Annotated in this window: 52 protein-coding genes and 1 tRNA gene (1 of these 53 only partly in view); 16 read left to right on the forward strand and 37 right to left on the reverse strand. The window is 31.4% G+C overall.

Translation table 11 applies throughout. The features are described 5' to 3' along the window. A protein-coding gene (locus Q0050_RS14375; RefSeq protein ID WP_298397375.1) for a T9SS type A sorting domain-containing protein crosses the window boundary here: on the forward strand, positions 1-64 show its 3' end. The gene continues 1,451 nt to the left of window position 1, outside the view; only the last 64 of its 1,515 coding nucleotides appear in the window; its start codon lies beyond the left edge, outside the window; its stop codon occupies positions 62-64. A 93-nt stretch (positions 65-157) separates the two neighbouring features. On the opposite strand, the gene Q0050_RS14380 is transcribed toward Q0050_RS14375, so the two are convergent. The 6 genes from Q0050_RS14380 to Q0050_RS14405 form a co-directional block, all read right to left on the reverse strand. Beyond that, entirely contained in the window at positions 158-1,045 is an 888-nt protein-coding gene (locus tag Q0050_RS14380; RefSeq protein ID WP_298397376.1) for a DUF3078 domain-containing protein, read from the reverse strand. A 101-nt stretch (positions 1,046-1,146) separates the two neighbouring features. After that, complete coding sequence (locus tag Q0050_RS14385; protein ID WP_298397378.1) at positions 1,147-1,650, reverse strand: DUF2480 family protein; 504 nt, start codon at positions 1,648-1,650, stop codon at positions 1,147-1,149. 24 nt (positions 1,651-1,674) lie between these two features. Beyond that, positions 1,675-1,998 carry an SUF system Fe-S cluster assembly protein gene (locus Q0050_RS14390; protein WP_298397379.1) on the reverse strand — a complete coding sequence of 108 codons (324 nt, stop codon included), beginning with the start codon at positions 1,996-1,998 and terminating at the stop codon, positions 1,675-1,677. Between the two features lie 48 nt (positions 1,999-2,046). Then, positions 2,047-2,466, reverse strand: coding sequence for a SufE family protein (locus Q0050_RS14395; RefSeq protein WP_298397381.1), 420 nt, complete (start codon positions 2,464-2,466; stop codon positions 2,047-2,049). 47 nt (positions 2,467-2,513) lie between these two features. After that, positions 2,514-2,948: a hypothetical protein gene (locus Q0050_RS14400; RefSeq protein WP_298397383.1), complete on the reverse strand. Its 435-nt coding sequence runs from the start codon at positions 2,946-2,948 to the stop codon at positions 2,514-2,516. 10 nt (positions 2,949-2,958) lie between these two features. Continuing rightward, a complete protein-coding gene (locus tag Q0050_RS14405) occupies positions 2,959-4,173 on the reverse strand; it encodes an aminotransferase class V-fold PLP-dependent enzyme (RefSeq protein ID WP_298397386.1) in 1,215 nt (404 codons plus the stop codon). A gap of 188 nt (positions 4,174-4,361) precedes the next feature. Here Q0050_RS14405 and Q0050_RS14410 point away from each other — a divergent pair, with 188 nt between their 5' ends. Then, positions 4,362-5,708, forward strand: a complete 1,347-nt coding sequence (locus tag Q0050_RS14410; protein WP_298397389.1) for a serine hydrolase — start codon at positions 4,362-4,364, stop codon at positions 5,706-5,708. Here the strand turns inward: Q0050_RS14410 and Q0050_RS14415 are convergent, their stop codons facing one another. From Q0050_RS14415 to Q0050_RS14460, 10 genes are all read right to left on the reverse strand, one after another. Next, a complete protein-coding gene (locus Q0050_RS14415; RefSeq protein ID WP_298397390.1) occupies positions 5,709-6,938 on the reverse strand; it encodes a hypothetical protein in 1,230 nt (409 codons plus the stop codon). 119 nt (positions 6,939-7,057) lie between these two features. After that, on the reverse strand, positions 7,058-8,374 hold the full coding sequence (gene sufD / locus Q0050_RS14420; protein ID WP_298397393.1) for a Fe-S cluster assembly protein SufD: 1,317 nt from the start codon (positions 8,372-8,374) through the stop codon (positions 7,058-7,060). 72 nt (positions 8,375-8,446) lie between these two features. Further along, positions 8,447-9,199: a Fe-S cluster assembly ATPase SufC gene (gene sufC / locus Q0050_RS14425; RefSeq protein ID WP_298397397.1), complete on the reverse strand. Its 753-nt coding sequence runs from the start codon at positions 9,197-9,199 to the stop codon at positions 8,447-8,449. Between the two features lie 13 nt (positions 9,200-9,212). Further along, complete coding sequence (locus Q0050_RS14430) at positions 9,213-9,485, reverse strand: Txe/YoeB family addiction module toxin (RefSeq protein WP_298397400.1); 273 nt, start codon at positions 9,483-9,485, stop codon at positions 9,213-9,215. Beyond that, a complete protein-coding gene (locus Q0050_RS14435; protein ID WP_298397403.1) occupies positions 9,476-9,679 on the reverse strand; it encodes a DUF2683 family protein in 204 nt (67 codons plus the stop codon). The genes Q0050_RS14430 and Q0050_RS14435 overlap by 10 nt, the downstream gene beginning before the upstream one ends. A gap of 16 nt (positions 9,680-9,695) precedes the next feature. Next, on the reverse strand, positions 9,696-11,144 hold the full coding sequence (gene sufB, locus Q0050_RS14440) for a Fe-S cluster assembly protein SufB (protein ID WP_298397407.1): 1,449 nt from the start codon (positions 11,142-11,144) through the stop codon (positions 9,696-9,698). An 85-nt stretch (positions 11,145-11,229) separates the two neighbouring features. Next, positions 11,230-11,559 carry an iron-sulfur cluster assembly accessory protein gene (locus Q0050_RS14445; protein WP_298397410.1) on the reverse strand — a complete coding sequence of 110 codons (330 nt, stop codon included), beginning with the start codon at positions 11,557-11,559 and terminating at the stop codon, positions 11,230-11,232. A gap of 178 nt (positions 11,560-11,737) precedes the next feature. Then, positions 11,738-14,668 (reverse strand): tail fiber domain-containing protein, encoded by a 2,931-nt coding sequence (locus Q0050_RS14450; RefSeq protein WP_298397413.1) that lies wholly within the window; start codon positions 14,666-14,668, stop codon positions 11,738-11,740. Positions 14,669-14,884: 216 nt separating this feature from the next. Beyond that, positions 14,885-16,633 (reverse strand): ATP-binding protein, encoded by a 1,749-nt coding sequence (locus Q0050_RS14455; protein WP_298397416.1) that lies wholly within the window; start codon positions 16,631-16,633, stop codon positions 14,885-14,887. A 15-nt stretch (positions 16,634-16,648) separates the two neighbouring features. Next, positions 16,649-17,275 (reverse strand): response regulator transcription factor, encoded by a 627-nt coding sequence (locus Q0050_RS14460; protein ID WP_298397420.1) that lies wholly within the window; start codon positions 17,273-17,275, stop codon positions 16,649-16,651. Between the two features lie 117 nt (positions 17,276-17,392). Here Q0050_RS14460 and Q0050_RS14465 point away from each other — a divergent pair, with 117 nt between their 5' ends. The 8 genes from Q0050_RS14465 to Q0050_RS14500 all read left to right on the forward strand — a co-directional run bounded on the left by Q0050_RS14465 (position 17,393) and on the right by Q0050_RS14500 (position 26,217). Continuing rightward, positions 17,393-18,250 (forward strand): MBL fold metallo-hydrolase, encoded by an 858-nt coding sequence (locus Q0050_RS14465; RefSeq protein ID WP_298397423.1) that lies wholly within the window; start codon positions 17,393-17,395, stop codon positions 18,248-18,250. Positions 18,251-18,317: 67 nt separating this feature from the next. Next, positions 18,318-19,913: a S8 family peptidase gene (locus tag Q0050_RS14470; protein WP_298397426.1), complete on the forward strand. Its 1,596-nt coding sequence runs from the start codon at positions 18,318-18,320 to the stop codon at positions 19,911-19,913. A gap of 61 nt (positions 19,914-19,974) precedes the next feature. Then, complete coding sequence (locus Q0050_RS14475) at positions 19,975-21,858, forward strand: M1 family metallopeptidase (protein ID WP_298397428.1); 1,884 nt, start codon at positions 19,975-19,977, stop codon at positions 21,856-21,858. Positions 21,859-22,008: 150 nt separating this feature from the next. Then, positions 22,009-22,422 (forward strand): hypothetical protein, encoded by a 414-nt coding sequence (locus Q0050_RS14480; RefSeq protein WP_298397431.1) that lies wholly within the window; start codon positions 22,009-22,011, stop codon positions 22,420-22,422. 14 nt (positions 22,423-22,436) lie between these two features. After that, complete coding sequence (gene rnpA / locus Q0050_RS14485; RefSeq protein ID WP_298397434.1) at positions 22,437-22,820, forward strand: ribonuclease P protein component; 384 nt, start codon at positions 22,437-22,439, stop codon at positions 22,818-22,820. A 107-nt stretch (positions 22,821-22,927) separates the two neighbouring features. After that, complete coding sequence (locus tag Q0050_RS14490) at positions 22,928-24,562, forward strand: S41 family peptidase (RefSeq protein WP_298397437.1); 1,635 nt, start codon at positions 22,928-22,930, stop codon at positions 24,560-24,562. Then, the gene (locus Q0050_RS14495; protein WP_298397440.1) at positions 24,562-25,377 is read left to right on the forward strand and encodes an OmpA family protein; all 816 of its coding nucleotides are present in this window, start codon (positions 24,562-24,564) and stop codon (positions 25,375-25,377) included. The genes Q0050_RS14490 and Q0050_RS14495 overlap by 1 nt, the downstream gene beginning before the upstream one ends. A 3-nt stretch (positions 25,378-25,380) precedes the next feature. Then, a complete protein-coding gene (locus tag Q0050_RS14500) occupies positions 25,381-26,217 on the forward strand; it encodes an OmpA family protein (protein WP_298397443.1) in 837 nt (278 codons plus the stop codon). Here the strand turns inward: Q0050_RS14500 and Q0050_RS14505 are convergent. From Q0050_RS14505 to Q0050_RS14530, 6 genes are all read right to left on the reverse strand, one after another. Beyond that, positions 26,214-26,669 carry a GNAT family N-acetyltransferase gene (locus Q0050_RS14505; RefSeq protein WP_298397446.1) on the reverse strand — a complete coding sequence of 152 codons (456 nt, stop codon included), beginning with the start codon at positions 26,667-26,669 and terminating at the stop codon, positions 26,214-26,216. The two genes, Q0050_RS14500 and Q0050_RS14505, sit on opposite strands and share 4 nt — an antisense overlap. Position 26,670: 1 nt before the next feature. Further along, on the reverse strand, positions 26,671-27,654 hold the full coding sequence (locus tag Q0050_RS14510) for a DUF4837 family protein (protein WP_298397448.1): 984 nt from the start codon (positions 27,652-27,654) through the stop codon (positions 26,671-26,673). Positions 27,655-27,693: 39 nt separating this feature from the next. After that, entirely contained in the window at positions 27,694-30,030 is a 2,337-nt protein-coding gene (locus Q0050_RS14515) for a LysM peptidoglycan-binding domain-containing protein (RefSeq protein ID WP_298397451.1), read from the reverse strand. A 103-nt stretch (positions 30,031-30,133) separates the two neighbouring features. Next, positions 30,134-31,321, reverse strand: a complete 1,188-nt coding sequence (pgk, locus tag Q0050_RS14520; protein ID WP_298397454.1) for a phosphoglycerate kinase — start codon at positions 31,319-31,321, stop codon at positions 30,134-30,136. Positions 31,322-31,397: 76 nt separating this feature from the next. Beyond that, complete coding sequence (locus tag Q0050_RS14525) at positions 31,398-31,562, reverse strand: hypothetical protein (protein ID WP_298397456.1); 165 nt, start codon at positions 31,560-31,562, stop codon at positions 31,398-31,400. Next, positions 31,552-33,513 carry a hypothetical protein gene (locus Q0050_RS14530; protein ID WP_298397458.1) on the reverse strand — a complete coding sequence of 654 codons (1,962 nt, stop codon included), beginning with the start codon at positions 33,511-33,513 and terminating at the stop codon, positions 31,552-31,554. Before Q0050_RS14530 ends, Q0050_RS14525 begins: the two co-directional genes overlap by 11 nt. Positions 33,514-33,741: 228 nt before the next feature. Here Q0050_RS14530 and Q0050_RS14535 point away from each other — a divergent pair, with 228 nt between their 5' ends. Both Q0050_RS14535 and Q0050_RS14540 read left to right on the forward strand, forming a co-directional pair. Continuing rightward, positions 33,742-34,890, forward strand: a complete 1,149-nt coding sequence (locus Q0050_RS14535; RefSeq protein WP_298397460.1) for a DNA polymerase III subunit delta' — start codon at positions 33,742-33,744, stop codon at positions 34,888-34,890. A gap of 3 nt (positions 34,891-34,893) precedes the next feature. Then, the gene (locus Q0050_RS14540) at positions 34,894-35,277 is read left to right on the forward strand and encodes a DoxX family protein (protein ID WP_298397463.1); all 384 of its coding nucleotides are present in this window, start codon (positions 34,894-34,896) and stop codon (positions 35,275-35,277) included. A 7-nt stretch (positions 35,278-35,284) separates the two neighbouring features. Here Q0050_RS14540 and Q0050_RS14545 read toward each other — a convergent pair whose 3' ends face one another. The 6 genes from Q0050_RS14545 to Q0050_RS14570 all read right to left on the reverse strand — a co-directional run bounded on the left by Q0050_RS14545 (position 35,285) and on the right by Q0050_RS14570 (position 45,179). Beyond that, positions 35,285-37,555 carry a helix-turn-helix domain-containing protein gene (locus Q0050_RS14545; RefSeq protein WP_298397466.1) on the reverse strand — a complete coding sequence of 757 codons (2,271 nt, stop codon included), beginning with the start codon at positions 37,553-37,555 and terminating at the stop codon, positions 35,285-35,287. Positions 37,556-37,679: 124 nt separating this feature from the next. Next, positions 37,680-38,258, reverse strand: coding sequence for an OmpH family outer membrane protein (locus Q0050_RS14550; protein ID WP_298397469.1), 579 nt, complete (start codon positions 38,256-38,258; stop codon positions 37,680-37,682). Positions 38,259-38,491: 233 nt separating this feature from the next. Next, entirely contained in the window at positions 38,492-39,343 is an 852-nt protein-coding gene (locus Q0050_RS14555; protein WP_298397471.1) for a class I SAM-dependent methyltransferase, read from the reverse strand. A gap of 77 nt (positions 39,344-39,420) precedes the next feature. After that, on the reverse strand, positions 39,421-41,292 hold the full coding sequence (mnmG, locus tag Q0050_RS14560) for a tRNA uridine-5-carboxymethylaminomethyl(34) synthesis enzyme MnmG (protein ID WP_298397474.1): 1,872 nt from the start codon (positions 41,290-41,292) through the stop codon (positions 39,421-39,423). A gap of 88 nt (positions 41,293-41,380) precedes the next feature. After that, the gene (gene ybeY / locus Q0050_RS14565) at positions 41,381-41,800 is read right to left on the reverse strand and encodes an rRNA maturation RNase YbeY (protein ID WP_298397477.1); all 420 of its coding nucleotides are present in this window, start codon (positions 41,798-41,800) and stop codon (positions 41,381-41,383) included. Next, positions 41,787-45,179 carry a DUF4175 family protein gene (locus Q0050_RS14570; protein ID WP_298397481.1) on the reverse strand — a complete coding sequence of 1,131 codons (3,393 nt, stop codon included), beginning with the start codon at positions 45,177-45,179 and terminating at the stop codon, positions 41,787-41,789. The genes ybeY and Q0050_RS14570 overlap by 14 nt, the downstream gene beginning before the upstream one ends. Positions 45,180-45,358: 179 nt before the next feature. Between Q0050_RS14570 and gltX the strand changes: the two genes are divergently transcribed. Then, the gene (gene gltX, locus Q0050_RS14575) at positions 45,359-46,864 is read left to right on the forward strand and encodes a glutamate--tRNA ligase (protein ID WP_298397484.1); all 1,506 of its coding nucleotides are present in this window, start codon (positions 45,359-45,361) and stop codon (positions 46,862-46,864) included. A gap of 32 nt (positions 46,865-46,896) precedes the next feature. Here gltX and Q0050_RS14580 read toward each other — a convergent pair whose 3' ends face one another. Beyond that, a complete protein-coding gene (locus Q0050_RS14580; protein ID WP_298397488.1) occupies positions 46,897-47,556 on the reverse strand; it encodes a PorT family protein in 660 nt (219 codons plus the stop codon). A gap of 75 nt (positions 47,557-47,631) precedes the next feature. Between Q0050_RS14580 and Q0050_RS14585 the strand changes: the two genes are divergently transcribed. After that, complete coding sequence (locus Q0050_RS14585) at positions 47,632-48,618, forward strand: SPFH domain-containing protein (protein ID WP_298397491.1); 987 nt, start codon at positions 47,632-47,634, stop codon at positions 48,616-48,618. A gap of 89 nt (positions 48,619-48,707) precedes the next feature. Here Q0050_RS14585 and Q0050_RS14590 read toward each other — a convergent pair whose 3' ends face one another. The 4 genes from Q0050_RS14590 to Q0050_RS14605 form a co-directional block, all read right to left on the reverse strand. After that, on the reverse strand, positions 48,708-48,962 hold the full coding sequence (locus tag Q0050_RS14590; RefSeq protein WP_298397494.1) for a DUF6327 family protein: 255 nt from the start codon (positions 48,960-48,962) through the stop codon (positions 48,708-48,710). 3 nt (positions 48,963-48,965) lie between these two features. Next, a complete protein-coding gene (locus Q0050_RS14595) occupies positions 48,966-49,316 on the reverse strand; it encodes a competence protein (protein ID WP_298397496.1) in 351 nt (116 codons plus the stop codon). Continuing rightward, on the reverse strand, positions 49,316-49,645 hold the full coding sequence (locus Q0050_RS14600) for a YtxH domain-containing protein (protein ID WP_298397498.1): 330 nt from the start codon (positions 49,643-49,645) through the stop codon (positions 49,316-49,318). The genes Q0050_RS14595 and Q0050_RS14600 overlap by 1 nt, the downstream gene beginning before the upstream one ends. Before the next feature lie 281 nt (positions 49,646-49,926). Then, positions 49,927-52,044: a glutamine--tRNA ligase/YqeY domain fusion protein gene (locus tag Q0050_RS14605; RefSeq protein WP_298397500.1), complete on the reverse strand. Its 2,118-nt coding sequence runs from the start codon at positions 52,042-52,044 to the stop codon at positions 49,927-49,929. Positions 52,045-52,150: 106 nt separating this feature from the next. Here Q0050_RS14605 and folB point away from each other — a divergent pair, with 106 nt between their 5' ends. After that, entirely contained in the window at positions 52,151-52,510 is a 360-nt protein-coding gene (gene folB / locus Q0050_RS14610) for a dihydroneopterin aldolase (protein ID WP_298397503.1), read from the forward strand. A gap of 94 nt (positions 52,511-52,604) precedes the next feature. Then, a tRNA-Cys gene (locus Q0050_RS14615) sits at positions 52,605-52,675 on the forward strand. Between the two features lie 576 nt (positions 52,676-53,251). Here Q0050_RS14615 and Q0050_RS14620 read toward each other — a convergent pair. The 4 genes from Q0050_RS14620 to rnr form a co-directional block, all read right to left on the reverse strand. Further along, entirely contained in the window at positions 53,252-53,905 is a 654-nt protein-coding gene (locus tag Q0050_RS14620) for a GldM family protein (protein ID WP_298397506.1), read from the reverse strand. Continuing rightward, positions 53,889-54,593 carry a LysE family transporter gene (locus Q0050_RS14625; RefSeq protein WP_298397629.1) on the reverse strand — a complete coding sequence of 235 codons (705 nt, stop codon included), beginning with the start codon at positions 54,591-54,593 and terminating at the stop codon, positions 53,889-53,891. The genes Q0050_RS14620 and Q0050_RS14625 overlap by 17 nt, the downstream gene beginning before the upstream one ends. 100 nt (positions 54,594-54,693) lie before the next feature. Continuing rightward, positions 54,694-55,362, reverse strand: a complete 669-nt coding sequence (locus tag Q0050_RS14630) for a head GIN domain-containing protein (protein WP_298397509.1) — start codon at positions 55,360-55,362, stop codon at positions 54,694-54,696. A gap of 98 nt (positions 55,363-55,460) precedes the next feature. Then, a complete protein-coding gene (gene rnr, locus Q0050_RS14635) occupies positions 55,461-57,641 on the reverse strand; it encodes a ribonuclease R (protein WP_298397512.1) in 2,181 nt (726 codons plus the stop codon). Positions 57,642-57,671 lie beyond the last annotated feature (30 nt).

Consider the following 57,671-nt stretch of genomic DNA (forward strand, 5'->3'; position numbering starts at 1 on the left):
TGTATATATGCTAAAGTTTTTTGGCGAAAAAGGAATTTTATTTCAAAAAGTAATCAAAAATTAATTTCATTTTAATTATAAAGACGCTATAGAAAAAGAAGAATAAAAAAATGCCTTTAGAAATTCTAAAGGCATTTTTTATATAACTAATTATGTACTAAAAGCCATAATTCACTCCTAAACCAATAATTTGTCTAGTTTGAAATCCTCTAAATGCATTGTCATCATAAATGGTTTGAAATGCAAAATTAGTAGACAACGATTTGTTAATTTTCATTACAATATTCAAAGTATAATCGATATCAACATTCTGCGGATCTTCTAAATAATTTGAATATAAATTTAGAATATTTTCAACTGCTACATTTTCCATCAAGTTAAATTTATAATATCCGTTTAAAGCTGCTCCAAATTCATATCTTGAAGAATCTCCTTGCTCAACTCCAAAAGAAGCGCCAACTTGAGTAAAATGAGGATGTACAATAATTAACTTGGATGTTGCTGGTGCGATATTCACTTTTAAATTATCGCTTTTTTTCCACATCATACCCGGACCAAATTGAAAATAAGCCGGTGAGAAAAAATGAGAAGTTTTAACTCCTGATGCTAAATCTATTCCAGAATCAAATTGCGTTTTAAAATTAAAAAAAGTAGAATAAAACCAATAACCAGTTGCTTTTTTACCTAAAAGAGAATTAAGTTCTAATCTATCATCTGATTTTTGCATTTCTTGGTCTTTTATTTTGGTTAAACCATAAGCTGCAATAATTTTATTATCCCAATTCCAATCTCCATTTTTATAATTGAAATCATAATTTAAACCCACATTTCCTGAAATATTACTTTGTCCTCCAGCTAACCAATTGTTGAAAGTAGCTTGATTGGCTAAAAACGTGAAAGTTCCTTTTTTTACCCAACCATTTGGTTTGTCTGCTGACACCTTCAAAGCTTCTTCGGTTTTCTTTAAGTTTTCTTTCTCATTTGTTTGCGCTAATGATAAACTAACTGTCATTAGTAAAACAACTTGATGTAAAATTCTTTTCATTTTGTTCTTGTTTTAAAATTTTCGAGTGCAAAGGTAAAAATACCAATGACTTTAACAAACTTTAAACAAAAATGTAACCTCTTGACTTTGTAGAATTTAAACTACTTTTTCTTGTATAACGGAACCGCAGAACAAGCTTCGCCATACATGATACTTTTTGCAATTGGTTGAAGATATTGAAGAGCAAAAATATAGGCACTTTCTGGAACCGGCTTTTTAGAACAACCTTTTAAAATTAGTGGCTTATCTAAATATGCCGAATAATCAAGTTTTGATAATACTTCTTGATATAATGAGGTTTCTAAACTTTCTAAGTTGCCTGTTACAACTTTTTTTGCAAAAGGCGAAAGATAAACCGTTACTAATATTTTGGCCCAAGCCGGAATAATAGCATCTGTCGAACAATAAACGGCAACATAATGATCTTGATATTGCGACCAATTATGATTTTTTAAAGCCTCGCGAAAATCTTTTTCTCTTAATAAAAACCCATCAAATAGCCATTGAGAAATATCAATTTTAGTACGAATTCCTTTTTGATAATAATCTTCTAAATCGAAAACTTCTAAAGCAGAATTAGCAACTTTATTTACAATTTCATCCATAATATCGAAGTTAATAGCACTGTTTTATAACATTCCGAGCTCTAATTTTGCCTCTTCACTCATTAGGTCTTTACTCCAAGGCGGATCAAAAGTAATTTCTACTTCACAAGATTTTATAGTATCTATTTTTTGAACTTTATCTTCAACTTCACGTGGCAATGTTTCGGCAACAGGACAATTAGGCGAAGTAAGCGTCATTAACACTTTTACCTCATTATCTTCATTAATCATTACATCATAGATTAATCCTAATTCATAGATATCAACCGGAATTTCTGGATCGTATATTCCTTTTAAAACCTTTACTACGCTTTCTCCTAGATTGATTTCGTCTTTAAATTCTTCCATTTAAATTGAATTTATTATAGCATTACTGCTGCAAGTTAGTATCTTTTTTTAATTTTTGGCGTTGAACGCTAAAGCATACATTTTAATCTGCTTTATCATTGAGACTAATCCGTTTGCTCTTGTTGGTGATAAATGTTCTTTTAACCCAATTTCATCAATAAAATCGGTATTTGCTTGTAAAATATCGGCTGCTTTTTGATTGGAAAATGTTCTAATCAAAATAGCGATAATGCCTTTGGTTAAAATAGCATCACTATCGGCAGTGAAAACAATTTTTTCATCGCTTTCTTCACCGTGAACCCAAACTTTAGACTGGCATCCTTTAATGATATTATCTTCTGTTTTGAATTGCTCCTCAATTAAAGGCAAGGATTTTCCTAGTTCAATAATATATTCGTAGCGTTGCATCCAATCATCAAACATTGAAAATTCATCTACAATTTCGTCTTGTATTTCTTTTATTGTCATAGTAGTAAGGAAACACTAATTATTCTCTGTTTAAAACTCCATTTAACTTATTCTTCTTTGACTAAGGAAACTAATTTATTTACAAATTTCTCAATTTCTACAGGCGGATGACCGTGATCAAAATTTTGTGTTTGGTATTGCTTTTCCTTGTAATCAATAATTAGCTCTGCGATTGCTGCGCCATCATAAACTCTTTTTTGCGTTGGATCTTTAAACGTTGCTAAGCTATCTAACTGTATCTTATCAAAATAACCCACTAATTCCTTCCAATCAGCGTTGGAGATTTTAGTTGTAACGCCTTTGTCTTTAGAATCTCGTTCCTTTGAAATTGAAACTTCTTGATTTTCTACCGTTATCTTTTGATAAAATCCACGTGTATTGGCTGTGTATGTAATCTTAGCTGTTGCAATATCATTTTTAGATTCTTGAGAACATCCTTTAGCCATAAAAATGGTTAGTAAAATCATTGTGATTGCTTTCATTTTTTTATTTTTAAGACAACATCATTTGCGCTTTTTTTACCGCTTCAACAAAGATATCAATTTCTTCTTTAGAATTATAAAAAGCAAAACTCGCTCTAATTGTTCCAGGAATTTTATAGAAATCCATAATAGGTTGTGCACAATGATGTCCGGTTCGTACTGCTATTCCTAACTTATCTATAATTGTGCCAATGTCGTAAGGATGAATTCCTTCAATATTAAACGAAATCACCGAAGTTTTTTCTTTAGCCGTTCCATAGATTTTTAAACCATCGATTTCTAACAATCTTTTGGTTCCATACTCTAACAATTCGTGTTCGTAGGCTGCGATGTTTTCAAAACCTATTTCATTTAAATAATCAATCGCTGTTCCTAGCACAATTCCTCCGGCAATATTTGGTGTTCCTGCTTCGAATTTGTGTGGCAAATCAGCATAAGTAGTTTTCTCAAATGAAACGGTTGCAATCATTTCTCCTCCACCTTGATAAGGCGGCAATTTGCGAAGCCATTCCTCTTTTCCATATAAGATTCCGGTTCCAGTTGGACCACAAATTTTATGTCCTGAAAAAACATAAAAATCACAATCTAAATCTTGAACATCAGGTTTTAAGTGCGGAACAGCCTGAGCGCCATCAATTAATATAGCTGCACCAACTTGATGCGCTTTATCAATGATATACTTAACCGGATTTAAAGTTCCTAAAGCATTAGATATATGATTTACGGTAACAATTTTAGTTTTTTCTGAAAGTAATTTATCAAATTCTGATACTATCAATTCGCCTTCAGTATTCATCGGAATCACTTTCAAGATTGCGCCTGTTTTCTCGCACAACATTTGCCAAGGAACAATATTGCTGTGGTGTTCTAACGCCGAAACTAAAACCTCATCGCCTTCTTTTAAAATAGAAGTAAATCCGTTAGCTACAGCATTAATTCCGTGGGTTGTTCCTGATGTAAAAATAACTTCATAAGGAAATTTAGCGTTGATATGACTTTGGATTTTACCACGAGAAACTTCATAAGCATCTGTAGCCAGTTGACTTAAAGTATGTACTCCACGATGAATATTAGCATTGATTTCTTCATAATACTTTGTAATGGCATCAATGACAACTTTGGGTTTTTGTGAAGTGGCTCCATTATCAAAATACACCAAAGGTTTACCATTAACTTTTTGGGTTAGTATTGGAAAATCAGCTCGTATTTTATTTATATCTAGCATTGTTTATTTAGAATTTTTCTAAATACAAAAGTAATAAAATAGAAACTGATTTATACCAAACAGATGTTAATAAAATTAAAGTTTAAACTATAAAATTTAACAAATGATTACCGATTTGAATTTTAATTTGTTTCAAACCATAAAATCTGTATTGAATATTTAGTAAATTGCATCAAAATATATTTATAATGAAAAAATTTCTCAAGTATTTTGCCTTCGGCTTTCTAGGTTTTCTTCTTTATTTTGGTATCACAACTTATCCCGAACTAGATTTAATCTCAGGCTTTTCTGCTAAAAGTGTTGCTTCAGGACATTTTATAGATAATCGCTCGCTAGAAACCATTCAACAAGGTGATAACGATATTGATAAAATAGATTGGGCAACCATTGAAATTAATGATCTAGAGCAATCTGTTACTTCAAAAGTTTATGGATTAAAAGAACGAAAAGCTATTTATCGTGAAGGTTTGGGTGTTACATTAATTAACGATGACTATGATGTTTCTAAACCATTTAATGTACCTAAACGAAATAAAACCAACATTAACTTACCTTATCCTTCTGGGAATTTAGAACCAAAGGATACTGTTTTTTCTAACATTGATTATGCTAAATTGAATGCTGTTATTGCAAACGCTTTTGATAAAAAAGGCGAAAAAAATAAGCGAACGCGCTCATTAATTGTGCTTTATAAAGGTAAAATCATTGCTGAAAAATACGCCGATGGCTTTGATGAAAATTCTAAAATTTTAGGTTGGTCAATGACTAAAAGTTTAACGGCAACCTATTTTGGAATTTTGCAAAAACAAGGTAAATTCGACATTATGAAACCTGCACCAATTGCCGAATGGAAAAACGATGAACGTGCTAAAATAACAACCAACGATTTACTTCACATGAACTCAGGATTGGAGTGGGAAGAAAATTATTCTAAGATTTGTGATGCTACAAGAATGCTATTTGTGGAGGAAGATATGACTAAATCACAAATCAACAAACCCTTAGTTGGAAAACCAAATAACAGTTGGAATTACTCATCGGGAACAACCAATTTATTAAGTGGAATTTTACGAAATCAGTTTAAAACGCATCAAGAATATTTAGATTTTTGGTACAGCAGTTTGTTAGATAAAATCGGGATGCATTCGGCTATTGTTGAAGTTGATATGAAAGGGAATTTTGTTGGTTCGTCTTATGGTTGGGCAACTACAAGAGATTGGGCAAAATTTGGTTTATTATACCTAAATAAAGGCAATTGGAATGGCGAACAAATTTTTGATGAAAGTTGGGCAAAATATGTAGCAACACCAACCAATTCGTCTAACGGAAATTATGGTGGACAATTTTGGCTAAACGCTGGCGGTAAATTTCCTAATGCTCCAAAAGATATGTATTATGCAAGTGGTTTTCAAGGACAAATGATAGCAATTTTCCCAAGCAATGATTTGGTTATTGTTAGAATGGGATTAAAAGAATATCCTGAATTTGATTTTAATGGATTGTTGAGTGGCGTTGTTGGGAGTTTGAAGAAGTAACTATTTAAAATATTTAACTGTTTTCCCATCAAAGTAACCAATTCCATTACTTGATGTTAAAAAAATAATTTCTTTTTCACTAATAAATTCAAATTTAGTCACATTCATTTGATAACCAACTGCATCCGGCAAACCACCTTTCCACATTATCCATGGTTTAAAAATAAATTCTTTTGAATTTTTACATTGATTTCCACTTAACTTATAAAAACCATTACTACTATAATAATATATTGACTTATTGAATTTATTATATGCTAATGGTCCTAAATATTCCGTAATATTTCTGTCTAAAAAATCCATTTTTATCAATGAATCTTTTGGTCTTTCCCGATCTAAAATATCTTCGTCAAAACAAGATTTGTAAAAACCTTTTATTCCTGATTTATATATCTTTGAAATGCTTCCGTCAATAAAAAAGTGCATTCCACTTGAAGATATAAAAATATTGCTTTCATCATCATAAATGACTCCTTTCATACCTGATGAAATACCCAATTCATAAGGAAACTTATAAACTGTATCGTTCTGATGTATTTTTATTTTATCTGAAAATTTGTTTTGTAAGTCTTTGAAATATTCATTTTTGTCATTGTATTTTTTGTCATCATCTAATCTTAACCAATCATCATAAATAAACTCTTTTGTGTTTAAATTAAAAAAACAAACGTCTCCACCCCATTCACCCGCGTCGTATGCAAACCAAATATTTTGTTCTTTATCTAAAAAAATATAATTAGCAGGAATAAGCTTCTCACTTGCACGAATACGTCCCGATTTTCTGTACATCGGAGTTCCTTTTTCTGGTATAAAATTTTCTTTTTTATACCTTATGTATTCGTCCGTAATCACAATATAATCGTCATATTTGTCAACTAATATTTTATATATTTTTCCTTCTACTTTATCCTTTTTTATAAAATTATTTTTAGTGTTTTGTTCCATCACAATTCCATTATTTGTCACTCCAATAATTTTACTTTTAGAATTCTTAGTAATTGATGTAAAAAGATAATTAGTAAATTTTAATTTATCATTTTTAACATTTAAAATAACTAAACTATCACCTTTAGTAATAGCATAAATCAATTTGTCAACCACTACAAAATCTTTATAATCAGTATTTAATAATTTTACATGTAATGCAGGAATACTATCCTTTTTTAAATTTGATTGCGAAAATAATTGCGTTGAAATAAGTAAAATTGAAATAAATATTGCTTTCTTCATAATAATAGTATTTACTAAATTATATAGATGACAATATAAACAAAAAGGTTGGTATGAAAATAAAAAAATCCGCAAAGTATCTAATCTTTGCGGAAGCTTATATTTAATAGTTCTAATTTTTATAAATCGAACCCTAAATTAACACCTAATTTATTGGCGATAATCTTAGTAATTCTTTGTTTTAATTCAGGTATTTTAATACTATCGATTACTGTATTGGAGAAGGCATACATCAATAATGCTTTGGCTTCTTTTTTAGGAATTCCGCGTTGTTGCATGTAGAACATTGCGCTTTCGTCTAATTGACCAATCGTGCAGCCGTGTGAACATTTTACATCATCTGCAAAAATTTCTAATTGTGGTTTGGCATTAATTGTAGCTTTATCTCCTATTAAAATATTGTTGTTTTGTTGAAAAGCATCTGTTTTTTGCGCTTCTTTTTCTACATAAATTTTCCCGTTGAAAACTCCAGTTGAACTGTCAGATAGAATTGTTTTGTAGTTTTGATGACTTTCGCAATTTGGCGTTGCGTGGTTTACAAGTGTATAATGATCAACGTGTTGCTTGTCTCCAATAATTGTAATTCCTTTTAAAGTGGAATCTATTCTTTCACCAAAATGATAGAAATTCAAGTTGTTTCTTGTGATGTTTCCGCCGAATGAAAAAGTGTGCACTGACACAAAACTTTCTTGTTTTTGCGAGATATAGGTATTATCAATTAAATTAGCTGATTGCAAATCATTTTGAATTTTGTAATAATCAACAATAGCACGTTTTTCTGCAAAAATCTCTGTAACTGAATTGGTTAAAACTGGATTCTCATTCAAAGATTGATGTCTCTCGATAATTTGAACGTGAGCATTTTCGCCTACAACAACTAGATTTCGTGGTTGTGTCATCAATGCATTTTCTATTCCTGTAAAAAAATAAATAATTTCGATTGGTTTTTCAACTACTTTACTTTTCGGAATATTGATGTAAGCGCCTTCGTTTGCAAAAGCAGTATTTAATGAGGTTAATGATTCATCTTTACTGGCAATTTTATTGAAATACTCATCAATAACTGTTTTGTATTTTGGTTTTGTAAATGCCGACGACATTAAGCAAACGTCTAATCCGTCATGGGTTGTTGATGATAAAAATGAAGAGAATTTTCCGTCTACAAAAATCACTTTGTAAGTATCAATTTCGTGAAGAAAATATTTTTTTACCTCAGCAAATTCGATAGCATTTTCGTTCTTCGGAAAAACTGTAAAATCATTTTTTAAAACAGTATTCAACGATGTATATTTCCAAGCTTCCTCTTTTTTAGTTGGGAAACCTTTATTTTCAAAGTTTTTAATGGCTGAAGTTCTAACGTTGTGCAATTCATTGTGCACATCGATACTTTCTTCAAAGGCCATAAAAGACGAGATTAATTTTTCTTTTAATTCCATATATTTTGTTGTCGGTCATCAGTTGTTTTTGTTTTCAGTTTAAAACCGATAACACAAAACTGACAACTTTTTTTAAACTTCTAATTCAGCTTTAATCCAGTCGTATCCTTTTTCCTCAAGCTCATAAGCTAATTCTTTTCCGCCTGATTTTACGATTTTTCCATCCATCAAGACGTGCACAAAATCTGGAATGATATAATCTAACAATCTTTGGTAATGCGTGATTACCAAAACTGCATTGTCTTTGTTTTTAAGTTTGTTTACGCCATTTGCAACGATTCTAAGCGCGTCGATATCCAAACCTGAATCTGTTTCGTCTAGAATAGCAATTTTAGGCTCTAACATCGCCATTTGAAAGATTTCGTTACGTTTCTTTTCTCCACCAGAAAAACCTTCGTTTAACGAACGAGAAAGAAATTTTCTATCAATCTCTAATAATTCGGATTTTTCACGAATTAATTTTAGCATTTCATTGGCTGGCATTTCTTCTTTTCCGTTAGCTTTTCTGCTTTCGTTGATTGCCGTTTTCATAAAATTGGTTACCGATACACCAGGAATTTCTACTGGATACTGAAACGATAAAAACACACCTTTGTGAGCACGTTCTTCTGGAGCCAACTCTGAAATTTCTTCGCCATCAAGAAAGATTTCTCCTGCAGTGACTTCGTAGTTTTCATTTCCGGCAATGATTGAAGAAAGTGTTGACTTTCCGGCACCATTTGGACCCATAATGGCGTGCACTTCTCCTGCTTTTATCTCAAGATTTATTCCTTTTAATATTTCTTTGTCTTCTACTGAAGCGTGTAAATTGCTAATTTTTAACATTTTGTTGTTTTATTTATTCGTAATGTCCTTTTAGTGAAATGATATTTAATATTTCAATTGTATTTTCATCGACAATTTCATAAACCAAACGATGTTCTTGATTTATTCTTCTTGACCAAACTCCAGAAAGATTATGTTTTAATTGCTCTGGTTTTCCAATTCCTTCAAAGGGATTTTCTTGAATTGCTCTTAATAATTCTGAAATCTTTTTAAGAATTGGTTTGTTCCCAGATTTTGACCAAAACTCTAAATCTTTTTTGGCTTTGTTAGAAAATATTATTTCCATAATTTATCTATTTCTTCCAAAGTCATTTTTATACCTTTTCCTTGTTTTAATTCTTCTCTTGCCTCCAAAATTTCTTTAACAAATTCAGGATTGTATGGCTTTTCTTCTTCAACAATTTCAAAACCAAGAGATTTAGCCAATGACTTCAACAATGGAAAATCTTTTTTCTTTACATTTTTTAAAATTATATCCATAGCTTTTAATTTATTATTATCCTACCGAACCTTCTAAAGAAATCTCCAATAATTTCTGAGCTTCGACTGCAAACTCCATTGGTAATTTATTTAAAACATCTTTGCTAAAACCATTTACAATTAAGGCAATAGCCTTCTCTGTTGGAATTCCTCTTTGATTGCAATAGAATACTTGGTCTTCACCAATCTTTGAAGTCGTTGCTTCGTGCTCAATTTTAGCAGAAGAATTTTTACTTTCTATATAAGGAAAAGTATGTGCACCACAATTATTTCCCATCAAGAGCGAATCACATTGAGAAAAATTTCGAGCATTTTCTGCATTGGCACTAATTCGAACCAAACCTCTGTAACTATTTTGAGATTTTCCAGCAGAAATTCCTTTAGAAATAATAGTTGATTTAGAGTTTTTACCTAAATGAACCATTTTTGTACCTGTATCGGCTTGCTGAAAGTTATTAGTAACCGCAATCGAATAAAACTCACCAATTGAATTATCACCTTTCAAAATCACCGATGGATATTTCCAAGTTACAGCCGATCCTGTTTCTACTTGCGTCCAAGATATTTTGGCATTTTTCTCGCAAATTCCTCTTTTAGTAACAAAGTTAAAAACACCACCTTTTCCTTCTTTATTTCCAGGATACCAGTTTTGTACGGTAGAATATTTTATTTCGGCGTTTTCCATTGCAATTAATTCTACTACAGCGGCGTGCAATTGGTTTTCGTCACGACTTGGTGCGGTACAACCTTCTAGATAAGAAACATAACTTCCTTCGTCAGCAATTAAAAGTGTTCTTTCAAATTGACCTGTACCTGCTTGATTAATTCTAAAATAAGTAGATAATTCCATCGGACATTTAACACCTTTTGGAATGTAACAGAAACTTCCGTCAGAGAAAACAGCCGAATTTAAAGCTGCATAAAAATTATCTCTTTGTGGCACTACAGTTCCTAAATATTTTTGAACTAACTCTGGATATTCGCGAATAGCCTCAGAAATACTCATAAAAATGATTCCTTTTTCTGCCAATGTTTTTTTGAAAGTCGTTGCTACTGAAACTGAGTCAACAACAATATCCATGGCAACATTATTCATCATTTTTTGCTCATCGACTGAAATTCCGAGTTTTTTGTACATCGCCAAAAGTTCAGGATCAACGTCGTCAAGTGTTTTGTTTGGATCTGCTTTTTTGGGTGCAGAATAATACGATATTGCTTGAAAATCGGGTTTGTCATAATGAACATTTGCCCATTCTGGTTCGATCATTTCTTGCCAGGCACGAAAAGCTTCGATTCGCCAATCAGTCATCCATTGCGGCTCGTCTTTCTTTTTAGAAATCGCGCGAACAATGTCTTCATTTAATCCAATAGGAAACGTTTCCGAATCTAATTCGGTATAGAATCCGTATTCGTATTCTTTGTTTTCTAATTCGACTTTTAAATCTTCTTCTGTGTATTTTGACATCTTATTTTTTTTAAAAACCTTTAAGAAAGTAAGTTTGTTAAGTCCTCAATTTTCTCACTATATTTTAGGTTTAAATAATTAAATTTTAAAGTGAAAAACTTTCTCCACAACCGCAAGTTCTACTCGCATTTGGATTATTAAATACAAATCCTTTTCCATTCAATCCGCCTGAAAATTCTAAAATAGTTCCTGCTAAATACAAAAACGATTTTTTTTCAACGGCTATCTTCACATTATTATCTTCAAAAACTTTGTCATTTTCTCCAAGATCTTTGTCAAATTTTAATTCATATGACAAACCTGAGCAACCTCCGCTTTTTACGCCAACGCGAACGTAATCTTTAGCTGCATCAAAACCGTCTTCTTGCATCATTGCCACGATTTTTTTACTTGCGTCATCAGATACTTTTATCATTTTTATTTTGATTTTGTCTAAATTAACCGCAAAGATACGTCATATTTCGATTTTTACATAATTCCTAACATTTTTATAACTAATAGTAAAATAGATTTAGATGATTGCAACAAAAAAATCCTCAATCATTGAATTTGAAAGAGGATTATTGGAAAAAAACTTAACTAAAATTTTAAAATTATTTTGATGTTTCTAACAATTCAAGTCGTTTTAATATTTCTGTAATGGTTTTTGATTGGGCTTCAAGTTGTGTTTTTTGATTTTCTATAATTACTTGTTGTTCTTGAATTGCTTTGACCATTGGTGCTATCAAATCATTGTATCGAACGCCGTACATTCCTGCGTCGTCTTTACTGATGATGCCATTGTATTTAGTGTCAAATTTATTTAAGGTGCTTTCCAATTCTTGCGCTATAAATCCATATTCTGTTGTTGGATTCGTTGTAGATTCTAAAATTGTTGTTTTTCCATCAGTGACTTGAACATCTTTACGAGTATAAAATACAGGGTTGAGTTGTTTTATAAAATCAAGCCCAAGATTAGAAGGTTGAATATTTGATTTCCAGCGTTTATCTGATGTAATTGTCCAAGGTACTTGAATACTTGCAGATGTTACAGCAGTATTTCCAATTCGAACTTGATTGCTTGCAGTTGCAGAAGCCACTTGTGCAGCGTTTCCTAATCCAGTATTATTTGAACCTGTTGTAACTTGATTAAGTGATCCAAAACCAACAGATGTATTGTTACTTCCAGATGTGTTACTGGTCAATGATTGAGCACCAGTTGCAGTATTATTATTTCCTATTCCATTAACAATAAGCGATTGATGTCCAATTGCTACATTACTATTTCCTGTTGTATTGCTAGTAAGTGATGCAGTGCCATTGGCGGTATTATTACTTCCTGTTGTATTTGATGATAAAACCGAAGCACCTAAAGCAGTGTTTTGAGTTCCCGATGTGATTGAACCAAGTGAAAATCTTCCAAAAGAAGTGTTATTAACTCCTAATAATCCCGCTAAACTATTATTTCTTTTAAAAACCACATCTACATCATCTGTTGTTCCAATAAAATTAGTTGTTTCATTTGTTCCTGCATTTCCAGATAAACCCCAAGCATTATTTCCAGGATTTACTTGCCAAGTTGCTGTTCCATTTGTATCGCTAGTTAAAACTTTTCCAGCTGCTTCATTGCCATCAACCATTCGAATATTTCCTACAACATGAAGTTTATCAAATGGGTTTGTTGTTCCTAAACCAACATTACTATTTGTTGCTATTCGCAATCCTTCAAGATTATTGCTTTTTAAAACCAATGGTTGATTGTCAGCAGTTCCAACAAAGTTTACTAATGAATTGGTTGCAGTATTACCATTTAATGCCCATAAATTAGTTGTGACTGGAGGTGAACCAACAATTCCGCCACCACCATTAGGATCTATAACTGTTAATGATCTATAGGATTTGTATACTTGACCAAATGCTACGTGGTTAACACTTGGTGAATTGTTCATAAGAGCGTTGGGACATGACCATTGGATTGCAACCGTTTGAGGAATACCAATTGGAACTGTTATTGGATAAGAAAAATTAGATTCCCAAATAGTTATGTCTAGTGTGGAAAAAGGCACATCCACTATTGATTGTTTTGAAGCAGTTTGCCAACCAGTAACTGGAATTCCGTTTAATGTAATTTGGAAAAAGATTACATTATCTTGAAAACCATCATCAAATCTAAATCCAGCTGCCGAAAAATTTACCAAAACTGTATCGTCTTTTGGTGTAAAGTTTATAGTCATTTGATCTAATGCACTAAAAGTTGTGTTTGTAAAATCTTGAGTAGTTCCAACAACGGTATAATATTTTGAATTATTTTCTCCATCAACGTCAAAACGTGTCCATTTTGCTCCATTCCAATAATAAAATCCTGGATAAACATTATTAGGCGCAACACCATTTGTCGCCGTGTTGTATATTAAAGTACTTATTGCAATGTTGCCTGTTTGCGGATTCAAAACTGGAGCTTGAACTAGAACTGATGTTAATGCAACTCTAGGAATTAAAACACCATTATTTGTAGATTTAACATCTAATAGTCCTTCTGGCAATGAGCTTCCAACTCCTGTTGCACCATTTTTTAAAATTACTAAAGCGTCTTTACGTTCTGTACTATCAACAAAATTATTATTATTTAAATCTAATGCATTTCCTACAACAAACAATCTATCTGTTAAATTAGCAATTTGAAACTGATTTACTCCATTTGTTGATATTGTGTAATCTGTAGCTCCAATTCCAAACACCGATTCACAGAAGCTTCCTGCTGTATTTTGGAAACCTGTAGCGATCGCATTTCTACCGCTTGCTATATTTGTTTGTCCAAAAGCTGTTGAATTAATTCCAGTTGCATTGTTTAAGTTTCCAAATGCTGTTGAATTAGATGAGCTTGCAATGTTATTAGCACCAAGTACTGTTGAAGAAGATCCGCTTGCTGTATTATTACTGCCAAAAGCCATTGAAGCACTTCCACTTGCTACAACATTATTACCAAAAGCAGCTGAACCAAATCCAATATTAGCATCATCCCATGCTCCTGTTGCTGGTACTGAACCCGCTCTAAAAGCTGCTTTTCTTGGATTCCAAACCATTCGAGTTCCTGGACCACTTGGAACCACTACGCCACTATTAACAGTTCCAGTAGAAACCAATCCATCTGTTCCATTTATTAAAACCGCGCCAGCATCGGCAGTAATTGTTTTTCCATTTCCAGCACCACCAAAATCATAAGCTTGGTCAAGCGTTCCACCAGAAGAACCAGAATTAATTGGTATCCAATCTAAAGTCCCAAAATTCCAATAATAAAATCCAGGTTGATCTGTACCAGAGACATTTTTTAGATATACTAACATTCCTTGTTGGTCAATTGTTGGGTTTGTAGCTGGAAACACATTTACTTTTGGTATTAATAATCCGTCAGTTATCAATGGTGTTGTTTCACTACTCGATTTTATTTCCAGTTGGGCTTTTGGATCTGTAGTATTTATTCCTACTTGACCGAAGACAGAAACGGTTGCAAAACATATTAGTAAGAGAAAGTAAAGTTTTTTCATAATTTTAATTCTTAAACAGTTACTAATTAACTTTTTAGAATTGTAAAATTCAATTAAAACCAAAAACTATACAATACGCAATTGTGAGTAGTCAAGAAATTAAAATTAAAATTTAATTTATTGATAATCAATTGTTTAATTGTTATAAAAATTTGATATAAATAAAAATATACGCGCTTTAGCGTACTTAATTCTTATAAATATTTTGAGAATAATTTAAAATGGAATCTTAATACTGATTATCAATCCGTTATTAGAATCAATTTTTACATTGCCTTTTAAGTTGGCAATTCGTTTTTTGATGTTTATTAGTCCGTTACCAAATTTATTGGTTTCCAATAATCCTTTTCCGTTGTCGTGAATTGTAATCAAAAACGCTCTCTTTTCAAATGATGAAATTGTGACTATAACTTCTGTTGCACCGGAATGTTTTACAATATTATTCAGCGCTTCTTTAATACAAAAAAATAAGTTTTTTCGAGAACTTCCATCAAGAATTTTGTTTGAAATAGTATCAGTGTCATTTATAAAATTCAATTTAATTTCTGTTCCTTCTAGAAATTTGTGGGCATATAATTTTACATAGTCGCAAAAAACAGAAACATTGTTATTATCTGTGTTTAAGGTCCAAATAAAGGTATTCAGTCGTTGCGAGATTTCGGAACTTGTGTTGGTGATTTTGTCAATTAATGCTTTTTGATTATCATTAGTTTCGTAATTTTTTAATAAATTAGTGTTGATTAAAATACTACTCAATTCACTTCCAATGTCATCGTGAAGATCTTTACTAATTTCGTTTTTTTGATTTAATAACAATTTCTGCAGTTTGTTTTTTCTTCTGATTATGATAATTACAAGCAATAAAATTAAAGCTAAAAAAAGTGCTGCTAGGAGCTGTAAAATCTTGATATTCTTTTGTTTATCAAGTTCGTTAATTTTTGATAATAGTAATTTGTTTTCACTATTTATGTATTGATTTGTAATGTTTTGGATGTAGATATTTCCGTTTTGATTAATGTTGTTATCAATTGATAATAATTTTTCTTGAGTGGCCAACAATAAATCTTTGTCTTCAAGAGATTGAAAGACCTTAAGCGATTGTGCATAGAAAAGTTTTTGAAAAGCAGCATTAATCGTATGTTTTTTTATCAAATCTTGTCCTTCTTCAAAGTAAAAATTTACTTTTTGAGGTTGTTCTGAAAAGCATTCTACTAAATTTCCGTAACCCAATAATGCGGTATCATAAATTGATGCTTTTAGTGATGTTTCAATACTTTTATCAAAATAATATTGCGCAGAATCTTTTTTATTTTGTTTCAAAAACAGTTCTCCAAAAGTGCGTTCAACATTGGCAATACATCTATTATCTTTAAAAATTTTAGCAAATTTATAAGCCTTTTTGTTATAAAAATAAGACGAATCTAGTTGGTTTGTTTTAATTTTTAATTGTGCTAAATCATTATAAATGTATTCCTTATTGATTTTATACCTTTTATAACTTGTCTTTGTTTTGGCTGGAAAGTAGTTTTTCGCTTTGTGAAAAGAAACTTCAGATTTGGATAATTTACACATTTCGTACCAATTAATTCCTTCGAGTAAAAAGGCATTTGAAAGGTATAAACTGTCGTTGATGACTTTTCCTAATTCAATTGCTTTTTGAGCTTCGTGCAATCCAAATTGATACAAACCCATGTAATAAAAAAGTTCCGATTGTAAACTGTTTGAATAATATTGAAGCGTATCGTTTGGATTTTTTAGAAGGCTTTTTTTTGAATAATCCAACCATTTTTGTGCTTCTTCAATTTTATCAATTTCTAAATAAAGTTCTGCTATCTTTATAGCATTTGTTATTTTACAACTATTTGATTTGCAATCATAAAACGCCTTTTTTTTATCTGAAATTGTTTCTTGAGAGAAAACAAAAACAGGAGAAAAGAGTAAAAATAGTACGTAAAAAAATTTCATTATTTACTTTTTAAATTATCGCTTTAAGTACATATTTACTGCTTCAACTCTAGTATTTACATGCAGTTTTTCATAAATGTGCTGAATGTGTTTTCTAACTGTTCCGCTACTTATTTGAAGATTATCTGCTACTTCTTTGTTCATTTTTCCTGTAGCCAATAATTCTAAAATTTCATTTTCTCTTGGCGTTAACAACATTACATTCTTATCAATTGATTCAAATTTTGAGAAACTTGCAACTACTTTTCGGGCAATACTACTGCTCATAGGACTTCCTCCATCGAATAAATCGTTTAAAGCATCAATAATTTTTGTTGGACCTTCGGTTTTTAAAATATACCCACTTGCACCTGCTTTTAAACTTTTAAAAATGACATCATCATCTTCATATGATGTACACATTAAAAAAAGAAGTGTTGGTTTTTTAGATTTTAAAATTGAAACACATTCGTACCCATTATAGCCTGGCAAATTTACATCCATTAGCAACGCATCAATAGCTATTGTTGGTACAATTTCTATTGCGGCTTCGGCGTTTTCAAAAGTTCCAACAAGTTCAAATTGATCCGTAAATTGAATCATCATGGCCATTGCTTCTCTTAAATCGCGGTTGTCTTCTACAATGCCAATTCGTTTTTTCATTTTGTAAATTCTTGTTTGACAATATTAAAAATAATAAAACAAATTGAAAATACGCAAATAAGCGTACTAAATAAAATTAAACTATTAAATTGCATCAAATTTCGAATTACTTAAAAAATGAAACTCTACCCAATAGAAGCAGGAAACTTCAAACTTGATGGTGGCGCAATGTTTGGCGTTGTACCAAAAACCATCTGGAATAAAACCAATCCGGCAGACGAAAATAATCTTATTGATATTGCTGCAAGATGTTTGTTAATTGAAGATGGTAATAAATTAATCCTCATTGACACAGGAATGGGCGACAAACAATCGGAGAAGTTTTTTAGTTATTATTCACTTTGGGGAAATCACTCCTTGGATAAATCTTTAGCAAAATATGGCTTTCATCGTGATGATGTGACTGATGTTTTTATGTCACATTTGCATTTTGATCATTGTGGCGGAAGTGTCAATTGGAACAAAGATAAAACTGGATACGAAGTTGCTTTTAAAAACGCTAAATTTTGGACTAATGAAAACCACTGGGAATGGGCAACTAAACCAAATCTACGTGAAAAAGCATCATTTCTGTCAGAAAATATTTTACCAATGCAAGAAAGCGGACAGTTAAATTTCATAAAAAGACCTGATTCTGATTTTGGAATTTGTGACTTGGGTTTTGACATTTTTTATGTTGATGGCCATACCGAAAAAATGATGATTCCACACATTCAGTACCAAGACAAAACAATCGTTTTTTGTGCCGATTTAATTCCGACTGCAGGTCATTTACCTTTACCCTATGTTATGGGATATGACACTCGACCATTGTTAACAATGCCTGAAAAATCAAAATTTTTAGAAAATTGTGCCGAAAATAATTTCTATTTATTTTTAGAACACGATGCGCATAACGAAATTATAACCGTAGAAAAAACCGAAAAAGGTATTAGATTGAAAGAAGTTTTCAAATGTGAGGATATCTTAATCTAATGTTAATCGTTGCCAAAAAATTAACAAAACAAATTACTTTTAACCAAATTTTTTAAAATAACAAAAAATGAAATTAATTAAACCATTTTACATCTCTGCAGCAGTTGCCTTTATGCTAAGTAGTTGTAGTCCGTCATTAGCACCAATAGTAAGCACTAATCCGGCAAATATTGACAAAACACCTTTAAAAACTTCTCCTGTTAAAGAAGAAGATTTAAAACGTTGGAGTCATTTAGATTTGACTAAAGATACTATTCCGGGTATGAGTACTGATAAGGCTTATTCTGAAATTTTAAAAAATAAAAAAGGAACAAAAATCATTGTTGGTGTTATCGATTCTGGAATTGATATTGATCACGAGGATTTAAAAGGTAAAATTTGGGTAAATTCTAAAGAAATCGCCGGAAACAATAAAGACGATGATAACAACGGATATACTGATGATGTAAATGGTTGGAATTTCTTGGGTGATTCAAATGATGAAAATCTAGAATTAACACGTATTGTAAAAAAAGGTCCGTCAGAGCCAAATTATGCTGAAGCAAAAAAAGCTTTAGACAAGCAATATGGCGAAATGATGCAGTATAAACCTCAAATGGACATGATTGACAAAGCAGATAAAGCCATTAAAGCACATTTGAAAAAAGATATTTACACTGTTGATGATTTAAAAAAGATAACTACAACCGATGCTTCATTAAATCAAAGCAAAATGATCATGATTAGTGTTGCATCTCAAGTAGGTCCAAATTTTCAAGAAGATTTAAAAGACCAAATGGATCAGGTTTATGATATGCTAAACTACAATTTAAATGTAAAATTTGACGGTAGAAAACTTGTTGGCGACAATCCAGAAGACATTACTGATAAAAAATATGGTAACGGAAATGTAAAAGGTCCAGATGTAAAAGATGGTCTTCACGGTACGCACGTTGCTGGAATTATTGCTCAAATTCGCGGAAACGATAAAGGTGGTGATGGCGTAATTGCTAACAATGTTCAAATTATGGCATTAAGAGCGGTTCCAAATGGTGATGAGTATGATAAAGATATTGCGCTTGCCATTCGCTATGCTGCTGATAATGGCGCAAAAGTAATTAACGGAAGTTTTGGTAAAGACTATTCTCCACACAAAGAATGGGTTTGGGAAGCTATTAAATATGCCGCAAGCAAAGATGTATTAATCATTCACGCTGCAGGAAATGATGGAAAAGATTTAGATTTAGAGCCAAACTTCCCAAATGACGAAGTGAATGGCAAAGAAATTTCAGATAATTTTATGTCAATTGGTGCATTAAATAAAGAATACGGAACCAAAATGGTGGCAGATTTCTCAAATTATGGTACAAAAAATGTAGACATTTATTCTCCAGGAAATGAAATTTATGCAACCATTCCGAACAATAAATATAAATATTTGCAAGGAACATCAATGGCATCACCTAATGTTGCAGGAGTGGCGGCTTTAGTTCGTTCTTACTATCCAAATTTAACTGCTGCTCAAGTAAAACAAATCTTAATGGATTCTGGAACTCCTATCAGTATTGAAGTTGTTCTTGGAGAAAATAAAGAAAAACGTTCTTTTACAACTGCCTCAAAATCGGGTAAAATTGTTAATGCTTACAATGCATTATTGATGGCTGAACAAATGTCAAAAAAATAAAATTCCAAATTTTAAACTAATGGAAGGGCTGCATGTTCTTCCATTTTTTATTTTAATCAAGATGAAAAAATTTATTACCCTTTCGTTATTTATTGTTGGTTTTTCAACTTCATTTTCGCAAACCTCAACTTATTGGCAACAAAAAGCCGATTACAAAATGGAGGTAAGTATGGATGTTAAAACCTATCAGTACAAAGGAAAACAAGAATTAGTTTACACCAATAATTCTTCTGATACTTTACGCCGAGTTTTCTATCATTTATATAATAATGCGTTTCAACCAGGAAGTGAAATGGACATGCGTCTACAATCGGTTAAAGATCCAGATGCAAGAATGGTTAACAAAATAAAAGTTAACGAAAAAGAAATTAAAGAAAGTAGAATTTCAAAACTTCTTCCTACTGAAATTGGTTATTTACACATTTCTAATTTCAAACAAGATGGAATTGCAGCGCCAGCAAAAGAAGTGGAAACTATTCTTGAAGTTACACTAAATCAACCACTTCTGCCAGGTAAATCAACCACGTTTACATTAGATTTCGACGGTCAAGTTCCACTTCAAATTCGTCGTTCTGGTCGAAACAACAAAGAAGGCGTTGAATTATCAATGGCGCAATGGTATCCTAAAATTGCCGAGTTTGATTTTGAAGGATGGCACGCTGACCCGTATATTGCTCGTGAGTTTCACGGTGTTTGGGGAAATTTTGATGTGAAAATAACTATCGATAAAAACTACATTCTTGGCGGAACAGGTTATTTACAAAACGGAAACGAAATAGGACATAATTATCAAGATAACGGAACGGTTGTAAAAATTCCGAAAAAACAAAAAACGATTACTTGGCATTTTGTTGCTCCAATGGTGCACGATTTTACTTGGGCAGCCGATAAAAATTACATCCACGATGTAGTAAAAACCGATTTTGGAACCACACTGCATTTTTTATACAAAAACAATCCTAAAATTATTGAAAACTGGAAAATCGCACAACCAAAAACGGTTCAATTATTAAACTTTTTTAATACTACCGTTGGTAAATATCCTTATGAGCAATATTCGGTAATTCAAGGTGGCGATGGCGGAATGGAATATGCAATGTGTACTCTAATTTTGGGCGAAGGAACACTTCAAGGGTTGATTGGTGTAATTGCTCACGAAATGGGTCATTCTTGGTTTCAACATGTTTTAGCTACAAACGAAAGTAAACATTCTTGGATGGATGAAGGATTTACCTCATTTATTGAAGATTTAGGAGTTAATGAGTTGGAGGAGAAAAAAGTAGCTAATCCGTTTGCTGGTGCTTACAAAGCTTACATAAATTTAGCAAATTCTGGAAAAGAGCAACCGCTGTCAACCCATGCTGATCGATATGATGAAAACAGAAGTTATAGCATTGCATCTTACAGCAAAGGAGAACTGTTCTTAACGCAATTAGAATATCTTATTGGTAAAGAAAATTTGATGAAAACTGTTAAACGATTTTATTCCGAATTTAAGTTCAAACATCCTACACCTAATGATATTAAACGAACCGCAGAAAGAGTTTCGGGAGCAAACCTGGATTGGTATTTAACCGATTGGACTAAAACACTTAACACTATTGATTATGGAATTAAAAACGTTGAAAGCGCCACCGATGGTGTTAAAAAAACAGGTGTTTCCCTTGAAAGAATTGGAAGAATGCCAATGCCAATTGATATCTTAGTTGAATACGCTGACGGAACAAAAGAAACTTTTTATATTCCGTTGCGAATGATGAGTTTTGAAAAAGAAAACCCAACACCCGAAATTAAAAGAACTATTCTAAAAGATTGGGCTTGGGGAAATCCTAACTACTTTTTTGAAATTAATAAAGAGAAAACAGCAATTAAAAAAATAACAATTGATCCAAGCGGATTAATGGCTGATGTCAAACCCGACAACAATTCTTATGAAATAAAATAAAGCAAAAAGCGTTCTAAAATTTAGGACGCTTTTTTTTGGAATAGAATTTGTAGTTTTACAACCAATTAATTTTTTAATTTGAAATTGTATTAATAGCTCTTATTAGAAAGGGCAATTTGCTACTTATCAATAAAAAATATTTTTTCAATTATGAAACTTTTACATTTTATACTTTTTTTTCTGACTTTAAACTTTGGGTTACAAAAAACCTCAGCACAAGTATACACCTTCAAAACAAGTAGTTTGAGTGTTATGGATAAAAACTCAAAAGGTGGTTGGAACGAGTGGACCGAATTTAAAAAAGCCGAAATTATTATCACTTTTGATTCTAATAAAGATAGGTTTATAGTGAATTCAAAAGAACTTCAACTGTATAAAATTGAATCTTATCTTGAAAAAGTTTCAAATGAAAATGATGATACTTTAGGATTTATCTGTACAGACAATAGTGGTGTAAAATGCGCCATTCTTATTGTAACTCGAAAAAAAGAAAATAATCGTATGCAATTTTACATCAATTATCCTGATTTAAAAATGGTCTACAATATTTACAACACCAAATAATCTTGTTGCTCGAAATGGATTTTAAATATCCTAAAAACGAAAAACTAAAGAGCAGAAAAACCATTGATTTGCTTTTTACTGAAGGAAAATCAGTCTCAAAATATCCTTTGAGATTGGTGTTCACTCCTATTGCCGATGAGAAAGAAAAAATAAAATTTGGTGTTTCAGTGTCAAAAAAACATTTTAAAAAAGCAGTTGATAGAAATTACTTTAAACGGGTTTTAAGAGAATGTTACAGGCTTAACAAACATTTAATTCAAACGGATTTAGAACAAAGTTATGCCATTATGTTTTTTTATCAAACCAAAGAACGTTTGAGTTATGCCGAAATAAACGAAAAAACCATACTATTATTTGAAAAATGGAATTTGGCTGTAAAAGCTCAAAATAACAAATGAATTCTTAATGAATATTTAAAAAATTAGTTTTTTAAGGTTATTACAATATATTTGATGTAGTTTATTACATTCGTAAAATAAAATTCAAGAAAAAAAGAAATACAATTATGTTTCAATACTTTAAAAAAAGATATATAATTCCAGTTGTTGCGTCAGGTTTTCTTTTTGTTGGCGCTAGTTTCAAAGACGATTTTTTTGAAATTGCAAAGCAAATCGAAATTTTCACCACGCTTTTCAAAACCGTTAATCAAAATTATGTTGACGAAGTAAACCCTTCAGAGTTAATGGATAAAGCCATAAAAAGTATGTTGGCTGATCTTGATCCATACACCAACTATTTTAACGAGCAAGATGTTGTAAAATTTAAAATCAACAACACTGGCGAATACACTGGTATTGGTGCAATGATTACCAGAAAAGAAGACAAACTAATCATCAAAGAACCATACAAAGGGTTTCCTGCTGATAAAGCCGGATTAAAAGCTGGCGATGCCATTATTCAAATTGGTGATGTACTTTTATCTGATTTTAAAGAAGATGCTTCGCAGTTGCTCAAAGGTGCTAAAAACACTAAAGTTGAAGTAAAATACCTTCGCCAAGGAAAGACACTAACGGCTCAAATCGTTCTAGACGAAATCGAAATTAAAGCGGTTCCATTTTTCTCTAAAATTGATGAAAAAACAGGTTATATTGTGCTTTCTGCATTCAATAGAAAAACAACACAAGAAACCAAAGAAGCCCTTGAAAAATTAAAATCTGATGGTGCAGAACGAATTATTCTAGACTTAAGAGGAAATCCAGGCGGATTATTAAATGAAGCTGTTAATGTGTGCAATCTTTTTGTTCCAAAAGGTGAGATTATAGTAACTACTAAATCTAAAAATCCTAAGTATAATGTAACTTACAAAACTACTAGAGAACCAATTGACTTACAAATTCCGTTAGCGATTATCGTTGATGGCAAAAGTGCTTCGGCATCTGAAATTGTTTCTGGTGCTTTGCAAGATTTAGATCGTGCAGTGGTAATTGGAAGTAGAAGTTTCGGTAAAGGTTTGGTTCAAAGACCAATTGATATGACTTATGGAACGCAAGTAAAAGTTACTATTTCACGTTATTACACGCCTTCAGGAAGATGCATTCAAGCATTAGATTATTCCAATAAAGACAAAGACGGAAAAGCAATTCGAACGGATGCTTCTAAGTATACTGCCTTTAAAACTAAAAAAGGAAGAACTGTTTATGATGGTGGCGGCATTCAACCTGATATTGAATTAGAAGAATCTAAACTTAGCACTATTGCCGAGGTACTTCAAAAAAACGATGGTATTTTTAATTATGTAACGAATTACTATTATAAAAATCCAACGCTTGGCGATAAAATTCCAACCATTACCGACGCCGATTTTGCTGACTTTAAAGCCTTCTTGAAAAAAGAAAAAATTAGTTTTGATACTGAAACCGAATTGGCTTTGAAAAATACTTTAGAAAAAGCTAAAAAAGAAAAAATTGACGAAACCATCAAAGCACAATACGATCAATTATTTGCTGCGTTGCAAAAAAGTGAAGAAGCGCTTCTTGATAAAAATCAAAAAGAAATTAAAAAACTAATTCTTGATGAAATTATCAAACGATACCAATACAAAGAAGGATTATATCAGTATTACGTAAAAAATAATGCAGAAATTGCTAAGGCAAGTTCAATATTAGCCAATACCTCTGAGTACAACAAAATACTACAATAATGTTACGATTTTTAAAATTTTTACCTCTATTATTTTTTGGATTTGTTTCAGCTCAAGAAGAGGCAGTTTTTTCGGTTTACTTTGAATTTGATAAATTTTCACTTGATGAAAAACAAGCCAAAGATGTGGTTAATTTTATAAAAAACACTGATTCAACTAGAATTGAGTCAATTCAAATTTTTGGTTACACTGATGATATCGGAAAAGAAGCCTATAATTTTAAACTTTCTACCAATAGAGCCACTACTATTCAATCAAAACTTACTGAAAACGGCGTTAAAAACAAAATAATCGTCACCATTGAAGGAAAAGGAAGAATACTTATTGATGATGATATTGTAGATAATCTTCCCGAAAAACGCTCTAAAAATCGTCGTGTGGATGTTGTTTTAAATCTAAAAGAACTTCCGAAACTAGTTTTGCCTGGTTTTTATAATATGATTCAAAAAAATCATGTAATTGGCGATCATATTTATCTTGAAAACATCCTTTTTGATAAAGGCAGCAGTCACCTTACAACTAAAGCCAAAAGTGAATTAGATAAAGTAGCGCTACTGTGTTTAAGATATAAAAATATTGAGTTTGAAATTCAAGGACACGTATGTTGCACACCACCTAATCAAAAAGAGGCTATTGATAAAGATACTAAAAAGCGTCAATTATCAACCAACAGAGCACAATCGGTTTTTAAATATTTGGCGTTTAGAAGAGTTCCAAAAAATAGAATGACCTTCAAAGGATACGGAAACACAGTTCCGCTTGGTAAAGAACCAGAATATGACCGACGAGTTGAGTTGGTAATTACCAAGATCTAATTTATGAATAGAATCTATTTTCTGTTCTTGTTTTTTTGTTCCTTTCTTTATTCACAAGAAGAACAAAAATCAGTTGTAGTTTTCTTTAATTCGAACGAATTTGATTTATCTTCTGAAGCTGAAGGTACTTTGAATGCTTTTATTTCTGATGAAACTTTAATCATTTCATCTATCACTATTGAAGGTTTTTGTGATGATATTGGTTCGAATGAAAACAACTTGATTTTATCTACCAATAGAGCGCAATCAGTTGCAAATTATTTGAAAAAGGAATTTAATTTAGATTGTAAATCCGTTGTTGGCAAGGGCGAACTTTCACTAACAAGAAAAATATCAATTGAACAAAGCAGAAAAAACAATCGAAAAGTCGTTGTGAAAATTGCATTTTCTAGAACTTCAGAAGAAACTGTTATATCAAACAAAGATTCTGAAAATCTTTATAAAAACTACAAAACCTTTTCAGACAAATTAGTTGTTGGTGACAAAATTATTATCAAAAATCTACTTTTTAAAGGTGGTTTAACGATATTTGAAAATCCAGAAGAAGCAATTGTTGAACTCGACAAAATTGTTACCTATCTAAACGAAAATCCGAATACTACCATCGAAATTCAAGGTCATGTTTGTTGTATTGGAGTTGTACACAGCGATGCTCACGATCGTTTTTCTGGAAAAAACAATTTATCACACACACGAGCTCAAAAAATATATGACTACTTAATTGAAAAAGGAATCACACCAAACCGAATGACGCATATGGGTTATGGAAGAAAATTTCCTATTCCTGGTGGAATTGAATCTGAGAATAAACGCGTGGAGATATTAATTACGAAAGTTTAACACTCTCTTTTCATTTCAATATGCGGAATATCATCTTCTAGATACATTTCGCTAGTTTGAACAAAATTATGACTTTCGTAGAATTTCTTTAAATACAATTGCGCTGAGATTGTAATGTTGCTTTCATTAAAATGAATTTTAATTCCTTCAATGGCTTGTTGCATCATGTCGTGACCAAACTTTTTATCGCGCGCATCCGGATGAACAATTACTCTACCAATGGAAGCATAATCGAAATAGTCACCGGCTTTAAACAATCTTGCGTAGGCTACAATTTTGCCATCTAACTCGCCAAGTAAGTGTAATGCTTCTTCATCTTTGCCATCCATATCTTGATAAACGCAATTTTGTTCCACTACAAAGACGAGAGAGCGAAGTTGTAATACTGAATATAGTTCTTGAAGAGAAAGCTCGTTAAATCGCTTTATTTTCCATTGAATGCTTTCTGCCATTTTATTTCTTTTTTAAAAACTGTACTGATTTAATTATGGATTCTAATTCAAACATTAAATCTCTTTTTTGTTTGGATGGTGCGTAACAAAATCCTTCTATGATTAAAATTCTGTTGTTGGGTTGGTCAACGATGGCATAATTTATAAACGGTCCGTTCATTGATTCATGCAACAACTCCCAATTTCCTTTGGTTTCAAATGTGGCTCTATTAAAGATTTTTGTTTTTGAAAAATATGGAGCAAATGCTTGTTCAGTAATCATTCTAGTTTTTGGTACTGCGCCGTGAATATAAATTCTACCAATTGAATCTCGTATTTGCGTAATTCTATTCACTGCTTTGGCATTGTCTTTAATACTGTTAAGTGGCACTTGATAAACTACTAAACTCATATTGCCGCTAGTAATATTTTTTTTAAACCAAATAAACTTTTTTCCATGCATTACCATTCTGTACTTAGAAGGAATACTGATTTTTATATTAAACTTTTCGATAGTTTTCTTTGAATCCAAAAGTGAATCCTGTTCTATTCTGTCTTGAAAAACTTTAATTTCTGAAGTTCTTATTCGGTTGATGATCAATGAATCATTTGCTTGAATGGTATCTAAAATTTCTTGTACTGTTCTACCTGAAACATGCACTACTACTTGAGGATTGGCATATTCATTATCAACAATTCTAAATTGACTTTTAGTTTCTTTTTTTACCACAATAATATTTCTACTATTACTCATAAATCCTTCTAGAAGTTTTACAGGATATTGATTTAAAGTAAAAATGGGTTCTTCTTGTGGTAAACCAACCACTGGTGAAGCAAATTTGTTTCTAACACTATCGCCAATTTCACCATTCCAGAGTTGGTCGTCAATAATAACGGCTACTTCATTGGTTTTTCGAGTTGTTTCGCTATTATTTTTGGCTTCTTTAGAATCACAAGAAGTTAAAAAAACAGCAATTATTGATGCAAAAAAAAGGGCTTTATTCATGATTAGAAATAAAGCCCAAATTTATATAAGATTTTTGTATTATCCGTTAATTTTTAATTTCATTCCGGGTTGAATGCTTTCGCCTTTGATGTTATTCCATTTTTTAATGTCTGAAATGGTTACCCCAGGGAATTTTTGAGAAATACTAAACAAAGAATCGCCTTTTCTAACTTGGTACATTTTCTCTCTAGCTTTTTTCTGGTTGGCAGCATAATCATCTTTCTTGGCTTTTTTATCAACAATTGCAACAGGCTGCTCTTTTCCAACGATAAGTTTATCTCCTTCTTTGATATTGGTATCAGAAAGTGAATTTAATTCTAACAAATCATTAACTGTTACATTGTACTTTCTTGCAATTGTTCCAAGATATTCTCCTTTTCCAACTACGTGTTCGATATTTTTTAGATCTGCTTTTGAAACAGTTTCCTCTTTAGCTTCTGTTAAGCTTTCGCCAGAAATTATTAATTGCGTTCCTACTTTAACATTGGTATCAATTAAATTATTCCACTCTTTTATATTTTGAACAGAAACATTATTTTTTCTTGCAATTGCGCTTAAATTATCACCTTTTGCAACAACATAATAATTCTCAGATTTAGAAGATGAATCAACTTTTTCTTCTTTTTTAGCTTTAGAAACCTTTGGTTCCACAGCGGCAATTACTTCTTTTTTAGAAGTAAAAGGTTGTTTAACTTCTTTCTTTACTGTGGTAACTACCTTTTCGTTTTTAATAATTTTTAAATTATCGCCAAGTCCAATATTGCTTCCTTTAATTTTATTCCACTTCTTTATATCTGCTACTGAAACTTCATATTTATCTGCAATTTCACCTAATACATCACCTTTTTTTACTTTGTGGTATTTGGTAACATCTTTGAAAACAACAACTTTCTCTGTTTTAAAAACCTTCTCTGTTTTTGCCTCATTTACTGCAACTGCATTAGTCTCACTTGCAACAAGGTTTGTGTTTTTTACGGCAGTTGAATCGGCTTTACTATCTTTCTTGTCTTTATAAGCTATTCTTTCTGATACAATTATTTTTAGATTTCTTCCAATCGGAGCATTATCGCTTTTTAATCTATTCCACTTTTTTATATCGCTTATAGAGACCAAATGTTTATCAGCGATTTCACTCAAATTATCACCTTTTCTAACTTTATGATATTTAGTTCGATTAACAAACTCTCTGTCGCTGTAGGCAATATTGGTCGAATCATTTTGCTTAACGGAAGCCAAACGTTCATAAGGACGTTCTCTTTTATCTGCTTCATACTTTACATAAGCATAGACCTTATCTTCGTTAGAAGTAAAAATTGAGATTTTATCTTTGGGTAATCTCAAGAAGTGCTTTTCTCCTGATATTGCTGGAATTTCATTTCTTTTAAAAGAAGGATTAAAAAATTGAATTTCTGCAACTGGAATATCTAACAAATCTGAAATTTGTTTGAAAGTAATATGATTTTTTATTTGAATCGTGTCAGTAGCAAAGTGATTGGCTACCGCTTTATTGGGCACAATTCCGTGTTCTTTATGGTATTCAAAAATATACATTGTAGCTAAAAAAGCTGGAAGATATCCTTGAGTTTCTTTTGGAAGATTTTTTCTAATATTCCAATAATTTTGTTGACCGCCAGAACGACGAATAGCTTTAGCCACATTACCTGGACCAGAATTGTAAGAAGCCAAAACCAAATCCCAATCGCCAAAGATTTTGTACATATTGGTCATGTACTGCGTTGCTGCTTGACTAGCTCGTAACGGATCACTTCTTTCGTCAACATAAGTTGTAATATTCAATCCGTATTGTTTTCCTGTTTGGTACATAAATTGCCACAAACCAGTTGCTCCAACTCTAGAAACCGCTCTCGGATTTAATGCAGACTCAACAACGGCAAGATATTTAATCTCTAATGGAATATTTTGCACAGCCAACGCCTCTTCAAATATCGGAAAATAGAATTGAGAAATCCCCATTAATCGTTCAAATCCTTTCTTTCTATTCTTTAAAAAAGATTTGATAACATTTTCTAAACCAATGTTATACTCAATATTAAAAGGTGATTTTTCATCTAATTTTTTCAATCGCTCTTTTAATAAATCTGTTGGTAGTTCATAGTCAACCGTTTTATCGATATCTATTTTTTTGATATCTTCTAATAGCGTACTGTAAATATCTAAAGATGTTAATTCTTTCATCCAAAGACTATCGATGCAAGTTGCCATATCATCATTAACAAAGGTTGCTTTGATAGAATCTAGGTAAGAAATTTTAGTTTCTTTTTTAACAATCGAGTCCTGTGGTATTGTTGCTTCTTGTCCGAAAACAAAAGAGGTGGCAACCAAGAGTATCGTTGATAATTTATTTTTTATAATCATATTTTATTAAATCTCAAAAAGTTATTAATCAGCATTTTATGCTTAAATGCAAATCTAGTAACAATAACGCAATAATTTGTTTAATTATTGTTAAAGTGCTGTTTTAGTCTAAAATAGCCTGAATTCCCGGCAAAACTCGTCCTTCTAACATTTCTAACATTGCGCCACCGCCAGTTGAAACATAACTCATTCTTTCTTCTAAACCAAACTGTTTTACGGCAGCAACTGAATCGCCACCACCAACTAATGAAAAGGCACCATTTTCAGTAGATTCTGCTATAAATTCGCCAAGTTTTATGGTTCCGTTTGCAAAGTTTTCCATTTCAAAAACCCCTAATGGGCCATTCCAAAGAATGGTTTTTGAATCCATAATAATTTTTTTGAAATTTTCTAATGACTTTGGTCCAGCATCAAGGCCTTGCCATCCGTTAGGAATTTCACGAACATCAACTATTTGTGTTTCGGCATCATTAGAAAATGCATTGGCAGCTACAACATCAACCGGAATATGAATTTGTACGTTCTTTTGCTTTGCTTTTTCAAGAATTTCTAGAGCTAAATCTAGCTTATCATCTTCGCAAATAGAATCGCCAATTGTTCCGCCCAAAGCTTTGACGAATGTAAAAGTCATTCCGCCACCAATTATCATGTGGTCAACTTTGTCAAGAATATTTTCAATAACCGTAATTTTAGAAGAAACTTTAGAACCTCCAAGAACCGCTGTTACGGGTTTTACAGAATTATTTAAAACGCGATTAAGACTTTCTATTTCTTTTGCTAAAAGCAATCCAAAACATTTATTGTTTGGAAAGAATTGCGCAATAATTGTAGTTGAGGCGTGTGCTCTGTGCGCCGTTCCAAAAGCATCATTTACATAAATATCTCCAAGCTGAGCAAGTTCTTTAGCAAATGCCACATCGCCAGCTTCTTCTTCAGGATAATAACGCAGATTTTCAAGTAGCAAAACTTGACCTGGCTGTAAATTATCAGCAGCATTTTGAGCTAGTTCTCCACGACAATCTGTAGCGAATAAAACTTCTTTGTCTAAGACTTTAGCAACTGTAGAAACAATATGTTTTAAAGAATATTTATCTTCTTTTCCTTTTGGTCGGCCTAGGTGTGACATCAAAATGACACTTCCGCCATCGGCAAGAATTTTATCTATTGTAGGTTTTGCAGCTTCAATTCTATTATCGTCTGTTACATTAAAATGCTCATCTAACGGAACATTGAAATCGACTCTGATTAAAGCTTTTTTATTGTTGAAATTGAAATCTTTTAAGGTTTTCATTTAAATTGCAGATTAATGGATAGTAATCCGCAAATATAATGATTTTGTTTTTTATTAAAAATGAGAAAATTAAGTTCTAATCAATCTCTGAATCATCGTCATCACGTTTTGTACCTATTTTTACACCTTCTCTACCAAAAACACTGCACTTGAAATCAATCTCGCTGATAATTTCAGGAAACATATTCTTCTTTTCTACAATAGATTTATAGATACCGTATATCAAAACGTTAATCGTCATTATTTGTAATTAATGTGTTGTTGTTGTTAACCGATAATATCCACAATTTATCTTGATAAGTGTTATTTAACTTAGATAAATACAACGATTGGGCTTCTTGCTCGTCTTCTGTTTTTTTCAAATAAACGTACTTAAAATTGTTAAGTGGATTAATTAAAACTTTAGGATTCAACCCTTTAGATTTTAATAAATTTAAAAAGTTAGTTGAATTTGAAGTAATTGAAAAAACATTGGCAACTAGATAATAACCTTTGGGTTCGTTTGGTATTGAAACTATTTGAACGTCAAATAATTGGTTGTTTAACGGTTCTTTAATAGAAGCAATTTGTTTAGTGTTATCTTCTTTTTTACTTAAATCAGCAATTAGTTGATTATTATTTTTATTAACGGCTAAAATCTGCATTCTATCCTCATAGGTATCATCTATTTTTGAAACATATTGGTCAACAAGCTGATTTAAATCATTGCCTTTTTTTAAATAAACATATCGAAAATTATTTAAGGAGTTTGTAAAAAAGTCGGCTTCAAACCCTTTAGTTTTTAGGAACGTTACAAATTCAATAGCGCTTTGCTCGGTTTTAAAAATATTAGCAATAATGTAATATCCAGATTCTGCACTAGATATAGACGCAGTTTGAACTTCTATTAGTTTATTGTTAGCATCAATGTATGAATTTTTTTTGTTTCTATTTATAGACGAACTTGTTTTATAATCTTCGATAAGAAAATCCTTGTTTGCTGGAATAAACTTTAAAAGATTTTTATTAGAAGCAATTTTTAACGGTTTATCATCGCTTGAAGCGTAAATAATTTCCTCATCAGATGGTGTAACCTCTACACTTAGTGCTGTAAAAAACATAAAACATCTATCACCATTTGATTTAAGTCGCAACGTCATTTCTTTGCTATTATTTTCAACAACACTATTGTTTGGATTTGGAATAGTAAACAAACAAGTGTCATAACCTAAAGTATTTTTACTATCTGGAAATCGATTTGAAAAATTTTGATTCTCGATAGTAATAGAACTGTTGAAAAAATTGGTTTCTTTTCTAATGTTCGTACTTAATGGCGTGAAAATCTTACTAGGATTTGATGTAAAAAGCAATTCATCACCAATTAAATTATTGTCACCTTCTAAAGCTGCACAAGCTATTTTAGCCTTCACATTTCCGTTAGGTAAAGTTTGAAAACCCGTAAAATTAATATCTGTTGACTTGTCTGTAACTCCAGCAAAGCCATCAAAACTAGTTACAAATTTTCCGCTCATATTTTGATCTTCATAAACCACAAAAATGGTCCATCCAGCAGCAACACCACCTTCGATTACACCTTGGGTAGCTTTAACATTGGCTACGGTAAATACACCTGATGGATTTGATAATTCTTTTACATAATTTGTAATATCGGCATAAACAGCATAAGGAGCAAACGCATCAAATTCATTTTTATTAGCGCCATCAAACAATACTTGTCCTGAAATGTCAACGTATTTATCTCGATTTGGTAATTTTAATTTTACATTAGAAAAACTTCCTCTTGATGGATCAGATGCAACAAACTTTTTTTCAGATTTTTGATATCCTGCAGCATACTTGTATGTTCCAGACCAATAAAGTCCGGCATAAACAATTTTTTTAGCGCTTGATTGTTCTAAATATAACTCGGCACTGCTAGATGAAAAAGTAGATTCATCTTCGTCAATATCAATATAAGCCATTTCAAATTCATCATTCAATTTAGCATAAGAAGTCAAATTGTAATAAGGCTCGTTTACTGAATTTGTAAAATCAACACGATTTACACTATTGTTTGCAATTACAGTTATGTCTCCTTTGACAAATCCTTGATAGCGCATCTTAAAAGGCACCGAAAGTTGTGCATAACTATAAACAGAACCTAATAAAATGGTTAACAAAACTATTTTCTTGCTGAAGTTTGTAGCATTCATAATCCTAAGTTTTTTAGATTTGGGTCTTTAAAACATTCGATACAATGGTTATTAACAATTCAAAAGTAGAATAAATTATCGACAAACCGCACTTTATTCCGATAAAACGCTATAATTTAGTGGTTTTTGGGTTTTTTTCTTATAATTAAATTTTAAATGAAAGATAAATCTTACGTGTTTTTTTGAAGTTATTAACAATTTAAAAGCGAATTTCTATTATCTTTGCTTATGCAGTTTTCAGAAATACTAGGTCAAGAACACATTAAAAATCACTTAATTAGAAGTGCTAGCTTGGGAAGAATTCCTCACGCGCAATTATTTATTGGTCCAGAAGGATCAGGAACACTAGCTATGGCTTTAGCTTATGCTCAATATATAGTTTGTCAAAATACTGATCACGAAAATTCAGGCGGAAATGAGTCTTGTAACCTTAAATTCAATCATTTACAACATCCGGACTTACATTTTATTTATCCAACAGTTACTACTGAAGATGTAAAAACTAAACCCAAAAGCATTGATTTCATTAATGATTGGCGCGAATTTATTTCTAATAACATTTACGGCAGCTTGTTTGACTGGTACAAAATGTTGGGCGTTCAAAACAAGCAAGGCGAAATTCGTGTAGATGACGCTCAGGAAATTTTAAAATCTTTGGCGTTAAAATCTCTTGAAGGAAGTTACAAAATAATGATTATTTGGATGGCTGATAAAATGAATATTGCGGCGTCTAATAAGCTTTTAAAACTTCTAGAAGAACCAACCGATAAAACGGTTTTTATTTTGATTTCTGAAAATGAAGAAGATATTATTCAAACCATAAGATCACGTTGTCAGGTTTTGCATTTTAACGGTTTACCCGAAAACACGATTACAGAAGCATTGGTTTCACGTGAAAAAATAGACGAAAAATTAGCTTTTAAAATTGCTCATCAAGCTCAAGGAAATTATAACAAAGCTTTACATATTTTAAAAGAAGACAATGAAGAACTTCCGTTCGAAAAATGGTTTGTTGATTGGATCAGAGCCGCTTTTAGAGCCAAAGGAAATGCTGCTGCAGTTCTAGAATTAATTACATGGAGTGAGCAAATTGCTAGTTTAGGCCGAGAAGCTCAAAAGAAATTTCTAAATTATTGCATTGATATGTTTAGGCAAGCGATGCTGCTAAATTATCAAGCAGAACAACTTGTTTACATGGAACCAACTGTTGACAAATTTAAATTGGAAAATTTTGCGCCTTTTGTCACCGGCAATAATATTACTGAGATATTCCAAGAGCTTTCTGATGCTAGCTATCACATTGAACGCAACGGAAATGCAAAAATAATTTTAACCGATTTATCAATAAAACTTACCCGTTTAATTCATAAAAAATAATCTATGAACAATACAGCTTCGGTTTTGGTATTAACCTTCTTAACCATTACTTTTATAATGTCTGCCCACGAAAAATTATTTCATTGGAATGATACTATGGCTTGGATGAAGCCACATTTTGAAAAAACAATACTTAAAAATTATGTTCCGCAAGCAGTTGGTGTCTTGGTTTTTTTTGAATTAATCGCCGGAATTTCTAGTGTTGTTGGTATTATTCAACTGTATGTTAATGGCGAAAGAGTTTTTGGATTTTACGGTGCTGTTTTTTCGTCAATTACTTTACTAATGATGCTTTTTGGGCAACGATTGGCCAAGGATTATGATGGAGCAAGAACCATTGCTATCTATTTTGTTGTTGCAATATTGGGTGTTTTTTGGTTAAGTTAATATGGTTTTAAACATTTAAACTTGCTTTAAACATTCTTAACTCTTCCCACGTGAATGCATCACCAAGTTGTTCTTTCATTGGTGTTAACGATTCTTCTTTGTATCCATAAAAAGCTTTGGTTAACTGTTCGATTTTATCTTCGGGCATTATATCGTTTATGCTAACCGCTTTGTCTTGAATAAGTTTAGTGAAATGTGATAATATAGTGGCAACCGTTAACTTTCTTAAATTAGCAATTTCTTCAATAGAATTTTTTTCTATCCAGAATTCGTAAGTTATTTGTGAAGTAGCTTTTTTAGGAACTTTATCAGTTTTCTTTTTCTTAGGTTCGTAGTAGCTAACCTCTTCTTTATCTTCTATCAAGTTTTGATTATTTCGCTTAAAATCTTCAATAACTCTCTCGGTTTTGTGAAGTTTATAATTCTTTATTTCAGAAGAAGATAGAGATTCTTTAGTAATGGTTTTTCTGCTAATGATGGTTTCCATTAGCAACTTGGCTTTCATCAATTTTAAAACCGCTTTGGTTTGCAAATCTTCTAACTCTAGCAATTCATCATAAAATTGTTTAACTTGTTTAATTCTTTTTACTTCTTCAATCTTATACAAAATTTCATATTCTAACTTGTCTAATTTATCAAAAAAGTAGCCATAAGCAGCCATAACTCTTTCATTAATAAATTGATAATCACTATTTTCTACAGAAAAAAGTTTGTTTAATTGTGAAATAAATTTTGAAGAAGGATCAATTATAGAGTCGCAAAGTTGCAATTGTTCAGCCGCCCAATTTGCGTGTTTAGATTTAACCGATTTATCGCTATCTAAATAACTGAACTTGTGATTTCTCCATTGTTGAGCAAGTTCAAGCCAATCAAAACTAGCTATCAAATAGTTATGAATAAAATTTTTAGTTTCGTGTTGCAATGAATTTTTCAAATATTCTTCAGATGCTTTATTCAAAGAATAGTTCATCACATCTTGATCGTTAGAAATACCATTCATTTTAAGCGGAGATAGCAAAATTAAGCCGTTTAAAGAGCGTAAACGCGAAAGCGCAACATAAGCTTGTCCTGGAAGAAAAACTTGTGATACATCAAGCGCTGCTTTGTCAAAGGTTAATCCTTGGCTTTTATGTACCGTTATTGCCCAAGCTAATTTTATCGGATAGTGTACAAAAGTTCCTAAAACTTCTTCTTGAACTTCTTTGGTGTTTTCATCTATTGAATATCTAATGTTTTGCCACTCATATTTTTCAACTTCGATAGTTTTATTTTCTTCTGGAAAATGTACCATAATTTCCTTTTCTGAAATCGATTCAATAAATCCCATTTTTCCGTTGAAGAATTTTTTATCAAACGATAAATCATTTTTGATGAACATAATTTGAGCTCCAATTTTAAGCTCCAATTTTTCTTCTAAAGGATAAATTTTATCAGGAAAATCTCCTGTTATTTCAGCATAATAACTCTTTACATTTCCATTTAGATCTAACAATGATTGCGAATTAATACTATCTGCTTTGGCGTTGTGAGTTGTTAAAGTAATGTAACCTTTATTGGCTTTTAAATCAAAATTTGGTTGCACAAATTGATTTAAAATTTGAATATCATTTGGCGTTATTGTATTGTTTCTTAGATTGTTGAGAACAGAAATAAATTGTTCATCTGTTTGACGAAAAATTTTAGAAAGTTCAATATATAAAGGCGGATTTTGTTCAATAACGTGTGCGTGAAAAAAGAATTTTCCTCTGTAATGTTGTTTTAAAGTTCTCCATTCATCGTCACGAATTACAGGCGGAAGTTGCAATAAATCACCAATAAAAAGTACCTGAACACCACCAAAAGCCTGCGTTTTTTTCCTAACGGATTGTAACATAAAATCCATTGCATCGAGCAAATCGGAACGTAACATACTCACTTCGTCAATTATGAGAAGTTCCATATTCTTAATTACCGATTTTTTTAAACCGCTCATTTTGAAATGTCTACGCAAAGTAGCACGACTTTCAAATTTGGAACTTTCTGTAAATTGCGGCACTGAATTGTCAGGCAAAAAGCCACCAAAAGGCAATTGAAACATTGAATGAATGGTAACTCCGCCAGCGTTTAGCGCTGCAATTCCGGTTGGCGCAACAACTATAGTATTCTTGTGCGTAGTTTGAATAATTTCTTTAAGCAGAGTGGTCTTTCCTGTTCCTGCTTTTCCAGTTAGAAAAACCGAACGATTGGTTTGATTGATAAATTGCAAAACATATTTTGCTTCTGCAGATACAAATTCCATGGCTTATATTTTAAAGAGCAAATATAAAAGTTTGTAAATCAATTTAAAAGAAAAATAAAATAAAAAAAATCCAAACTCTGTTTACAAACAAGAATTTGGAATCTTAATTTATGAATTACAAGAATTATTTTTTTGCAGCTTCTTTCTTATCTGCTGGTTTTTCTTCTTTTTTACCTTCAGATTTGTATTTATCGTTTACGATTTTGATCAATTCTTTTGTAATATCGTAACTGTCTTTCGCGTATAAAACTGTAGCTGCTTCACCTGTACCAAATACATAATCGTATCCTTTTTCTTTTCCGTATTCTTTGAATATTTTTTTGTATTTAGTTACTAAAGAATCCATTTCTTTACCACTTTCAGCTTGCAATTGTTGCAACATTCCTTGTTGAGCGTATTGTAACTCTTGTTCTCTTTGTTGCAATTCAGCACCTTTTTGTTGCGCCCAAGCTTGACCATTAGCCATTGCATTTTGTTTAAAACTTGCTGCTTCACTTTGAAACTTTTCTGCTGCAACTTTTAGTCTTGAATCCATTACATCGGCTTTTGCCTTATATTTTTCTTCAATATCTTTTTTCTCTGTTGATTCATCTAGCAATTTATTAGTGTCAATATATGCTGTTTTAAATTCTTTTGCGTCTGTTGAATTATTACACGAAATAATTGCTGCCGCCATTGCTAGACCTACTATAATTTTCTTCATTTTAAATTTGTTATTTTTTGTATTTGCCAAAAGTATAAAATTTTACTCTTAAAAGATAAAAAGTTACAAAATTGAATGCTTTTTATTGATATAATTGTTTGTTATTGATATAAAAAAGACCATAGTTATTTGCTATTAAAACCAACTTTAAATAAAGCGATTTAAGAGCAATTCTAATTTTCAACATCGTTTTGGCCATTAGTAGTCTTTTTTGTTTAAAATTCGCTTTTATTTTAATTTTTAGCGTTTTTTATCACATAAATATGGGAAGAATATTCTAAATTTTGACTTCCTTTCCAATTTGATAGTAAACCAATATAAAAAGCTTTGACAAAATTCATTTTTCCAGTTTTATATTTTTCAGATAATAAACTCACATAAAAACTATCAAATTTCATTGGTAGTACTTTTACTAATTCAAGATTTTGTTTTTGAAATAATTTTTGGATTGCTGTTTTTGAAAAATGCCATAAATGAATGGGTACATCATAAGCAGCCCAAAAATGTTTATAATGATTTGCATCAAATGATTTAAAGTTCGGAACAGCAATTAAAATGGTTCCATTGGGTTTTAGCAACCTTTTTAATTCAGCAATTTGATTTTCTAAATCGGGAACGTGTTCTAGAACGTGCCACATTGTAATTACATCAAATGAATTGCTTTCTAATTCTATTAAATCATTTACAAAAACAACTCCTTTTTTTTGAGCAATAGCTTTAGCTTTTTCGCTTGGTTCTTTTCCAATAATTTCCCAACCATCATTTTTTGCTACAGAAAGAAAATCACCAACACCAGCTCCAATATCTAAAATTCTTCCTTTAGGTGATTCTGAATTAATTAATTTCAATTTGTTTTTTAATGCAATTGATTTTACAAATTGATACATTTTTTCGAACAGCGATTTATTTCCATCAGTGTGGGAAATATAATTAACACTTTCGTAATAACTTGGTAGTTTTTCTAAACTAGGTTGTGGATGTGTAATCAACATATCTAAATCGGAATCATACAGCAACTCGAAAGTTTCTTGAGAAACGGAATGATCTTTTACGTTTAGAAAATGTTTAGTCTTGTCAATATTCATTAAAAATCTCTTATTTTATAGGCTGTGGCAAAGTTAGTTTCACGTGGAACAATTTATTTAACTGTAACGATGAGTTTCTATCTGCCCATATGAATTAATAAAACGGAAATATCACTTGGCGAAACTCCACTGATTCTAGAAGCTTGCGAAATGGTAACGGGTCTTATTTTGGTTAACTTCTGTTTGGCTTCAATCGACATTGATTTTAATTTTTCATAATCAAAATCAGAAGGTATTTTCACATCTTCAAGTCGCGTTAACTTATCAGCATTATTGCGTTCTTTTTCGATATAACCAGAATATTTTACATTTATTTCGGCTTGTTCAATAATTTCTTTATCCAAATCGTGCTCAGAAATATATTGGTGTACTTTTTCAAATTTAACGAAATCACCCAAATCAATTTGCGGACGAGAAAATACTTTAAACATTTTATCCGATTGCGTCATTGGCGAACTTCCTTTAGCTTCTAAAATTGGATTAGCTTCTTCAATGGTAACACTAGTTTCTTTGAAGAAATTTACCATTGCTTCACTTTTAGAAAACTTATCCTCCATTCTACGCATTCTTTTTTCTGAAGCTAGACCAATTTCAAATGATTTAGGCGTTAACCTAGCATCAGCATTATCTTGTCTTAATAGCGTTCTATATTCAGCACGTGAAGTAAACATACGATAAGGTTCTTCTGTTCCTTTGGTAATTAAATCATCAATAAGAACACCAATATAAGCCTCATCACGTTTTAAAATCATTGGTTCTTGTTCCTTAACTTTTAATGCTGCATTAATTCCAGCCATCATTCCTTGCGAAGCTGCTTCTTCATATCCTGTGGTTCCGTTAATTTGACCTGCAAAATATAATCCATCAATTAACTTAGTTTCTAATGTATGCTTCAACTGCGTTGGCGGAAAATAATCATATTCAATAGCGTATCCTGGTCTAAAAAACTTCACTTTTTCAAAACCTTCAACAGAACGTAAAGCTTTAAACTGAACATCTTCTGGAAGCGAGGTTGAAAAACCATTTACATAAACTTCTACTGTATCCCAACCTTCAGGCTCAACAAACAACTGATGTCTTTCTTTATCAGCAAAACGATTAATTTTATCCTCAATAGAAGGACAATATCTTGGTCCTAGCGATTTAATTCTACCATTAAACATTGGCGAACGATCAAAACCTTCACGAAGAATATCGTGTACTTCTAAAGATGTATAAGTCATATGACAAGACTTTTGATGTGACAAAGGTTTAGTTTCATCAGAATACGAAAACTTGTCTGGATCAACATCTCCAGCTTCTTCTTTCATTTTCGAATAATCAAGAGAACGTCCATCAACTCGTGGTGGTGTACCTGTTTTCATTCTTCCTGCTTCAAAACCTGCGTTAACTAAATCTTCTGTAATTCCATATGCGGCACTTTCACCAGCTCTACCTCCACCAAATTGTTTGTCTCCAATATGAATTAATCCATTAAGAAAGGTTCCGTTTGTTAACACAACAGAACTAGCTTTGATTTCAATTCCGAGCGAAGTTTTCACTCCTTCAATCTTTCCGTTTGTAATGATTAATCCAGACACCATTTCTTGATAAAAATCCAAATTTGGCGTACGCTCTAACATCAATCTCCATTCTTCAGAAAAACGCATTCTGTCTGATTGTACTCTTGGTGACCACATTGCTGGACCTTTAGATTTGTTTAACATCTTAAATTGAATCGCTGTCTTGTCAGATATTATACCTGAATAACCACCCAACGCATCAATCTCACGAACAATCTGACCTTTTGCAATTCCACCCATAGCTGGATTACACGACATTTGAGCAATGTTCTGCAAACTCATTGTCACCAATAAAGTGGAACAACCTAGATTTGCGGCAGCAGCGGCAGCTTCACATCCGGCGTGACCCGCACCAACAACTATAACATCATATTTTTCTAAAAACATATTCTATATAACAGAAAAAATCTGTTGTGAAATTTATTGTTCCACGTGGAACGTTACTAAATTTTGTACTTTGATTTATAAAAAACAATTAATGTTCCACGTGAAACATCTTAATTTTTTCATCTTCTTTCTGACGCATTAATAGCTCATCATCTACGGACTTATCTTTATAACCTGCATAGTGAAGTATACCGTGAATGATCACTCGCTTCAACTCTTCATCAAAAGAAACTTCAAAATCTGAAGCATTTTCCTTAACTCTATCAATAGAAATAAACAAATCACCGTGTAATTCGTTTCCTACAGAGTAATCAAAGCTAATAATGTCGGTATAATAGTCGTGATCTAGATATTGTCTGTTTATTTCAAGCAAATATTCATCATCACAAAACACATAATTCAAGTCACCTTCCTTTTTGTTTTCAGAACTAATCACACGTGAAATCCACGATGAAAAATCCTCTTCATTATCCAGTTTAAAATCTAATTCGTAATTAAAACTTATCATTTAATTTAAAATATTCTTGAACCTTTTGGTTAAAATTAGAGCGCAAAGGTAATGTTTGTCTGTTTAAAATTTCAACGCTATTCAAATATTCTTGCAAACGTGTTGGTAAAGCGTTGGAGGAATTAATAAATTCCTTTTTATTGGTCTCTGACTGACGCTTCTTTTCTTCTCCTTGTTGTTGCACCGCCTTTTCTAATTTCAACATTTCATACTTTAGATTAAGCATTTTCTGCAAGACTTCATTATTGAAACCTTTGTTTAATAACTGCTTTTCTATCTGCTTCATTTGATTCAAAGCATTTTGACCTTGACCACCTAAACCTTGTTTGTTTAATTCATTTTGCAACGCTTCTCTCAATTGCTGCTGCTCTTTAAATATTTCCATAATGGCTTTTGCATCACCTTCGCCATCTTCGCCGTTATCTCCATCTTGATTGCCTTGTCCTGAACTACCTGAACCACTTTTGCCATCTTTGCCGGATTTACCCTTACCGTCTTTACCTTCTTTCTGACCGTCTTTACCTTGACCTTGCTCTCCATCTTTACCCTCTTTCCCTTCACCTGGTTTAGAACCAGGCTTCATTGCCTTCTTCATCTTCTCGCCGAGTCCATCTTGCTTTTTAATAATATCCGGCAATTGCATTCCGCTACCTTGACCTGGCTTCGGTTTGCCTTTACCAGAACCTGACATTTGCATCGACATTTGCATATTGTTCATTATATCAGCTAACATATCAGCTAATTTATTTGCAGCACTTGTCGCAAATTGTTGGTGTGAAACACCTTTAGGAACGTTAGCATCAGCTAGAGTTTCTAAAGCTTTATCTACATTATACTGCACGTTTCCAACTTCGGTTGTAACTTCTTCTGCTATTTTCGGATTACGTAAAGACAGCGCAAACAAACTGTCATCAACATGTTTGAACTGTTGCTTTAAATCTTGTTGAATCTTAAGATTTTTATTGAACGCAGGAGAACCTCTTCTCAAACCTTTGAACTCTTTCATAACATTTTCTTGAGAAAATGAATAAGCCAAAAGATTATCTAGAATTTGACGTAGCATTGCAACATCTTCATCCATTTGTTCCATCTCACCAGCTTCCATACTAGCCTGCATATCCTGACTCATTTGCTTCATCTTCTTCGAAGCACTTTTTTGCTTTGGCTTAGCACCAGCTTTAGAATCTTTTTTTAATTCATCAGAAGCTTTCTTTAAATCATCATCAATACTTTTCTCTTTCGGAGCAGTATCTGGCAAATCAACTGGTGCCTTTAATTCTTTATTTTCTTTTTCAAGTTCATTTAATTCTTCTTGAATTTTGTCGAATTCTTTATTGATTTCCTCTTGTTTTTCAGTTGAATTCTCTTTATCATTCTCAGACAATTTATCTTGCTTTTCTGAAAGTTTATCTAACTTATCAGCAATTTGTTCGGCTTTCTTTTCGACGTAAAATTTCTTAGTTAATTCTACAAGTTGCTGCAAACTTTTAGTTTGATTTTTGCTTTGTTGTTTCAACTTATCCATCTTTTCAAACAACTCTTCTTTTTGCAACTTTTCATTTAACTTTTGCAATTCATCCAATAACTTCTTGTTTTTATCAATGTCCTTTTCAACTTTGTCAAGGCGTTCTTTCAGAAGTTCTTTATTCTCATCTTTCTTTTCGGTCTTAACTTTGTCAAGATTGTCTTTCATTTTCTCAGCAAAGTTTTTCATTAATTCATCCTGCTGCTTTTGCTTATTCAAGAAATCATTAACTTTTTGTTGTTCCTTGAATTCAAGATTATCTTTTTCTTTACCCATCTTTTGCAACTTCTCCATCTCGTTCATTTGCTTTTCTTGGGTTTTTAATGACTTTTCTAATGAATTAATATTATCATTTTGTTGTTGCAAAACCTGATCTTCTTTTTCAGATTCGGTAGCAATTCTATCAGAAAAAACAGTTGACTTAGTGCTTTTGAAATTATGAAAACTATCATTATCAAAAATCTCAAAATAATAGTCATAAGAAACACCTTCTTCGACTGGAAGATTACTTGGGAACGCAAACACAAATTGATCATAAATATCACGCTTTACAGCTATTGTTCCACGTTTGACAGCATTAGGTTTATTCTTAGGATAATAAACAACTTGCAGTTTAGATAAACCATAATCGTCAGAAACTTGGCCCAAAACATAATTTTTTTCAATTTTTAAACTATCTGGAGCTTTACCAACCGAAATTGTAGGAAATTGATCCTTAACAACAGCTATCTGATAGTTTAACTTCTCATAATTCTGCACCTTATTATTAGAAGTAACAATTTGATAGTCTGTATTTTGTGTAATACTTTTAGATAATATAAACTGATTATCTTCTTTAGCAAATGGAAACTTATAACTTCCGTCTAACCATTCTACTTTTTGTGTAGCTAAAGTGTTCATACGCCACGTAACACGCGTTCCTTCGGGAAGTACAGCGTTTCCAGTTCCTTTAATAATTTCAGATTTTTTATTTAAATAACTTGGGAAATTCAATACCATTTCAAAATTTGCAATTGATGGAACTGTCACGACATTTAATTCATACTCATTTGATGAAACATCATTTGCTTCGATATGAAATTCTAAATTTTCCTTAGGTTTAGGAATAACGAATTGAAATTCGCCAGCCTTACTAGTTTCCATAAAATAACTTTCATCGCCAATAAAAATCATTGCATTTTCAGGAACTACTTTTCCTACAGTCTTTACTTTTAAAACAAAATCTTTGTTCTGTTCTGTTTGCAAATTTGAATTCAATACTTGAAATTCAAAAGGTGCTGGCGGCAAAAATTGTTGTTTATAATTTACTACACGATTAAAACTTTGAGAAATAATATCACTTTGTCCTGAAATCATAAAAAACAAAAAGAACAAAATTGGGATAATTGCTAAAGGCAAATACTTTTTATTAGTTCCGAAGTTAATTGCATTTCCAAATGGAATCGGTTGTAACGTATTAGCTTTTTGTTCAATAGAAGCCACCAACAATTCAGATTTATTAGTATCATCAGATAATTGTAAAAAGTTGGTAAGCTTATCACCTACTTCACTAAAATGATTTCCAATAATTTTTGAGGCATCGTCATAATTAATTCCTTTTTGAAGCTTGAATAATTTAAAAATCGGAAATAAAATAAATCGTAACAATAGGAAAAGTTCCACGGCAATGAATGTCCAAAATAAAACTGTTCTCGCGGTAGGTTTTAACCAAAGAAAATATTCCACAAAAAGTGTAAAAAGAAAATACAACAAACCAATTCCGACGAAGAAAATTGTTCCACGTAGCAACTCATTTGTGTAAAACTTCTTAATAAACTGTTCGAGTTTACCGAAAATTATGTTTTGATGTTCCAAAATTGTTAATCATTTGTTTATAACCGATAAAAGTACAAATTTATACTTACGATAAAAGTTAAATCTTTGTAAAAAGGAATGTGTATTAAGATTTGAGTATTAAGTATTAAGATTTTTGAAACACAAATTGATAATTGAAATTGTATCTTTGCGCATTAAAATAATTTTATACCAAAGAAATGTCTAAACAAGTTCGTGTGCGTTTTGCACCAAGTCCAACTGGACCATTGCATATTGGCGGCGTAAGAACCGCTTTATTTAATTATTTATTTGCAAAAAAAAATGGAGGTGTTTTCTATTTAAGAATTGAAGATACCGATCAAAATAGGTTTGTTCCTGGAGCAGAAGAATACATTATGGAAGCTCTAGAATGGTTAGGAATTGCGCCTAGTGAAACCGTTGGGAAAAACGAAAAATTTGGACCTTACCGTCAATCGGAACGTAAAGATTTATATAAACAATATGCCGATGACTTAATAAATTCGGGTTGGGCATACTATGCTTTTGACACAGCAGAATCTTTGGATGCGCATAGAAAACAACACGAAGCTGAAGGAAAAACTTTCATTTATAACTGGCATAATCGTGAAAAATTAGATACTTCGTTGGTAATTTCTAAAGAAGAAACTGAACAACGAATTGCGTCAGGTGCTGATTATGTTATCCGATTTAAAACTCCTGTGAATGAAACACTGCATTTGAATGACATCATTCGTGGTGATATTAAATTTGAAACTAATTTACTAGACGATAAAGTTTTGTTCAAGTCTGACGGAATGCCAACTTATCATTTAGCTAATATTGTAGATGATCATTTAATGGAAACTTCTCACGTAATTCGTGGTGAAGAATGGTTACCTTCAATGCCTTTGCACGTTTTGTTGTATAAAGCATTTGGTTGGGAAGCTCCAGAATTTGCACATTTACCATTGATTTTAAAACCAATTGGAAACGGAAAATTATCTAAACGTGATGGCGATAAAATGGGCTTTCCAGTATTCCCTTTAGAATGGAAAACAGAAGAAGGTGTTTCATCTGGATATAGAGAAAAAGGCTTTTTCCCCGAAGCAGTTCTAAACTTTTTAGCACTTTTAGGTTGGAATGACGGAACCGACCAAGAATTATTTTCTCTAGAAGAATTGGCTGAAAAATTTGATTTAAATAGAGTTCATAAATCTGGAGCTAAATTTGATCCTGAAAAAAACAAATGGTTCAATCATCAATATCTACAAAAGCAAAGTGATGAGAGTTTGGCAAAAGCCTTCGCTCCTATTTTGGCTGAAAAAGGTATTGATATTGAAAAAGATAAATTAATTAAAATTGTTTCGTTAATAAAAGAACGAGCTAATTTTGTTTCTGAATTTTGGGAAATGAGTGATTTCTTTTTTGTTGCACCAACATCTTATGATGAAAAAGCGGCTAAAAATTGGAAAGAAGATACACCAAACTTAATGCAACAATTGATTTCTGTACTAGAAAATATTGGCGATTTCACTTCAGTAAACATTGAAACGATTGTAAAAGATTGGATGACTAAAAACGAAATTGGTATGGGTAAAGTAATGCAACCTTTCCGATTGAGTTTGGTTGGTGCTTTAAAAGGGCCGCATCTATTTGATATCGTAGAATTGATTGGAAAAGAAGAAACCATCAAGCGATTAGAAAAAGCGATTGCTACATTATAGAAAAGAAAAGCCCTGAAATTCAGGGCTTTTTTTTATAAGTTAAAAATAATCTGTCCGTTGATTGTTCCAAGATTTCCTTTTATACTTTGGTTTCCTGTTAGTAACTTAAACTCATCATTTTTGTTTAATTTACTAAAAATATTGGTAAATCCGTATTCATAAAAAATAACGGCACGAACCACTTTGCCTCCTGCTGAAAATCCAGCATAAAAATTTCCGTTGATAGTAGAAACTTCTTCTATTTGTTTTGCTGTTAACATAGTTCCTTTTAGAATATTTTTTTCATCTCTTTCGTTTACAGCAAGCTTTCCGTTTATCTGTAAAACTGGCCCAAAATCAAAGGAAACGTGATCTTCAACCACATTATAACTTAACAATAATCGCACTTGTACGCCTTGTAAATTGAACTCTGTTTCTTTAGCCAAAGAAGTTAACGAAGTTGATTCAAGACTAAAGTTATTACTGAAAAATTGCATTCCGTAAATCATACTCCAATTGTTGTAATAATTTCCTCTTACAGAAAGTCCGCCAGCAAATCCTAATCCAGGTTTGGCATCAAAATCATTTGTAAATAAACTAGTTTGAGAAACACCAGCCGATAACCCAATTCTATTTCCATCACGGTTTCTATATTGTGAGAAAACTACATTTGTGAAAGCACAAAAAACAAGTATAAAAATTAATTTCTTCATTATTAAAATCTTTATTTGTAACAAACATAAGTTATTCTCGTATAATAACTGTATTAACAAACTAAATATTATACAATGGAAGTATTTTTAATTGTCTTAGCAGTCTTCGGATTGATTATTTTATTCTCTTCATTCTTTACTGTAAAGCAACAAACGGCAGTAGTTATTGAGCGTTTTGGAAAATTTACAAGTATTAGAAACTCTGGTTTACAACTTAAGATTCCAATTATTGACAGAGTTGCCGGAAGAGTAAATTTAAGAATTCAACAACTTGATGTATTGATTGAAACTAAAACTAAAGATAACGTGTTTATCAAAATGAAAGTTTCAGTTCAGTTTAAAGTTATTCAAGACAAGGTATATGAAGCTTTTTATAAATTAGAATATCCTCACGATCAAATTACTGCGTATGTTTTTGACGTAGTTCGTGCCGAAGTTCCTAAATTAATTTTGGATGACGTCTTTGTTAGAAAAGATGATATTGCTATTGCTGTAAAACGTGAATTGAACGAAGCAATGACAACTTATGGATATGACATTATCAATACTTTGGTTACTGATATTGATCCAGACATTCAAGTTAAAAATGCGATGAACAGAATCAACGCTGCTGATAGAGAAAAAACAGCTGCAGAATTTGAATCTGAAGCACAAAGAATTAGAATTGTGGCTAAAGCAAAAGCTGAGGCAGAAAGTAAAAAACTTCAAGGTCAAGGTATTGCCGACCAAAGAAGAGAAATTGCTCGTGGATTAGTAGAAAGTGTTGAAGTATTAAACTCTGTTGGAATCAATTCACAAGAAGCTTCGGCATTGATTGTAGTTACGCAACATTATGATACTTTACAAGCTATTGGTGCTGATACAAACTCTAATTTGATTTTGTTACCAAATTCACCACAAGCCGGAAGTGATATGTTGAACAATATGGTAGCAAGTTTTACAGCAAGTAATCAAATTGGTGAAACGATGAAAAATCAACCGAAAAGAGTAAAATCTAAAAATGATACTACTTCTACAGATTATAATCCAAGTGATACTTCTAATCCGACTGACGAAATTTAATTAGTACTTTCTTTTAAGATTCACGAAATTTTAAAGAATAAAATAATCCTACAAGGTTTTATAAACCCTGCAGGATAAAAAAAAGAGGCTTAATCGCCTCTTTTTCTATTTATAAACCAATTGATAATATACGGAATTGCTATTTTAAAAATCGTTCCATAAGTTCCTGAAAATAGCTTTTGATACATATTTCCAAGGAAATTAACTGATTTTGAAGGAAGAATACTTTCTTTAGTTTTTTCAACGCTTAGAAGCATCTTTTGATAATAGAGTTCTTTTTCAACCTTCAAAATTTCTAGCTCTTGCTCAATTTCGGCATAAGACGAATATTTCTTATTTTCCATCATTTAGTCGTTAAAAAATATTTCTGAAAATTTCTCTAAAATTGGTCCTTCTACAATTTTGTCTTTTACTAAAAATAATAATAAGGCCAAAACTAAATAGATTCCTGCAACAGCAAGAAATCCAAAAGGATAACTATCAAATAATTGTCCTAGCGCCATTGCTCCTGCTATGGAAACAAAAAACAAAACAATCATCAAACAAATTGAAATCAATAAAAACTTGACTAACAAAGTGGTTGCTTTCATAGCAACCTTAAAACCCCAAAGTTTGTAGTAAGCCAAACTGCTTTCTACATAAGCTTTTGCATTTTCTTGAATTGCCTCAGTATTTTCTTTTAATTCTTCAAAAGCCATTATTTCTGAAGTTTAGCGTTTTGCTTTTTTAACTCCGCCAATTTTTCTTCAAGAAAAGTAATTGCTTCTTCTGCTTTGTAACTTGAACTCGAAAGTAAATCTTCAACCGTTTCTATTAATTCATCTTTGGTTTTAGCAAACTTTTCTTTGGTATCTTCTTCTAGTGAATCCCATTTTGTTTTGGCTTCTCCTTTTAAGTCATCAAAACCATCTTTTAGTTTTTCTCTAGTTTTTGAACCTTTGTCTGGTGCAAATAAAATTCCTAATCCAACTCCGATTGCAGCACCTGCTAAAATTGCTAAAATGCTATTTCCATTTTTACTTGACATAACTTTTAAATTTTGTTAATACTAAAGTTACAAAAGTTTTTCGAGTTTTGGTGTTAAATCATAGTTAAAGAACAAAAACTTATTTTAAAGCGAATTTTTAAACGATTTTTTAAAAGATGTAAAAGTAGTATAGAGATTTTAAAAAGTGTATTAAAACTAATTTATGAAAGTCGATTTTAATTATAAATATCTATTAAAATTACATAATAATAGAATTTATCAATAATAACAAAAACCCACTAGTAAGTGGGTTTTTCATTTATAAATTCTATAGTTTAAAATTAAACCGTTTTCAACAATTCTAAAACTTTTTCGTTTTTCTCTGAATTTTTTAATTCTGCTAATTGAGCTTGAAAATGATTTAAATTCTCATCATCATTTTTTAAATTTTCAATTGCTGAAATTCTTACCGAAAATAATTGACTTTTTAACGACATTGAATATAATTTTGTCAATTGTTCGATTTCAATATCTTTTGACGAAACTTTATCTGAATGTTTTAAAACTAAATTAGCAAATAATAAAGCGTTATTATCGTTCTTAATATTTTTCAGAATGGTGTTGATTATCAAACTGTAATTATCGATACTTTTTATGTTTTCAACAATTGGTTTTAAGATAATTTCGGCAGCATTTTCGTCTTTTTCTTTCACATATTTATTGAGATCTTTTAAGGTATTCATCAATAAATTTTCTTCTTTTTTACCTTTCTCTTCCCAAGCATCTTTTAGTCCAACTGTTTTGTTAAAGACTAATTTTGAAGCAGTTGAATCTTTATCAACATTGAAATAACCCAATCGTTGGAACTGAAATTTATCGTTTGGTTTTACGTTAGCAAGACTTGGTTCTACAAATCCTTTTACGACTTCTAACGATGATTTATTCATAAACTCCAAGAAGTTTTTCTCTTTGTGAGCATCTGGAGCTTCATCAATAAATAACCTATCATACAAACGTACTTCTGCTTCAATAGCGTGCGAGATAGAAACCCAATGCAATGTTCCAGCTACTTTTCTTTGACTAGCTTCACTTCCACTTCCTGAACGCGAATCTTCATCATAAGTTACTTGAATTTCGGTAATTTTTCCGTTTGCATCTTTAGTAACACTTTCACCTTTAATGATATAACCGTTTTTAAGACGCACTTCATTTCCGATACTTAATCTAAAAAACTTAGCTGGAGCAACTTCCAAAAAGTCTTCTCTTTCAATGTATAACTCTCTTGAAAAAGGAACTTTTCTGAAACCTGCGCTTTCATCTTCTTGATTGTTTTCAGCATCTAACCATTCTTCTTTTGCTTCAGGATAATTGGTAATTACCAACTTCACCGGATCTAAAACTGCCATAACTCTTGGCGCTGTTTTGTTTAAATCTTCACGCAAACAAAACTCTAAAAGCGATACATCAATTACATTTTCACGTTTAGCAACTCCAATAGTTTCACAGAAATTTCTAATAGATTTAGCTGTATAACCACGACGTCGTAAACCCGAAATTGTAGGCATTCTTGGATCATCCCAACCATTAACAACCTTTTCTTCAACAAGTTGCAATAGTTTTCGTTTACTCATTACAGTATAATTCAAATTCAAACGAGCAAACTCATATTGATTTGGACGTACTTTTAAATGATGAGATTCTGAATCAAGTTCAGAATAAATCTGATCCAAAAACCAATTGTATAATTCACGGTGCATTACAAATTCTAACGTACAAATAGAATGTGAGATTTGTTCGATGTAATCACTTTCGCCGTGTGCATAATCATACATCGGATAGATTTTCCAATCGTTTCCTGTTCGATGATGATGACGATGTAAAACTCTGTACATCAATGGATCACGCATCAACATATTTTTGGATGCCATATCAATTTTAGCTCTTAAAACGTGACTTCCTTCAGGAAATTCACCATTTTTCATTGCTTCAAATAATTGCAAATTTTCTTCAACCGAACGATTTCTATATGGTCCATCAACTCCAGGTTGTGTTGGCGTTCCTTTTTGAAATGCCATATCTTCCGAAGATTGCGAATCTACATACGCTTTACCGTTTTTAATCATTGCAACTGCCCATTCGTACAACTGCTGAAAATAGTCAGAAGCATAACGTTCTTCAGCCCAATTGAAACCTAACCAAAGTAAATCTTCTTTGATGGCATCTACATATTCTTGCTCTTCTTTGGCAGGATTGGTATCGTCAAAACGTAGGTTTACTGGTGCGTTATATTTTAATCCTAAACCAAAATTTAAACAAATTGATTTAGCGTGACCAATGTGTAAATACCCATTAGGCTCAGGCGGAAAACGAAAACGTAACTTATCTTGAGCGAAACCGCTTGATAAACTGTCTTCTATAATTTGTTCTATAAAATGAAGTGATTTTTCCTCGGTTGACATAATTATTTTGTAATTTTAGCAAAGATATAAAAAGTTTGTAGTTTATCGTTTATGGTTTTGAGTTCGATAACCATAAACTCCCAACTATAAACCATAAACATAAAAAATGGGAACAATTAAATTACAAAATATTAGAACTTATTCTTTTCACGGATGTCTTGAAGAAGAAGCAAAAATAGGTTCAGATTATAGAGTTGATTTAGAAATTAAAACTGATTTAAGAAAATCTTCGCTCTCGGATGAACTGAAAGATACGGTAGATTATGTACTTTTAAATCATATTGTAGTGGAAGAAATGGCGATTAGAGCCAAACTTTTGGAACACGTAGCACATAGAATCATCACAAGAATCTTTAAAGAAATTCCATCTGTTTCTAGAATTTTATTGGCAGTTTCTAAACTTAATCCGCCTATTGGTGGTGATGTTGAAGCGGTTACCATTGAAATGGAAGAATATAGAAATTAGAAATTCCAAACTTAGAAAAGTATATTTTTCAAATTGGAATTTGGAATTTGCATATTGTATTTTTTATATTATATTTGCAGTCCAATAAATAATTGGCGTCGTGGCCGAGCGGCTAGGCTGGGCTCTGCAAAAGCTCCTACTCCGGTTCGAATCCGGACGATGCCTCTTCTAAAAATCCTCTCAATTGAGAGGATTTTTTTGTTTAAAATTTTTAGAAAAAATTAATTAAAATGATGTTCAAATCCGGACGATGATTTCATAAAAACACATACAATTGAGAGGATTTTTTATTTAAAAAATTTTAGAAAAAATTAATTAAAGTTATGTTCGAATCCGGACGATTCAATCGAAATCTTCAAGGAAAATTGGAGGTTTTTTTATTTAAAAATTTTTAGAAAAAATTAATTAAAATTATGTTCGAATCCGGACGATTCAATCGAAATCTTCAAGGAAACTTGGAGGTTTTTTTTTGTTTTAAAATTTTTAGAAAAAATTAATTAAAGTTATGTTCGAATCCGGAAGATGACTCAAGAAGAGATACAGAAATGTATCTCTTTTTTCTGTTAAATTCTGAACTTATTTCAGAATCTAAAAAATTAATTGAAATTGAATTTACAATTGTAAATCTCAATCTAGTTTTGTCATTCTGAGGAACGAAGAATCACACAAGTTAATCATAAACAAAATAATTAAAAAGTTACAAATGAAATGTTTCTTATCGTCAACATGACGAAATTTTAACTATAAAATTTTTATTTTAAATGGAGCAGGTCTAATACAGCCATTAAACGTTGAATTAGAACGAACTTGAATATCAGAAATAGTAATTTCCTGATAACTTGAAACATATCTCTTAATAAATTCAAAAGCTTCAGAAGTGATTTTATTTCCTACAACTTGAAAACTTTTTCCATTTGATACACTAATATTAAAACTTACAACAGATAAATTTAAGTTTAGATTTTTATCAGATGCAAAAACTTTCAAAAAGGAATTGTTTAATTTACTTTTTTCAACACTAATTGTTTCACCTGATAAATTATTGATTGTTGTTATAACATTACTTAAATTTTTTATTTTAAAAAGGTGCTTTTCTACCTTCTTTTTACCATTTTTTAAAACAATATCTATAGTAACTATTACTTCTGAACCAGCAAGAGGATTTAAGTTAAAAAGATTTTTGGAAACCATCGTTAATCCATCAGCAGTTACTTTAAATGATTTACAATTAGGAACTTCAATAGATAAACTATTTATCATACCACGATAAACAATTTTTGATTCTTTATTTACAATAATATCTTTATCAGTATGCTTTATTACCGAAATCGTATCATTTTGTCCATAAAATGAAAGTGTAAAAACTAGAAAAATTACATTAATTAAACTTTTCATTTACAACCGGTTCTTTGATTCCAAACTTTTGTTTGATCATTTCTTTTTCTTTTGGGAAGAAACCTTGCGCCATTAAAAATCCACCAAAAATCATTAGAATAATACTTATAACTCTTTTTATCTTATAAATATTGTGTGGTGTCATTCTTGATTTCAATTGTTTGGCTACCATAATTTTTATGATATCAACAGCGAAATACGTTAGGATTATACAAGTTATGAAAAGTACAATTCTATTGGTTTCCATATTTAATTTTGGACCAAAAACAATGATGATTCCCATCCAAAAAGCTAGTACTCCAATATTGATAAAATTTAGCAGAAATCCTTTAAAAAATAAACCTAAGTAGTTGTTTTTTTGAATATTATCATCTTCTAATTCTTCTTCAAGTTGTTTTTTATAGTTTTTCTTTTCTTTTATGTAAGATATGACGCCATAGGCAAACATTACTGCACCTCCAAAAATAAATAATCCTGGATCGTCTTTAAGCTTTTGAAGTATTTGATTGGTAGAAAAATAAGCTATTAAAATAAAGATGAAGTCAGCAAATACTACGCCTAAATCAAAAACCATTGCGGAACGAAACCCTTTTGTAATACTAGTTTCTAATAGCACAAAAAATACTGGACCAACAGTAAATGCAAGTAGAATTCCCCAAGGTAAGGCAGATAGAATATCGTTTATTATCAAGTGACTTTTATTTAGTAATTAGTAAATAGTGATTAGTAAACAGTAATGTAAAACAAAAATAAAAAAACTAATCACTAATCACTAATTACTTTTCACTTTAATCATTTCCTTCTTTAATTGTTCCGCCGGCAACTATTTTTTGATTGATCTGTTTTGGTTTACCAAAAATTCTTATGTCACCTCCAGCACGAACTTTAGCATCAACTAAATCAGTTGCAAAAACTTCAGCATTGCCACCAGCATTTGCTGTGATTACCGTTTGCTTAGTTTCTAATTTTTCAGCTTCATAAATTCCACCAGAATTTACTATAACATCTTGATTTTGAGATATTCCAAAAAGTGTAATTGTAGAACCGTTAGCAACTCTAGCCGTTAATTTGTTAACATCTATTTTTAATTTTATTTGAGCACCTTCTTTTGCAATAATATCAAAAGTTGTAGCTTTAAAAGTTGCATCAGAAGAAATTCTTGAACCTTCATTAGCTTCTATAGCATCAATTTTTTTAAAATAAACAGTTGCTGAAATATTATCACCAGATAACATTTTGGTTAAACGCATTCTGATTTTTAATTCACCATTTTTATTAACAATCTCAACATCTTCTGAACCTGAGCCATCAAGTACCACTTTATTTTCACTAGAAGGAATTAGTAAAACTTCAATCTTATCAAAAGAAGTTACTTTGTTAAAATCTCCAACACTTTTTTCTGTTTGTGAAAATGCGATTGAACTGACCAATAAGAAACTATAAATTATTTTTTTCATAATATTTTTTTTAATTAAAGACAATAAGAAATCTAAATTGTTACAGTAAAAAATAAAAAAATTACTGAACACTAAAAACTGAACACTGAATACTAATTTTACTCGTTCTTTCTTAAATAAGTAAAATCTAATTGTTTTTTAACCAAATCAGCATTCTTTACTTTAACGTAAACTTCGTCGCCTAATTGTAATAAACTCTTAGAAATTTCGCCAACCAGAGCATATTGTTTTTCATCAAACGTGTAATAATCATCTTTAATTTCACGAATTCTACACATTCCTTCGCATTTATTAGATACAATTTCTACATAAATTCCCCATTCGGTTACACCAGAAATTACACCCAAAAACTCTTCATCTTTGTGATCTTGCATGTATTTTATCTGCATGTATTTTATCGAATCGCGTTCGGCATTTGTAGCTAAACTTTCCATATTACTGGAATGTTCGCATTTTTCTTCATAGATTTCTGCATCGGCGCTTTTTCCGCCATCTAAATAATATTGAAGTAATCGATGTACCATTACATCAGGATAACGTCTAATTGGCGACGTAAAATGGCTGTAATAATCGAATGCTAACCCGTAGTGACCAATATTTTCTGTTGAATATTTAGCTTTACTCATCGTTCGAATAGCTAGCGTATCAATTAAATTTTGCTCTTTCTTTCCGTTAACGTCTGACATTAATTGATTTAACGATTTAGAAATGTTTTTGTTATCACGTAAATCTAGTTTATAACCAAATTTCATAATCAAAGTTTGCATTGCAAAAAGCTTATCTTCATTAGGTTCATCGTGAATTCTGTATACAAATGTTTTCTTTTGTTTCCCTATGAATTCTGCTACTTTTCTATTAGCTAAAAGCATAAACTCTTCTATCAAATGATTAGCATCTTTGGAAACTTTGAAATAAACACCTTCAGGCTCACCTTTATCATCTAAATTGAATTTTACTTCGACTTTATCAAATGAAATCGCACCTTCACTCATTCGCTTTCTACGAAGAATTTTTGCTAATTCATCCAATTTTAAAGTAGCTTCTGTAATTTCATCAGATGCATTGTATTCTTTGCCTGTTAATGAAATTTCAGCCGGAATTGTAGCAGCTTTGGTTTCAATAATAACTTGCGCTTCCTCATAAGAAAATCGTTGGTCAGAATTGATAACTGTTCTACCAAACCATTGATTTAAAACAGTTGCCTTATGATCAATTTCGAAAATAGCAGAAAACGTATATTTTTCTTCATTCGGACGAAGTGAACAAGCAAAATTAGATAAAACTTCAGGTAACATTGGCACTACTCTATCAACTAAATAAACCGAAGTCGCTCTGTTGTAAGCTTCATCATCTAGAATGGTTCCTTCTTGCAAATAATGCGAAACATCGGCAATATGAATACCAATTTCATAATTTCCGTTTTCTAATTTTTTGAACGATAAAGCATCATCAAAATCTTTGGCATCTTTCGGATCAATCGTGAACGTTAACGTATCACGCATATCACGACGCTTTGCAATTTCTTCAGGATGAATAGCGGTATCTAATTTTTGTGCAAAAACTTCAACATCAACCGGAAAGTCATAAGGTAAACCATATTCAGCAAGAATCGCGTGAATTTCAGTATCGTGTTCGCCAGGTTTTCCTAAAACATTGATAACCGAACCAAATGGTGAATCAGCTTTCTTAGGCCAATCTTCAATTTTTACAACAACAACATCACCTTGTTCAGCTCCGTTATATTTATCTTTTGGAATAAAAATATCAGTATACATTTTAGCATTGGCAGTGGTCACAAAAGCAAAATTCTTCTGAATATCAATAACGCCAACGAATTCTGTTTTACTTCGTTCTAAAACTTCAATTACTTCACCTTCAGGTTTTTTACCACGACGACGATTATAAACATAAACCTTAACTTTGTCTTTATCTAAAGCGTGATTCAAATTATTGGTCGGAATAAAAACATCATCTTCAAATTCATCGCAAATAAAATAAGCGGTTTTTCTGGAAGTCATATCGATGGTTCCTTCGTAATAATCTTGTGAAACTGCTTTTACTAAATATTTTCCTGGCTCACTTTCAATAATTACTTTTTGTGCAGCAAGAATTTTTAAATCTTTAATAATCTCGTTTCTACTTTTAGTATCATTCAATTCAAGTACAGCACATATTTGTTTGTAATTGAATGGTTTATTGGCATTTTTAGATAGTATTTTTAAAATCTTTTCAGAGAAAGTTTTCTCTTTTTTTCCAAACTTTTTTGGGAATTTACTCATAATCTTCTTCTTAATAAAGTTTAAAATTAG

It is taken from the genome of Flavobacterium sp. (genome assembly GCF_027483985.1).
GTDB lineage: Bacteria > Bacteroidota > Bacteroidia > Flavobacteriales > Flavobacteriaceae > Flavobacterium.

Excerpts from the sequence above, each read along its gene's own strand:
- Q0050_RS14380 (WP_298397376.1), bottom strand. The coding sequence starts at position 1,045 with ATGAAAAGAATTTTACATCAAGTTGTTTTACTAATGACAGTTAGTTTA.
- Q0050_RS14385 (WP_298397378.1), bottom strand. The coding sequence starts at position 1,650 with ATGGATGAAATTGTAAATAAAGTTGCTAATTCTGCTTTAGAAGTTTTC.
- Q0050_RS14390 (WP_298397379.1), bottom strand. The coding sequence starts at position 1,998 with ATGGAAGAATTTAAAGACGAAATCAATCTAGGAGAAAGCGTAGTAAAG.
- Q0050_RS14395 (WP_298397381.1), bottom strand. The coding sequence starts at position 2,466 with ATGACAATAAAAGAAATACAAGACGAAATTGTAGATGAATTTTCAATG.
- Q0050_RS14400 (WP_298397383.1), bottom strand. The coding sequence starts at position 2,948 with ATGAAAGCAATCACAATGATTTTACTAACCATTTTTATGGCTAAAGGA.
- Q0050_RS14405 (WP_298397386.1), bottom strand. The coding sequence starts at position 4,173 with ATGCTAGATATAAATAAAATACGAGCTGATTTTCCAATACTAACCCAA.
- Q0050_RS14410 (WP_298397389.1), top strand. The coding sequence starts at position 4,362 with ATGAAAAAATTTCTCAAGTATTTTGCCTTCGGCTTTCTAGGTTTTCTT.
- Q0050_RS14415 (WP_298397390.1), bottom strand. The coding sequence starts at position 6,938 with ATGAAGAAAGCAATATTTATTTCAATTTTACTTATTTCAACGCAATTA.
- sufD (WP_298397393.1), bottom strand. The coding sequence starts at position 8,374 with ATGGAATTAAAAGAAAAATTAATCTCGTCTTTTATGGCCTTTGAAGAA.
- sufC (WP_298397397.1), bottom strand. The coding sequence starts at position 9,199 with ATGTTAAAAATTAGCAATTTACACGCTTCAGTAGAAGACAAAGAAATA.
- Q0050_RS14430 (WP_298397400.1), bottom strand. The coding sequence starts at position 9,485 with ATGGAAATAATATTTTCTAACAAAGCCAAAAAAGATTTAGAGTTTTGG.
- Q0050_RS14435 (WP_298397403.1), bottom strand. The coding sequence starts at position 9,679 with ATGGATATAATTTTAAAAAATGTAAAGAAAAAAGATTTTCCATTGTTG.
- sufB (WP_298397407.1), bottom strand. The coding sequence starts at position 11,144 with ATGTCAAAATACACAGAAGAAGATTTAAAAGTCGAATTAGAAAACAAA.
- Q0050_RS14445 (WP_298397410.1), bottom strand. The coding sequence starts at position 11,559 with ATGATAAAAGTATCTGATGACGCAAGTAAAAAAATCGTGGCAATGATG.
- Q0050_RS14450 (WP_298397413.1), bottom strand. The coding sequence starts at position 14,668 with ATGAAAAAACTTTACTTTCTCTTACTAATATGTTTTGCAACCGTTTCT.
- Q0050_RS14455 (WP_298397416.1), bottom strand. The coding sequence starts at position 16,633 with ATGAAATTTTTTTACGTACTATTTTTACTCTTTTCTCCTGTTTTTGTT.
- Q0050_RS14460 (WP_298397420.1), bottom strand. The coding sequence starts at position 17,275 with ATGAAAAAACGAATTGGCATTGTAGAAGACAACCGCGATTTAAGAGAA.
- Q0050_RS14465 (WP_298397423.1), top strand. The coding sequence starts at position 17,393 with ATGAAACTCTACCCAATAGAAGCAGGAAACTTCAAACTTGATGGTGGC.
- Q0050_RS14470 (WP_298397426.1), top strand. The coding sequence starts at position 18,318 with ATGAAATTAATTAAACCATTTTACATCTCTGCAGCAGTTGCCTTTATG.
- Q0050_RS14475 (WP_298397428.1), top strand. The coding sequence starts at position 19,975 with ATGAAAAAATTTATTACCCTTTCGTTATTTATTGTTGGTTTTTCAACT.
- Q0050_RS14480 (WP_298397431.1), top strand. The coding sequence starts at position 22,009 with ATGAAACTTTTACATTTTATACTTTTTTTTCTGACTTTAAACTTTGGG.
- rnpA (WP_298397434.1), top strand. The coding sequence starts at position 22,437 with ATGGATTTTAAATATCCTAAAAACGAAAAACTAAAGAGCAGAAAAACC.
- Q0050_RS14490 (WP_298397437.1), top strand. The coding sequence starts at position 22,928 with ATGTTTCAATACTTTAAAAAAAGATATATAATTCCAGTTGTTGCGTCA.
- Q0050_RS14495 (WP_298397440.1), top strand. The coding sequence starts at position 24,562 with ATGTTACGATTTTTAAAATTTTTACCTCTATTATTTTTTGGATTTGTT.
- Q0050_RS14500 (WP_298397443.1), top strand. The coding sequence starts at position 25,381 with ATGAATAGAATCTATTTTCTGTTCTTGTTTTTTTGTTCCTTTCTTTAT.
- Q0050_RS14505 (WP_298397446.1), bottom strand. The coding sequence starts at position 26,669 with ATGGCAGAAAGCATTCAATGGAAAATAAAGCGATTTAACGAGCTTTCT.
- Q0050_RS14510 (WP_298397448.1), bottom strand. The coding sequence starts at position 27,654 with ATGAATAAAGCCCTTTTTTTTGCATCAATAATTGCTGTTTTTTTAACT.
- Q0050_RS14515 (WP_298397451.1), bottom strand. The coding sequence starts at position 30,030 with ATGATTATAAAAAATAAATTATCAACGATACTCTTGGTTGCCACCTCT.
- pgk (WP_298397454.1), bottom strand. The coding sequence starts at position 31,321 with ATGAAAACCTTAAAAGATTTCAATTTCAACAATAAAAAAGCTTTAATC.
- Q0050_RS14525 (WP_298397456.1), bottom strand. The coding sequence starts at position 31,562 with ATGACGATTAACGTTTTGATATACGGTATCTATAAATCTATTGTAGAA.
- Q0050_RS14530 (WP_298397458.1), bottom strand. The coding sequence starts at position 33,513 with ATGAATGCTACAAACTTCAGCAAGAAAATAGTTTTGTTAACCATTTTA.
- Q0050_RS14535 (WP_298397460.1), top strand. The coding sequence starts at position 33,742 with ATGCAGTTTTCAGAAATACTAGGTCAAGAACACATTAAAAATCACTTA.
- Q0050_RS14540 (WP_298397463.1), top strand. The coding sequence starts at position 34,894 with ATGAACAATACAGCTTCGGTTTTGGTATTAACCTTCTTAACCATTACT.
- Q0050_RS14545 (WP_298397466.1), bottom strand. The coding sequence starts at position 37,555 with ATGGAATTTGTATCTGCAGAAGCAAAATATGTTTTGCAATTTATCAAT.
- Q0050_RS14550 (WP_298397469.1), bottom strand. The coding sequence starts at position 38,258 with ATGAAGAAAATTATAGTAGGTCTAGCAATGGCGGCAGCAATTATTTCG.
- Q0050_RS14555 (WP_298397471.1), bottom strand. The coding sequence starts at position 39,343 with ATGAATATTGACAAGACTAAACATTTTCTAAACGTAAAAGATCATTCC.
- mnmG (WP_298397474.1), bottom strand. The coding sequence starts at position 41,292 with ATGTTTTTAGAAAAATATGATGTTATAGTTGTTGGTGCGGGTCACGCC.
- ybeY (WP_298397477.1), bottom strand. The coding sequence starts at position 41,800 with ATGATAAGTTTTAATTACGAATTAGATTTTAAACTGGATAATGAAGAG.
- gltX (WP_298397484.1), top strand. The coding sequence starts at position 45,359 with ATGTCTAAACAAGTTCGTGTGCGTTTTGCACCAAGTCCAACTGGACCA.
- Q0050_RS14580 (WP_298397488.1), bottom strand. The coding sequence starts at position 47,556 with ATGAAGAAATTAATTTTTATACTTGTTTTTTGTGCTTTCACAAATGTA.
- Q0050_RS14585 (WP_298397491.1), top strand. The coding sequence starts at position 47,632 with ATGGAAGTATTTTTAATTGTCTTAGCAGTCTTCGGATTGATTATTTTA.
- Q0050_RS14590 (WP_298397494.1), bottom strand. The coding sequence starts at position 48,962 with ATGGAAAATAAGAAATATTCGTCTTATGCCGAAATTGAGCAAGAGCTA.
- Q0050_RS14595 (WP_298397496.1), bottom strand. The coding sequence starts at position 49,316 with ATGGCTTTTGAAGAATTAAAAGAAAATACTGAGGCAATTCAAGAAAAT.
- Q0050_RS14600 (WP_298397498.1), bottom strand. The coding sequence starts at position 49,645 with ATGTCAAGTAAAAATGGAAATAGCATTTTAGCAATTTTAGCAGGTGCT.
- Q0050_RS14605 (WP_298397500.1), bottom strand. The coding sequence starts at position 52,044 with ATGTCAACCGAGGAAAAATCACTTCATTTTATAGAACAAATTATAGAA.
- folB (WP_298397503.1), top strand. The coding sequence starts at position 52,151 with ATGGGAACAATTAAATTACAAAATATTAGAACTTATTCTTTTCACGGA.
- Q0050_RS14620 (WP_298397506.1), bottom strand. The coding sequence starts at position 53,905 with ATGAAAAGTTTAATTAATGTAATTTTTCTAGTTTTTACACTTTCATTT.
- Q0050_RS14630 (WP_298397509.1), bottom strand. The coding sequence starts at position 55,362 with ATGAAAAAAATAATTTATAGTTTCTTATTGGTCAGTTCAATCGCATTT.
- rnr (WP_298397512.1), bottom strand. The coding sequence starts at position 57,641 with ATGAGTAAATTCCCAAAAAAGTTTGGAAAAAAAGAGAAAACTTTCTCT.